At 71.0% G+C, this 57,671-nt stretch carries 49 protein-coding genes (1 of these 49 running past the window's edge); 30 read left to right on the forward strand and 19 right to left on the reverse strand.

Annotated features, from left to right (window positions below):
- From ACZ4M5_RS25010 to ACZ4M5_RS25025, 4 genes are all read left to right on the forward strand, one after another.
- A protein-coding gene (locus tag ACZ4M5_RS25010) for a TerD family protein (protein ID WP_467740056.1) crosses the window boundary here: on the forward strand, positions 1-108 show its end. The gene continues 1,908 nt to the left of window position 1, outside the view; only the last 108 of its 2,016 coding nucleotides appear in the window; the start codon falls outside the window, past its left edge; the stop codon is at positions 106-108.
- A 222-nt stretch (positions 109-330) separates the two neighbouring features.
- Positions 331-1,332 carry a TerC/Alx family metal homeostasis membrane protein gene (locus tag ACZ4M5_RS25015; protein ID WP_467740057.1) on the forward strand — a complete coding sequence of 334 codons (1,002 nt, stop codon included), beginning with the start codon at positions 331-333 and terminating at the stop codon, positions 1,330-1,332.
- A gap of 133 nt (positions 1,333-1,465) precedes the next feature.
- A complete protein-coding gene (locus ACZ4M5_RS25020; RefSeq protein ID WP_467740058.1) occupies positions 1,466-1,765 on the forward strand; it encodes a hypothetical protein in 300 nt (99 codons plus the stop codon).
- Positions 1,766-1,837: 72 nt separating this feature from the next.
- Entirely contained in the window at positions 1,838-2,938 is a 1,101-nt protein-coding gene (locus ACZ4M5_RS25025; RefSeq protein ID WP_467740059.1) for a calcium:cation antiporter, read from the forward strand.
- Positions 2,939-2,986: 48 nt separating this feature from the next.
- Here ACZ4M5_RS25025 and ACZ4M5_RS25030 read toward each other — a convergent pair whose 3' ends face one another.
- Entirely contained in the window at positions 2,987-4,051 is a 1,065-nt protein-coding gene (locus ACZ4M5_RS25030) for a S66 family peptidase (RefSeq protein ID WP_467740060.1), read from the reverse strand.
- Positions 4,052-4,153: 102 nt separating this feature from the next.
- Between ACZ4M5_RS25030 and aroQ the strand changes: the two genes are divergently transcribed.
- Entirely contained in the window at positions 4,154-4,627 is a 474-nt protein-coding gene (gene aroQ, locus ACZ4M5_RS25035) for a type II 3-dehydroquinate dehydratase (RefSeq protein ID WP_467740061.1), read from the forward strand.
- Positions 4,628-4,740: 113 nt separating this feature from the next.
- On the opposite strand, the gene ACZ4M5_RS25040 is transcribed toward aroQ, so the two are convergent.
- Together ACZ4M5_RS25040 and ACZ4M5_RS25045 are read right to left on the reverse strand one after the other, a co-directional pair.
- A complete protein-coding gene (locus ACZ4M5_RS25040; RefSeq protein ID WP_467740062.1) occupies positions 4,741-5,397 on the reverse strand; it encodes an MBL fold metallo-hydrolase in 657 nt (218 codons plus the stop codon).
- Between the two features lie 35 nt (positions 5,398-5,432).
- Positions 5,433-6,140 (reverse strand): maleylpyruvate isomerase family mycothiol-dependent enzyme, encoded by a 708-nt coding sequence (locus ACZ4M5_RS25045; protein ID WP_467740063.1) that lies wholly within the window; start codon positions 6,138-6,140, stop codon positions 5,433-5,435.
- Positions 6,141-6,361: 221 nt separating this feature from the next.
- Between ACZ4M5_RS25045 and uvrA the strand changes: the two genes are divergently transcribed.
- Positions 6,362-9,397: an excinuclease ABC subunit UvrA gene (gene uvrA / locus ACZ4M5_RS25050; protein WP_467740064.1), complete on the forward strand. Its 3,036-nt coding sequence runs from the start codon at positions 6,362-6,364 to the stop codon at positions 9,395-9,397.
- Between the two features lie 195 nt (positions 9,398-9,592).
- Here the strand turns inward: uvrA and ACZ4M5_RS25055 are convergent, their stop codons facing one another.
- From ACZ4M5_RS25055 to ACZ4M5_RS25070, 4 genes are all read right to left on the reverse strand, one after another.
- Positions 9,593-10,501: a carbohydrate kinase family protein gene (locus ACZ4M5_RS25055; protein WP_467740065.1), complete on the reverse strand. Its 909-nt coding sequence runs from the start codon at positions 10,499-10,501 to the stop codon at positions 9,593-9,595.
- A 144-nt stretch (positions 10,502-10,645) separates the two neighbouring features.
- Complete coding sequence (locus tag ACZ4M5_RS25060; protein ID WP_467740066.1) at positions 10,646-11,749, reverse strand: LacI family DNA-binding transcriptional regulator; 1,104 nt, start codon at positions 11,747-11,749, stop codon at positions 10,646-10,648.
- A gap of 469 nt (positions 11,750-12,218) precedes the next feature.
- A complete protein-coding gene (locus ACZ4M5_RS25065) occupies positions 12,219-13,166 on the reverse strand; it encodes a hypothetical protein (protein ID WP_467740067.1) in 948 nt (315 codons plus the stop codon).
- Positions 13,167-13,548: 382 nt separating this feature from the next.
- Positions 13,549-13,710, reverse strand: coding sequence for a hypothetical protein (locus ACZ4M5_RS25070; protein WP_467740068.1), 162 nt, complete (start codon positions 13,708-13,710; stop codon positions 13,549-13,551).
- Positions 13,711-13,961: 251 nt separating this feature from the next.
- Here ACZ4M5_RS25070 and uvrC point away from each other — a divergent pair, with 251 nt between their 5' ends.
- The 12 genes from uvrC to pgi all read left to right on the forward strand — a co-directional run bounded on the left by uvrC (position 13,962) and on the right by pgi (position 29,807).
- Positions 13,962-16,331 (forward strand): excinuclease ABC subunit UvrC, encoded by a 2,370-nt coding sequence (gene uvrC / locus ACZ4M5_RS25075; protein ID WP_467740069.1) that lies wholly within the window; start codon positions 13,962-13,964, stop codon positions 16,329-16,331.
- The gene (rapZ, locus tag ACZ4M5_RS25080; protein ID WP_467740070.1) at positions 16,328-17,287 is read left to right on the forward strand and encodes an RNase adapter RapZ; all 960 of its coding nucleotides are present in this window, start codon (positions 16,328-16,330) and stop codon (positions 17,285-17,287) included. The genes uvrC and rapZ overlap by 4 nt, the downstream gene beginning before the upstream one ends.
- Positions 17,284-18,363 carry a gluconeogenesis factor YvcK family protein gene (locus tag ACZ4M5_RS25085; RefSeq protein WP_467740071.1) on the forward strand — a complete coding sequence of 360 codons (1,080 nt, stop codon included), beginning with the start codon at positions 17,284-17,286 and terminating at the stop codon, positions 18,361-18,363. Before rapZ ends, ACZ4M5_RS25085 begins: the two co-directional genes overlap by 4 nt.
- Positions 18,354-19,343 (forward strand): DNA-binding protein WhiA, encoded by a 990-nt coding sequence (gene whiA, locus ACZ4M5_RS25090; protein WP_467740072.1) that lies wholly within the window; start codon positions 18,354-18,356, stop codon positions 19,341-19,343. The genes ACZ4M5_RS25085 and whiA overlap by 10 nt, the downstream gene beginning before the upstream one ends.
- Before the next feature lie 151 nt (positions 19,344-19,494).
- The gene (locus ACZ4M5_RS25095) at positions 19,495-22,446 is read left to right on the forward strand and encodes a M14 family metallopeptidase (protein ID WP_467740073.1); all 2,952 of its coding nucleotides are present in this window, start codon (positions 19,495-19,497) and stop codon (positions 22,444-22,446) included.
- A gap of 225 nt (positions 22,447-22,671) precedes the next feature.
- On the forward strand, positions 22,672-23,679 hold the full coding sequence (gene gap / locus ACZ4M5_RS25100) for a type I glyceraldehyde-3-phosphate dehydrogenase (protein ID WP_467740074.1): 1,008 nt from the start codon (positions 22,672-22,674) through the stop codon (positions 23,677-23,679).
- 145 nt (positions 23,680-23,824) lie between these two features.
- Positions 23,825-25,036 carry a phosphoglycerate kinase gene (locus ACZ4M5_RS25105; RefSeq protein WP_467740075.1) on the forward strand — a complete coding sequence of 404 codons (1,212 nt, stop codon included), beginning with the start codon at positions 23,825-23,827 and terminating at the stop codon, positions 25,034-25,036.
- Between the two features lie 6 nt (positions 25,037-25,042).
- Positions 25,043-25,819, forward strand: a complete 777-nt coding sequence (gene tpiA / locus ACZ4M5_RS25110; RefSeq protein ID WP_467740076.1) for a triose-phosphate isomerase — start codon at positions 25,043-25,045, stop codon at positions 25,817-25,819.
- A 96-nt stretch (positions 25,820-25,915) separates the two neighbouring features.
- Entirely contained in the window at positions 25,916-26,152 is a 237-nt protein-coding gene (gene secG, locus ACZ4M5_RS25115) for a preprotein translocase subunit SecG (protein ID WP_369196361.1), read from the forward strand.
- A 207-nt stretch (positions 26,153-26,359) separates the two neighbouring features.
- On the forward strand, positions 26,360-26,695 hold the full coding sequence (locus ACZ4M5_RS25120; protein WP_078066843.1) for an RNA polymerase-binding protein RbpA: 336 nt from the start codon (positions 26,360-26,362) through the stop codon (positions 26,693-26,695).
- A gap of 121 nt (positions 26,696-26,816) precedes the next feature.
- Positions 26,817-28,085 (forward strand): MFS transporter, encoded by a 1,269-nt coding sequence (locus tag ACZ4M5_RS25125; RefSeq protein ID WP_467740077.1) that lies wholly within the window; start codon positions 26,817-26,819, stop codon positions 28,083-28,085.
- Between the two features lie 69 nt (positions 28,086-28,154).
- Positions 28,155-29,807, forward strand: coding sequence for a glucose-6-phosphate isomerase (pgi, locus tag ACZ4M5_RS25130; RefSeq protein ID WP_467740078.1), 1,653 nt, complete (start codon positions 28,155-28,157; stop codon positions 29,805-29,807).
- A gap of 107 nt (positions 29,808-29,914) precedes the next feature.
- On the opposite strand, the gene ACZ4M5_RS25135 is transcribed toward pgi, so the two are convergent.
- Genes ACZ4M5_RS25135 through ACZ4M5_RS25145 form a run of 3 tightly spaced genes read right to left on the reverse strand, consistent with a single transcriptional unit; the run spans position 29,915 to position 33,507 of the window.
- The gene (locus ACZ4M5_RS25135) at positions 29,915-32,197 is read right to left on the reverse strand and encodes an ABC transporter permease (RefSeq protein ID WP_467740079.1); all 2,283 of its coding nucleotides are present in this window, start codon (positions 32,195-32,197) and stop codon (positions 29,915-29,917) included.
- A gap of 39 nt (positions 32,198-32,236) precedes the next feature.
- Positions 32,237-32,995, reverse strand: coding sequence for an ABC transporter ATP-binding protein (locus ACZ4M5_RS25140; RefSeq protein ID WP_467740080.1), 759 nt, complete (start codon positions 32,993-32,995; stop codon positions 32,237-32,239).
- A complete protein-coding gene (locus ACZ4M5_RS25145) occupies positions 32,992-33,507 on the reverse strand; it encodes a PadR family transcriptional regulator (protein ID WP_376331881.1) in 516 nt (171 codons plus the stop codon). The genes ACZ4M5_RS25140 and ACZ4M5_RS25145 overlap by 4 nt, the downstream gene beginning before the upstream one ends.
- Before the next feature lie 122 nt (positions 33,508-33,629).
- Between ACZ4M5_RS25145 and ACZ4M5_RS25150 the strand changes: the two genes are divergently transcribed.
- The 5 genes from ACZ4M5_RS25150 to ACZ4M5_RS25170 all read left to right on the forward strand — a co-directional run bounded on the left by ACZ4M5_RS25150 (position 33,630) and on the right by ACZ4M5_RS25170 (position 40,357).
- A complete protein-coding gene (locus ACZ4M5_RS25150) occupies positions 33,630-34,901 on the forward strand; it encodes an ABC transporter substrate-binding protein (RefSeq protein WP_467740081.1) in 1,272 nt (423 codons plus the stop codon).
- A gap of 202 nt (positions 34,902-35,103) precedes the next feature.
- The gene (locus ACZ4M5_RS25155; protein ID WP_467740082.1) at positions 35,104-36,720 is read left to right on the forward strand and encodes a glycoside hydrolase family 13 protein; all 1,617 of its coding nucleotides are present in this window, start codon (positions 35,104-35,106) and stop codon (positions 36,718-36,720) included.
- 110 nt (positions 36,721-36,830) lie between these two features.
- Positions 36,831-38,153 (forward strand): ABC transporter substrate-binding protein, encoded by a 1,323-nt coding sequence (locus tag ACZ4M5_RS25160; protein ID WP_467740083.1) that lies wholly within the window; start codon positions 36,831-36,833, stop codon positions 38,151-38,153.
- Positions 38,154-38,159: 6 nt separating this feature from the next.
- A complete protein-coding gene (locus tag ACZ4M5_RS25165; RefSeq protein WP_467740084.1) occupies positions 38,160-39,521 on the forward strand; it encodes an ABC transporter permease subunit in 1,362 nt (453 codons plus the stop codon).
- Positions 39,518-40,357 (forward strand): carbohydrate ABC transporter permease, encoded by an 840-nt coding sequence (locus tag ACZ4M5_RS25170; RefSeq protein WP_467740085.1) that lies wholly within the window; start codon positions 39,518-39,520, stop codon positions 40,355-40,357. Before ACZ4M5_RS25165 ends, ACZ4M5_RS25170 begins: the two co-directional genes overlap by 4 nt.
- Positions 40,358-40,422: 65 nt before the next feature.
- Here ACZ4M5_RS25170 and pgl read toward each other — a convergent pair whose 3' ends face one another.
- The 5 genes from pgl to tkt are packed head-to-tail and all read right to left on the reverse strand — an operon-like array spanning position 40,423 to position 47,109.
- On the reverse strand, positions 40,423-41,208 hold the full coding sequence (pgl, locus tag ACZ4M5_RS25175) for a 6-phosphogluconolactonase (RefSeq protein ID WP_467740086.1): 786 nt from the start codon (positions 41,206-41,208) through the stop codon (positions 40,423-40,425).
- Positions 41,205-42,344, reverse strand: a complete 1,140-nt coding sequence (opcA, locus tag ACZ4M5_RS25180) for a glucose-6-phosphate dehydrogenase assembly protein OpcA (protein WP_467740087.1) — start codon at positions 42,342-42,344, stop codon at positions 41,205-41,207. The genes pgl and opcA overlap by 4 nt, the downstream gene beginning before the upstream one ends.
- Entirely contained in the window at positions 42,341-43,864 is a 1,524-nt protein-coding gene (zwf, locus tag ACZ4M5_RS25185) for a glucose-6-phosphate dehydrogenase (protein ID WP_467740088.1), read from the reverse strand. The genes opcA and zwf overlap by 4 nt, the downstream gene beginning before the upstream one ends.
- Positions 43,865-43,868: 4 nt before the next feature.
- On the reverse strand, positions 43,869-44,987 hold the full coding sequence (tal, locus tag ACZ4M5_RS25190) for a transaldolase (RefSeq protein ID WP_467740089.1): 1,119 nt from the start codon (positions 44,985-44,987) through the stop codon (positions 43,869-43,871).
- Between the two features lie 34 nt (positions 44,988-45,021).
- Complete coding sequence (tkt, locus tag ACZ4M5_RS25195) at positions 45,022-47,109, reverse strand: transketolase (RefSeq protein WP_467740090.1); 2,088 nt, start codon at positions 47,107-47,109, stop codon at positions 45,022-45,024.
- Positions 47,110-47,492: 383 nt separating this feature from the next.
- Between tkt and ACZ4M5_RS25200 the strand changes: the two genes are divergently transcribed.
- The 3 genes from ACZ4M5_RS25200 to ACZ4M5_RS25210 all read left to right on the forward strand — a co-directional run bounded on the left by ACZ4M5_RS25200 (position 47,493) and on the right by ACZ4M5_RS25210 (position 50,105).
- Positions 47,493-48,410, forward strand: a complete 918-nt coding sequence (locus tag ACZ4M5_RS25200) for a heme o synthase (protein ID WP_467740091.1) — start codon at positions 47,493-47,495, stop codon at positions 48,408-48,410.
- Between the two features lie 58 nt (positions 48,411-48,468).
- The gene (locus ACZ4M5_RS25205; protein ID WP_467740092.1) at positions 48,469-48,801 is read left to right on the forward strand and encodes a hypothetical protein; all 333 of its coding nucleotides are present in this window, start codon (positions 48,469-48,471) and stop codon (positions 48,799-48,801) included.
- Positions 48,802-48,956: 155 nt separating this feature from the next.
- Positions 48,957-50,105, forward strand: a complete 1,149-nt coding sequence (locus ACZ4M5_RS25210; protein ID WP_467740093.1) for an amidohydrolase family protein — start codon at positions 48,957-48,959, stop codon at positions 50,103-50,105.
- Positions 50,106-50,116: 11 nt separating this feature from the next.
- Here the strand turns inward: ACZ4M5_RS25210 and ACZ4M5_RS25215 are convergent, their stop codons facing one another.
- The 4 genes from ACZ4M5_RS25215 to ACZ4M5_RS25230 all read right to left on the reverse strand — a co-directional run bounded on the left by ACZ4M5_RS25215 (position 50,117) and on the right by ACZ4M5_RS25230 (position 53,792).
- Complete coding sequence (locus tag ACZ4M5_RS25215) at positions 50,117-51,124, reverse strand: COX15/CtaA family protein (RefSeq protein WP_467740094.1); 1,008 nt, start codon at positions 51,122-51,124, stop codon at positions 50,117-50,119.
- A gap of 97 nt (positions 51,125-51,221) precedes the next feature.
- A complete protein-coding gene (locus ACZ4M5_RS25220) occupies positions 51,222-51,992 on the reverse strand; it encodes an ABC transporter permease (RefSeq protein WP_467740095.1) in 771 nt (256 codons plus the stop codon).
- Positions 51,989-52,912 (reverse strand): ABC transporter ATP-binding protein, encoded by a 924-nt coding sequence (locus tag ACZ4M5_RS25225; protein ID WP_467740096.1) that lies wholly within the window; start codon positions 52,910-52,912, stop codon positions 51,989-51,991. Before ACZ4M5_RS25225 ends, ACZ4M5_RS25220 begins: the two co-directional genes overlap by 4 nt.
- A 31-nt stretch (positions 52,913-52,943) precedes the next feature.
- Positions 52,944-53,792, reverse strand: coding sequence for an AAC(3) family N-acetyltransferase (locus tag ACZ4M5_RS25230; protein ID WP_467740097.1), 849 nt, complete (start codon positions 53,790-53,792; stop codon positions 52,944-52,946).
- Between the two features lie 161 nt (positions 53,793-53,953).
- On the opposite strand from ACZ4M5_RS25230, the gene ACZ4M5_RS25235 reads away from it, so the two are divergent.
- Genes ACZ4M5_RS25235 through ACZ4M5_RS25250 form a run of 4 tightly spaced genes read left to right on the forward strand, consistent with a single transcriptional unit; the run spans position 53,954 to position 57,669 of the window.
- Positions 53,954-54,697: a helix-turn-helix transcriptional regulator gene (locus ACZ4M5_RS25235; RefSeq protein ID WP_467740098.1), complete on the forward strand. Its 744-nt coding sequence runs from the start codon at positions 53,954-53,956 to the stop codon at positions 54,695-54,697.
- Entirely contained in the window at positions 54,694-56,115 is a 1,422-nt protein-coding gene (sufB, locus tag ACZ4M5_RS25240) for a Fe-S cluster assembly protein SufB (protein ID WP_467740099.1), read from the forward strand. The genes ACZ4M5_RS25235 and sufB overlap by 4 nt, the downstream gene beginning before the upstream one ends.
- 55 nt (positions 56,116-56,170) lie before the next feature.
- Entirely contained in the window at positions 56,171-57,355 is a 1,185-nt protein-coding gene (gene sufD, locus ACZ4M5_RS25245; RefSeq protein ID WP_467740100.1) for a Fe-S cluster assembly protein SufD, read from the forward strand.
- Positions 57,352-57,669: a non-heme iron oxygenase ferredoxin subunit gene (locus tag ACZ4M5_RS25250; RefSeq protein WP_142164656.1), complete on the forward strand. Its 318-nt coding sequence runs from the start codon at positions 57,352-57,354 to the stop codon at positions 57,667-57,669. Before sufD ends, ACZ4M5_RS25250 begins: the two co-directional genes overlap by 4 nt.
- The last annotated feature ends 2 nt before the right edge of the window (positions 57,670-57,671 follow it).

Consider the following 57,671-nt stretch of genomic DNA (forward strand, 5'->3'; position numbering starts at 1 on the left):
TGGGTCGGCCATGCCTGGACGTACGAGCCGTCGCTCGTGCCACCCGGCAGTCAGGTGCTCCAGCAGGTGCTCAGCCAGGTCGCGGCGGCCCGCGCCAAGCATTGGTAAAGACCTCTGACCTGCGGTCTTGGCCGTTCTTTTGCCAAGCGCTTTACTCGTTCTTGGTGATTGGGTAGTGTTGGCGGCACGGAGGGGAGTACTCCCTGTCTGCTGCGGCGTACCCGTCAATACGGATCAGGCCAGATCCCGGGGCGTCGGCCCAATTCTGGGTGGAAGAGACCTCCGGCAGCGACGACGCTGACATTTGCCGTTACGACTGCCGGAGGCGCAGTGGATGTTTCCGTGACCCTATGGGTCCTGACGATCGTGGGCCTCGCCGCCCTCATCGCGGTCGACTTCTTCATCGGCCGCAAGCCGCACGACGTGTCGATCAAGGAAGCCGGAATCTGGACGGCCGTCTGGATCGTCCTGGCCGCCCTGTTCGGACTGGGTCTGCTCCTGTTCGCGGGTGGACAGCCGGCCGGTGAGTTCTTCGCCGGCTTCATCACGGAGAAGTCGCTGAGTGTCGACAACCTCTTCGTGTTCGTCCTGATCATGGCGAAGTTCGCGGTGCCCACGCAGTACCAGCAGCGCGTGCTGCTGATCGGTGTGCTCATCGCCCTGGTCCTGCGTGCGATCTTCATCGCCGCCGGTGCGGCGATCCTCGCCAGCTTCTCGTGGGTGTTCTACATCTTCGGCGCCTTCCTCATCTGGACCGCCTGGAAGCTCATCCAGGAGGCCCGGGCCGACGAGGAGGACGAGGAGTTCGAGGAGAACAAGCTGCTCAAGGCGGCCGAGCGCCGCTTCGGTGTGGCGGACCGATACCACGGCACCAAGCTGTGGATCGAGGAGAACGGCAAGCGGGTCATGACCCCGATGCTGGTCGTGATGCTCGCGATCGGCACCACCGACGTCCTGTTCGCCCTCGACTCCATCCCCGCGATCTTCGGTCTGACGCAGGACCCGTACATCGTCTTCACGGCCAACGCGTTCGCCCTGATGGGTCTGCGCCAGCTGTACTTCCTCATCGGCGGCCTGCTGAAGAAGCTGGTCCACCTGAGCTACGGGCTGTCGATCATCCTGGGCTTCATCGGCGTGAAGCTGGTGCTGCACGCCCTGCACGAGTCCGGGGTGCACGTCCCCGAGATCAGCATTCCGGTCTCGCTCGGCGTGATCTGCTCCGTCCTGATCGTCACCACGATCACCAGCCTGCGCGCCTCCAAGAAGCAGGCGGCGGCCGAGGCGGCGCAGGACAAGGGCGGCGACGCCACGAAGGACAGCGTCGACGTCTGATCGCGCCCGGCGTGCAGCGCAACCACAGCCGCCGGGAGCGGAATGCGGCGAATTGCCGACCTCCGCTCCCGGTGCTTGCTTGGTCACAGACGCGTTCCCCGGCCCGGGGACGCGGTGGCCGGCTGGAGACACCATGAAGTTCGTACAGATCATCGACTTCGAGACCGAGCGCCTGGAGGAGATGCAGCGGGAGGTTCAGGAAGGGCAGCGCAACGCCGGCCGCTCCGGCGGCCCGACCCGCAGCGTGCTGCTCAAGGACCGGGACAAGCCCCACCGCTACCTGGCGCTGATCGAGTTCGATTCGTTCGAGGAGGCCATGCGCAACAGTGACGACCCGGAGACGAGCGCCATGGCGGAACGGCTCGACGCACTCAGCATCGGCGAACGGAGGTACACCAACTGCGATGTGGTGGACGAGCATGACCTCACCTAGCCCGGCCGCACGCATCCACGACCCCGGCATGACCGGAGTGCGGGGCCCCCTCGCCTCTGGGACGATCACCGCATGACCGCTCGGCGCAGGCCGCTCGCAGCGCAGTGGACGACCTTGGTGCCGCTGCTCGCTGCCGTGCTGCTGGTCCTCACCTGGGGGCGTGATCTGCCGGCGGCGGCCGTCGCCCTGGTGACCCTCGTCCTGGCGGGTGCCGTCCTGGCGGCGGTCCACCACGCCGAGGTGGTGGCCCACCGGGTGGGGGAACCGTTCGGCTCGCTCGTCCTCGCCGTGGCCGTCACGATCATCGAGGTCGCGCTCATCGTCACGCTGATGATCGACGGCGGCGACAAGAGCGCGACCCTGGCACGGGACACCGTCTTCGCGGCCGTGATGATCACCTGCAACGGCATCGTCGGACTGTGTCTGCTCGTCGCCTCCCTGCGGCACGGCACGGCCGTCTTCAACCCCGAGGGCACCGGCGCCGCGCTGGCGACCGTCGCGACGCTGGCCACACTCAGCCTGGTGCTGCCCACGTTCACCACCAGCAAGCCGGGACCGGAGTTCTCCACCGTCCAGCTGACCTTCGCGGCCCTGTCCTCACTGGTCCTCTACGGCCTGTTCGTCGCGACCCAGACCGTACGGCACCGGGACTACTTCCTGCCGATCACCCGGCACGGCGAGGTCATCACCGCGGAGGAGCACGCCGAGGCGCCCACCGCCCGCACCGCGATGATCAGCCTCGGGCTGCTGGGTCTCGCCCTCATCGGTGTGGTCGGCCTGGCCAAGGGGGTCTCGCCCACCATCGAGTCGGGAGTGGAGGCCGCCGGGCTGCACCACGCCGTCGTCGGTGTGATCATCGCACTGCTCGTGCTGCTCCCGGAGACCATCGCCGCCCTGCGCTCCGCCCGCCGCGACCGCGTGCAGACCAGCATGAATCTCGCCCTGGGCTCGGCCATGGCCAGCATCGGCCTCACCATCCCCGCGGTCGCCCTCGCCTCCCTGTGGCTCTCCGGCCCGCTGGTGCTCGGCCTCGGAGCCACGCACATGGTGCTGCTCGCCCTCACCGTGGTGGTGGCCTCGCTGACGGTCGTGCCGGGGCGGGCCACCCCGCTGCAGGGCGGAGTGCACCTGGTGCTGTTCGCGGCGTACCTGGAGCTCGCGATCAACCCGTAGGCGCGCACGCCCCCCCGTACGCGCACGCCCCCCTACCGGCCGGGCCGCTCAGTACGTGACCGTGATGCGCCGGGCCGGGCCGTCCACGCGTACGGTGCCGCCGTACGGGATCACCAGCTGCGGGTCGGTGTGCCCGAAGTCCACGTCGAGGACGACCGTGGCGTCGGGGGCGTAGGCGCGCATCGCGCGCAGCACCGCCTCGCGCTGGTCGGCGGCGTATTGGGCCGCCTCGTCCGGACCGGTGGGACGGTCGAGGGACCAGGTCTTCGGGCGGCCCATCAGCAGGGCGTCGAACCGGCCGAGCAGCCCCCGCTCGCCCATGCTCCGCATCGTCCGGTAGACCTCCGCGGCACTCGGCATGTCCTCCGAGGTCTCCAGGATCAGCACCCCGCCGTCGTACGCGGAGAGATCGTGGTCCACCTCACGGTCGGCCATGAGCAGCCAGGCGACGATCTCCAGACAGCCTCCCCAGGTGCGGCCCTCGACGATCCGGCCGGCGTTCACCCAGGCCCAGCCGCTTCCCGGCCGGGTCTCGGGTTCCGCCGCGAAGGTCGCCGGGTCGGCCCAGTCCCGGTCGATGTCCCGCCACCGCTCGGCGGGCCGGAGTTCGTACGGTCCCCGGGTGAACAGGGCTGCACGCAGGGACTCGGCGGTCTGCGGATGCATGGCCCCGGGGCGGCCCAGCTCCACCATCACGCTCGCGCCGTGATAGCCGACGATGCCGCAGGTGTGCAGGAAGGCGAGCAGATTGGTGTTGTCGCTCATCCCGAAGAACGGCTTCGGGTTCGCCCGGATCACCTCCCGGTCCAGGTACGGCAGCACGGTGATCTGGTCGTCACCCCCGATCGACGCCATGACCGCCTTGACGGACGGGTCGGCGAAGGCGGCGTGGATGTCGTCGGCCCGCTGCCGGGGCGTGGCATTCATCGTCCTGGTCGCCGGATACTCGACCGGTTCCAGGCCGTACCCCTCACGCAGCCGCTCCAGCCCGAGCTCGTAGGGGAGCGGGAAGAGGGCCGGCAGGCCGGAGGAGGGGGAGATCACGGCGATCCGGTCACCCGGGGACGGCTTGGGCGGGTACGTCGGGGTGATCGGGCTCGTCATGCTCGTCATGCCCGGAGGCTACGGCCGGACGGGCCGTCGGCGCACCGTGATAAACCGGCGGTGAGCAGCGGTCCGCAATGGGCCGCCCACCCCGTCCGGACCGGAGGAACCGTGCCCCGCACCCTGGCCAACGCCCCGATCATGATCCTCAACGGCCCCAACCTCAACCTGCTCGGCCAGCGGCAGCCGGAGATCTACGGCTCCGACACCCTCGCCGACGTCGAGGCCCGGTGCGTCAAGGCAGCGGCCGCGCACGGCGGCACGGTCGACTTCCGGCAGTCCAACCACGAGGGGGTGCTGGTCGACTGGATCCACGAGGCGCGGCTGCACCACTGCGGCATCGTGATCAACCCCGGCGCCTACTCGCACACCTCGGTCGCCCTCCTGGACGCCCTGAACACCTGCGACGGCATGCCGGTGCTGGAGGTCCACATCTCCAACATCCACCAGCGCGAGTCGTTCCGGCACCACTCCTACGTGTCGCTGCGCGCCGACGGGGTCATCGCCGGCTGCGGGGTGCAGGGGTACGTGTTCGGAGTCGAGCGGGTGGCCGCGCTGGCCGGCATGGGTAAGGCCGACGCGTAGGTGCGACGCCGGTGCGTGCGAGCGATGCGCACGGGACGCGTGCCCGGCTCACTGCCCAACGCCTGCGCCCCGCGCGCTCCTTCACGCCCTACGCGCGCACCCCGGCCCCTGCCTCACCACCCGCGTGCGCGCCACTCGGGAAGCTGCGGACGCTCGGCGCCCAGGCTGGTGTCGTGGCCGTGTCCCGGGTAGATCCAGGTCTCGTCCGGCAGGACGTCGAAGATCTTCGTCTCGACATCGTGGAGCAGGCTGGCGAACGCCTCCGGATCCTGGTGGGTGTTGCCCACACCACCGGGGAAGAGGCAGTCCCCCGTGAACACATGGGGATGCCCGTGCGGATCGTCGTAGACGAGGGCGATCGAGCCGGGCGTGTGCCCGACCAGGTGGCGCGCGGTGAGTTCCACGCGCCCCACCCGGACGGTGTCGCCGTCGTCGACGAGCACATCGGTGCGTACGGGAATGCCCTCGGCGTCGTCCCGGCCCGCGTACGTGCGGGCCCCGGTCGCCCCCACGACCTCGGCGAGCGCCTGCCAGTGGTCGCCGTGCCGGTGGGTCGTCACGACCGAGGCGATGCCGTCGCTCCCGATCATGCCGAGCAGGGCGGACGCGTCGTTCGCGGCGTCGATCAGCAACTGCTCGTCCGTGGCCCGACAGCGCAGCAGATAGGCGTTGTTGTTCATCGGGCCGACCGCGATCTTGGTGATCATCAGGTCCTTGAGCTCGTGCACGTCGGCAGGCCCGCCGACCGTCACCTGTCCGCTGTACGTCATGCCCGTCAGCCTATAGCGGGGGAGCGGCCCGGGTCCTAGAGCGGCGGGAGTGCCGGAAGCGGACCGCCGTCCACGGTCAGTGCCGCTCCGGTGCGGCGGCCGGCGAGCCACCCCACGAGATCGGCCGGGGAACCCGTGACGGTCACCGCGGCACGGCCGTCCTCCGCGGCACCGCCGTCGGCGGCGCGACCGGTGTTCCACGCGCGCGTGCCGTCCGTGACGCGGGTCGGCGGCACGTCGGGGTGGCCGCTGAACCGTGCGGTGAGGAACTCGATCTCCCGTTCGGTGAACTCGGCAGGCAGGTCCTCCAGCTCGTACCCGATGCCCAGGTCGACGTGGTGCAGCTCCACCTCCACCCAGCGCCGGAACGGCACCCGCGACGCGGAGTCCGTGACGCCGTTGCGCAGCTCCACCGTGCGCGACCAGTCCGCGGGGGCGTCCCCGGCGTCCTGGAAGCGGGCCGCGCTCTCGCGCAGGTCGGCGAGCTGGGTGTCGAGGGCGCGTGGGGCGTCCCGCTCGATGTCGTGGTTGCGGGCCTCGGCGGAGACGTACATGGGGCGCCCCTGGAGGACGTTCACGAGGGCGTCCGCGTTGCGGGCCAGGTGGGCCAGGACGTGGCCGCGGCTCCAGCCGGGCAGCCGTGACGGCTGCGTCACAGCCGCGTTGTCCAGTTTGCCGACTGCGGTCAGCAGCCGTTCCGTCGCGTCACGTACAGACGCCAGGTCATGAGCGTGATCAATCATGGTGCTGACCCTAGCTCCGCCACTCGTTCGGGTGAAGGTGGTGAAGGAGTGCCGTTATTCGAAAGCACGTGCTATATGGTCGGACGTGGCGTCGGGCATGCTGGAGAGCCGGGGATTGTTGACACCCGTGAATCCTTCCGGCGTTGTCAGTGGCTCCCCCTAGTCTGGGAAAGACGGGGGCCCCGCCCCTGTCACTTCTCTCAAGAAAGGTGCGGACCGGCGTGGCCGACCGTCTCATCGTCCGTGGAGCGCGCGAGCACAACCTGAAGAACGTCTCGCTCGACCTCCCGCGCGACTCGCTCATCGTCTTCACGGGCCTGTCGGGGTCGGGCAAGTCCTCGCTGGCCTTCGACACGATCTTCGCCGAGGGGCAGCGGCGTTACGTCGAGTCGCTCTCCTCCTACGCCCGGCAGTTCCTCGGCCAGATGGACAAGCCGGACGTCGACTTCATCGAGGGCCTCTCCCCGGCCGTCTCCATCGACCAGAAGTCGACCTCGCGCAACCCGCGCTCCACGGTCGGCACCATCACCGAGGTCTACGACTACCTGCGGCTGCTCTTCGCCCGCATCGGCAAGCCGCACTGTCCCGAGTGCGGCCGCCCCATCTCCCGCCAGTCGCCGCAGGCCATCGTCGACCGTGTCCTGGAACTGCCCGAGGGCAGCCGCTTCCAGGTGCTGTCGCCGCTGGTGCGCGAGCGCAAGGGCGAGTTCGTCGACCTCTTCGCTGACCTGCAGACCAAGGGCTACTCCCGCGCGCGCGTGGACGGCGAGACGGTGCAGCTGTCGAACCCGCCCACGCTGAAGAAGCAGGAGAAGCACACCATCGAGGTGGTCGTCGACCGCCTCACGGTCAAGGACGGCGCCAAGCGCCGCCTCACCGACTCCGTCGAGACGGCCCTGGGCCTGTCCGGCGGCATGGTCGTGTTGGACTTCGTCGACCTCCCCGAGGACGACCCCGAGCGCGAGCGCATGTTCTCGGAGCACCTGTACTGCCCGTACGACGACCTGTCCTTCGAGGAACTGGAGCCCCGCTCCTTCTCCTTCAACTCGCCCTTCGGCGCCTGCCCGGAGTGCACCGGCATCGGCACGCGCATGGAGGTCGACCCGGAGCTGATCGTCCCGGACCCGGACAAAAGCCTCGACGAGGGCGCCATCCACCCCTGGTCCCACGGTCACACCAAGGACTACTTCGCCCGTCTGATCGGCGCCCTCGCCGACGCGCTGGGCTTCCGCACGGACATCCCCTTCGGCGGTCTGCCGCAGCGTGCCAAGAAGGCCCTGCTGTACGGCCACAAGACCCAGGTCGAGGTGCGCTACCGCAACCGCTACGGGCGCGAGCGCCGCTACACCACGGCCTTCGAAGGTGCCGTCCCCTTCGTCAAGCGCCGGCACAGCGAGGCCGAGAGCGACTCCAGCCGCGAGCGCTTCGAGGGCTACATGCGCGAGGTGCCCTGCCCCACCTGCGCGGGCACGCGACTGAAGCCGATCGTCCTCGCGGTCACGATCATGGGCAAGTCCATCGCCGAGGTCTCCGCCATGTCGATCAGCGACTGCGCGGACTTCCTGGGCGAGCTGAAGCTCACCGCCCGCGACAAGAAGATCGCCGAGCGCGTCCTGAAGGAGGTCAACGAGCGGCTGCGCTTCCTGGTCGACGTCGGCCTGGACTACCTCTCCCTCAACCGCGCGGCCGGCACCCTCTCCGGCGGCGAGGCCCAGCGCATCCGCCTGGCCACCCAGATCGGCTCCGGCCTCGTCGGCGTGCTGTACGTCCTCGACGAGCCGTCCATCGGTCTGCACCAGCGCGACAACCACCGGCTCATCGAGACCCTGGTCCGGCTGCGCGACATGGGCAACACGCTCATCGTCGTCGAGCACGACGAGGACACCATCAAGGTCGCCGACTGGGTCGTCGACATCGGCCCCGGCGCCGGTGAGCACGGCGGCAAGGTCGTGCACAGCGGATCCCTGAAGGAGCTGCTGGCCAACGACGAATCGCAGACCGGCCAGTACCTGTCCGGCAAGAAGGCCATCCCGCTGCCCGAGATCCGCCGTCCGCTGGACCCCTCCCGGCAGCTCACGGTGCACGGCGCCAGGGAGAACAACCTCCAGGACATCGACGTGTCCTTCCCGCTGGGCGTGTTCACCGCCGTCACCGGCGTGTCCGGTTCGGGCAAGTCGACCCTGGTCAACGACATCCTGTACACGCACCTGGCCCGCGAGCTGAACGGCGCGAGGAACGTGCCCGGGCGGCACACGCGCGTGGAGGGCGACGACCTCGTCGACAAGGTCGTCCACGTCGACCAGTCGCCCATCGGCCGCACCCCGCGGTCCAACCCGGCGACGTACACCGGCGTCTTCGACCACATCCGCAAGCTGTTCGCCGAGACCACCGAGGCGAAGGTCCGCGGCTACATGCCCGGCCGCTTCTCCTTCAACGTCAAGGGCGGCCGCTGCGAGAACTGCGCGGGCGACGGCACCATCAAGATCGAGATGAACTTCCTCCCGGACGTCTACGTCCCGTGCGAGGTCTGCCACGGCGCCCGGTACAACCGGGAGACCCTGGAGGTCCACTACAAGGGCAAGTCCATCGCCGAGGTGCTGAACATGCCCATCGAGGAGGCGACCGACTTCTTCGAGGCCGTCCCCGCGATCGCCCGGCACCTCAACACGCTGAAGGACGTCGGCCTCGGCTACGTCCGCCTCGGCCAGGCCGCGACCACCCTGTCCGGCGGCGAGGCGCAGCGCGTGAAGCTCGCCAGCGAACTGCAGAAGCGCTCCACCGGCCGCACGGTCTACGTCCTGGACGAGCCGACCACCGGTCTGCACTTCGAGGACATCAGCAAGCTGCTGAAGGTCCTGTCCGGCTTGGTCGACAAGGGCAACACGGTCATCGTCATCGAGCACAACCTCGACGTGATCAAGACGGCCGACTGGATCGTCGACATGGGCCCCGAGGGCGGCGCGGGCGGCGGACTGGTCGTCGCCGAGGGCACGCCCGAGCAGGTCGCCGCCGTTCCGGCCAGCCACACCGGCAAGTTCCTGCGGGAGGTCCTCGGGGCCGACCGCGTCAGCGACGCGTCCTCGTCCTCGGTGAAGGCGCCGCGCCGCACGGCCAAGAAGACGGTCCCGGCGCAGTCCAGGGCCACTCGTACCGCCACCACCTCGGTCGGCGCCGCCAAGAAGTCCGCCGCCAAGAAGTCCGCGGCCAAGACCACGAAGGCAACCGCGAAGAAGACGACGCGGACGACCAAGGGCTGACCTCGGCGTCTGCGGACGCCGATCGCCTGCCCATGACGCGCCGTGCTCCACAGGGACCTCCCCGGGGCACGGCGCGTCATCGTTCGTCGGGCCGCCCACCAGGGGGCCGCGCACCAAGGGGCCTCCCACTAACCGGCCGGCCGACCGGACGCCCGACGGGCCCACCAAGGGTCCGGCCCTGTGGGACGACGCCCGTCAGTCCTCCAGCTCGCCGGCGTACGGCGGCTCCGCGCCGGCGCGTGAGCACGTGACCGCCGCGGCACGGGCCGCGAACCGCAGCAGCTCCGTCCAGCCGTCCACGCCCAGGCCGGCCACGCCCCGGTCGGTGAGGGCATCGCGGACGGCAAGTCCGTGCAGCAGCGCCGCGTTCACGGTGTCGCCCGCGCCGATCGTGTCGACGACCTCGACCCGCTCGCCCGGCACCGCGTACTCGCCGCCGTCGCGCGTGTACACGGTCAGACCGGCACCGCCCCGGGTGACCACAACGGCCGCCGGTCCGGAGGCCAGCCACTCCCGGGGGGTGCCGCCGAGCCACTCGGCGTCCTCCGCGGACAGCTTCAGCAGTGACACCGACGGCAGCCAGCTCTTGAACCGCGCCCGGTAGGCGTCCGGATCCGCGATCAGCCCCGGCCGGATGTTCGGATCGAGGGCCGTGAACACACCCTGCCCGGCCGCCGCACGCATCAGCTTCTCGTACGCGCTCGCCCCCGGCTCCAGCACGAGCGAGCACGTCCCGAACGAGACGGCACGGGTCCCGGGCGGCAGCGCGGTCGGTGCCGTGAACAGGCGGTCCGCCGTCCCCTCGACGTAGAACGAGTACGACGCGGAACCGTCCTCGCCGAGCGTCGCCACGGCCAGCGTCGTGGGCTCGCCACCGCGCTGCACCGACGTCACGTCCACCCCGGTCGCGCGCAGCCGGTCCAGCAGGGCCTCGCCGAAGGCGTCGTCCGACACCCGCGAGCAGAACGCGGTGGGGGAGCCCAGACGGCCGAGCGCCACGGCCGTGTTGAACGGGCCGCCGCCGAGCGCCGGCTGCAGCGCCGCAAGGGCGCCCGCGCCCCGCGGTACCAGGTCGATCAATGCCTCACCGGCGACGACGATCACGACGGGGTCCCTTCTCCGGACGGATGCGAGGACGAGTCCTCGGGCGGGTTCACGGGCAGGTTCTCGAACGGGTTCACGGGCGAGCTTTCGGGCGGGCTCACGGCGAGCTTTCGGGCGGGTTCACAGGCGAGCTTTCGCATGGGTTCACGAGCGGGTCTCGATCTCGGACGGATCGCCGGTCGGCTTCTCGGGTCGGTTGTGCGGCCCGCTCGTGGACGCGGTCTCCGAGGGGTCGGGGCAACCGCAGGACGTGCGGTGGACGAAGGTGCAGGGGAGCCGCACGGTCCGGGCGGGCCGGTCCGGCTCGCCCAGGCGCTCCAGCAGCACGCGGACGGCCCGGGCACCGATCTCCTTGCTGGGCTGGGCCACGGCAGTGAGGCGCGGCGAGAACAGGTCAGCCCAGACGAAGTCGTCGAAGCAGCACAGGGCCATGCCGTCCGGTACCGACACGCCGCTGGCGCGCAGGGCGCGCAGAGTGCCGATGGTCATGGCGTTGTTGCCGGTCACCAGTGCGGTGGGGGGCGCGCCGAGGGAGAGCAGGTCGGCGGTCGCCCGCTCGGCGCCGGCCGATGCGGAGTCGCCGTGCACCAGGAGCCGCTCGTCGTAGGAGAGCCCTGCGAAGGCGAGACCGCTGCGGTAGCCCATGATCCGCTCGCTCGTGGTGCTGAGCCCCGGCAACCCCGCCACCAGCCCGATCCGCCGATGCCCCAGCCCGGCGAGATGGGCGACCAGCCGGGACATCGGTTCGGCGTTGTCGGCGCAGACCTGGTCGAAGCGGGGGGCGCCCTCCACGTTCGGCGGGTCCACCAGCCGGTCGAGCAGCACGGCCGGCACGCCGTGCCGCGACAGGTAGGCCAGCAGCCTGCGCGGCTTTGCCGAGGGCGCGACGATCATGCCGTCCACCCGGCGTTCGTGGAGCAACCGGACGACCTTGCGCTCGTGCTCCGGGTCGTCGTGCGGATCGGCGATGAGCAGGCTGTAGCCGGCCTCCAGAGCCGCCGCCTCGACGCCCTGCAGGATCTCCGTGAAGTACGGGTTGCTGATCGCCGACACGGCCAGGCCGATGGACCGGGTTCGAGCCGTCACCAGGGAACGAGCCAGCGTGTTCGTCGTGTAGCCCAGCTCCTCCACGGCGTCCAGCACCGCCTGGCGGGTGTGCGGGAGCACCGGCCGCGTGTCGTTCAGGACGTGTGAGACGGTCGCCACGGAGACTCCGGCGCTCCGCGCGACGTCGGCCATGGTGGCCATGCCGCTCCCTTCTCTCTGATCGGGCTCAGGCGGGGAAGGTATCGCATTGCGGGGTGCGCGTAAACGCTTACGTAAGCGTTTACGCGCACCAATTTGTGGGTCTGCCGATGCACGTTTGCGGGCGTGGGCATGTGCGTGCGTGCGTGCGGGTTCGGGTGAGCGAGCGGGTGAGGTGCGGGTGCGGGTGCGCTGGTGGGAGCGTTCGCGTAAGCGCCTACGCGAGCGTTTACGGCGTTTACGCAGAGGCGTTCGCCGGCGCCCCGCCCGCGTCAACGATTGCGCAAACGCCCCGCGTCAACGATTGGGCAAACGCCCCGCGTCAACGGTTGTGTAAGCGCCCCGCGTTGACGGTTGCGCAAGCGCTTACGCGAGCGTGTGGGCTTGCGCATGAGTGAGACCGTTCGTGCGTTCGCGTAAGCGCCTGCGCAAGCGTTTACGCCTCACGCCCCGGACGCAGCAGCCCTACCCCCTACTCCCAATCCCACCCGATCCCCAGGAACCCGACTCTCACCCGGGGCTCGACCAGGTGGACAGAGCGGTGGTGTCCGCTGATCCGCAGTTCCTGGCACCCGCTGCGCGGTGCCGCCGCCGAGTGCTGGGTGAAGCGGTGGCAGCGCTCCGGGAGGGCGGCGGCGTCGAAGGAGACCTGAAGCGCGTACTGGCCGCCGGGTGAATCGAAGCCGCGGACGTACTCGCGTGACGCGCCGGCCGTCCCGTCCTCCACGCCGTAGCGGAAGAGGAACGTGTCCCCGGAGCGCAGCCGGGTGTCGAACAGCAGCTCGGCCGCCAGGACGCCCGTGTCGCTGTGCCGGCGCACGCGCCCGAGGCGGCAGTTCTCCAGGGCGTGCACCCGTATGCGCTCCGGATCGGCGCCCCGGTCGCCGTGGTGGACGGCGACGAAGCGGTCGACGCCGTCGCGGTGGGCGCGCACGATGTGGTGCGATTCGCGTTCGGCCAGCTCGCGCCGGGCGCCGATGCGCAGACGCTCGTGGTGGGCGAGGGTGTGCAGCCCCGTGTCCGCCGGGCTGCCCAGCTCGGCGAGCAGTTGGTCGAGGACCCCCGAGGCCTCGACGAGGGAGCGGTAGGAGCGGGAGGCGGACCGCTGCCCGGCCGGCCCGTCGCCGGGTTCGGCCAGCAGCCGGATCAGCGACTCCTCGGGCAGGTCCAGGATCTCCTCCAGGGCCCGCACGGCCCGCAGGGACTCCGGGCGCTGCGGGCGGCGCGCGCCCTGCTGCCAGTAACTGAGGCTGGTGACGCCCACTTTCACGCCGTGGCGGGACAGATGGTGCTGCACGCGTTGCAGCGGCAGCCCCCGGGCGGCGATCGCTGCACGCAGGGCGACGTGGAAGGGCCCGCCCCGCAGGACCGCGTCCAGTTCTGTGGGAGCGACGTCGGCGAGCTGTGTGGCGTGCGGCATGCAGGGGCCTCTCTGTGAGTCGGCAACGGCTGGTCAGACCGTTCGCACGGTGCTCCCGGGGTGCCCCGTCGGGATGGACAGAGGTTCTTCACATCCGTACGCCGACGTTCAGGCCCCGAGTTCCCCCGCATTGAAGCGTGTTGACCTGGTCCCGACAACACCTGATGCCGGACAGTGACGCACTCCCGGCCGTAGCGTTCCGGACAGTGACGCACTCCCGGCCGCAGTGTTCCGGACAGTGACGTACTCAGGCCGGTACGGGGCGGGACGGGTCGGGATGGGCGAGGCGGGCCAGGACGGTCCGGGACATACGAACGCCCGGGGCGTGCGCCCCGGGCGTTCAAGGTGAAGCAAGGTGAAGGAGTGCTTCCAGGTCGTGCCTCTAGGTGCGTCCGTTCCTGGTGCGCTCCTCGAGGGCCAGCCTCTTCGCCCGCACTATGTCGGGGTCACGGGGGTCCAGCACGTCGCTCAGGGCGAACGGCTCGTCCGCGTACCGGCGGGCACGGGTCGTGCGCCGGTTCTTCTCGATCCGCATCCGCTTCATCCGCGCAGCCCTCCGACCCGTGGCCCGTACCTCCCCGCGTGGGAGCGGCCGGTCCGCCTGACAACCTGTGTCTGCACCGACACGCCTCCGCCCGCCCGGACGTCGCCGTGCCCCGTGGGAAGCCTGCATTCCCGCTCCCGGGCCCCGGTAATCCCGGGGCGGGACATGCCGTTGGAAACTGCCAGCTCACCGGAGCCCGGGCAGGACCCGCCGCCCGCCGCGCTGTCGGTCCTCGCCAGTAGGGTGTGAGCATGGCCGACCCCTCCAGCTACCGCCCCAAACCGGGCGAGATCCCCGACTCGCCGGGGGTCTACAGGTTCCGCGACGAGCACCGCCGGGTGATCTACGTCGGAAAGGCGAAAAGCCTGCGCCAGCGCCTGGCGAACTACTTCCAGGACCTGGCGGGACTGCACCCGCGCACCCGCTCCATGGTCACCACGGCGGCGTCCGTGGAGTGGACGGTGGTGTCCACGGAGGTCGAGGCGCTCCAGCTGGAGTACTCGTGGATCAAGGAGTTCGATCCCCGGTTCAACGTCAAGTACCGCGACGACAAGAGCTACCCGTACCTCGCGGTGACGATGAACGAGGAGTACCCGCGCGTGCAGGTGATGCGCGGTCACAAGAAGAAGGGCGTGCGCTACTTCGGGCCGTACGCGCACGCGTGGGCGATCCGCGACACGGTCGACCTGCTGCTGCGCGTCTTCCCCGTGCGCACGTGCTCGGCGGGCGTCTTCAAGAACGCCGCCCGCACCGGCCGCCCCTGCCTCCTCGGTTACATCGGCAAGTGCTCCGCGCCCTGCGTGGACCGTGTCTCCCCCGAGGAGCACCGCGAACTGGCCGACGAGTTCTGCGACTTCATGACGGGCCGGACGACCACGTACATCCGCCGTCTGGAGCGGCAGATGGGCGAGGCGGCCGAGGAGATGGAGTACGAGCGGGCGGCCCGCCTGCGCGACGACATCGAGGCCCTGCGGAAGGCCATGGAGAAGAACGCGGTCGTGCTCGCCGACGCGACCGACGCCGATCTGATCGCGGTCGCCGAGGACGAGCTGGAGGCGGCCGTGCAGATCTTCCACGTGCGTGGCGGGCGCGTACGGGGCCAGCGTGGCTGGGTCACCGACAAGGTGGAGGAGATCACCACCGGCGCCCTGGTCGAGCACGCGCTGCAGCAGCTCTACGGCGAGGAGACCGGCGACGCCGTGCCGAAGGAGGTCCTGGTCCCCGCCCTGCCCGACCCGGTCGAGCCGGTCCAGGAGTGGCTGGCCGGGCGGCGTGGATCGAACGTGTCCCTGCGCATCCCGCAGCGCGGTGACAAGAAGGCCCTGATGGAGACCGTGCAGCGCAACGCCCAGCAGGCGCTGGTGCTGCACAAGACCAAGCGTGCCTCCGACCTGACCACGCGCTCGCGCGCCCTGGAGGAGATCGCCGACGCGCTCGACCTGGACGGCGCCCCGCTGCGGATCGAGTGCTACGACATCTCGCACCTCCAGGGCGACGACGTGGTGGCCTCCATGGTCGTCTTCGAGGACGGGCTCGCCCGCAAGAGCGAGTACCGGCGCTTCCAGATCAAGGGCTTCGCCGGGCAGGACGACGTCCGCTCCATGCACGAGGTGATCACCCGCCGCTTCCGCCGCTATCTGGCGGAGAAGGAGAAGACGGGCGAGTGGACGGACGGAGCCGACGCCGGAGCGGGTGACACGCCGCTCACCAGTACGGACGCCCTCGTGGGTACGGAGCCCCCGGCCGGCCAGGACGCCCTCACCAGCACGGAGCCCACTGCCGGTCATGACCCCGTCACCGGCACAGAGCCCCCGGCAGGTCGGGACGCCTCCACCGGCTCGGAGCCCTCGGCAAGCCACGCCCCCCTCACCAGCACCGAGCCCTCGGCGAACCAGACCCCCCTCACCGGCACAGGCACCCCGGCCCCGGGCGCCCTCGCTCAAGCCCCCGACAGCCCCGGCACCCCCGACGACACCGCGCCGGACGTGCTCACCGCCTCCGGCGCCCCGGTCGGCCCCGGGGGCCTCACCGAGGAGGACGGCCGCCCCAGGAAGTTCGCCTACCCGCCCCAGCTGGTCGTCGTCGACGGCGGCGCCCCGCAGGTCGCCGCCGCCCGGCGGGCCCTGGACGAGCTGGGCATCGACGACATCGCGGTGTGCGGGCTGGCCAAGCGCCTGGAGGAGGTCTGGGTCCCCGGTGACGACGACCCGGTCGTGCTGCCCCGGACCAGCGAGGGCCTCTACCTGCTCCAGCGGGTCCGGGACGAGGCCCACCGGTTCGCCATCACCTACCAGCGCGCCAAGCGCTCCAAGCGCTTCCGTTCCAGCCCCCTGGACGACGTCCCCGGCCTGGGCGACATGCGCAAGCAGGCACTCCTGAAGCACTTCGGCTCGTTGAAGAAGCTGCGGACCGCCACGATCGACCAGATCTGCGAGGTCCCCGGCATAGGCCGCAAGACGGCCGAGACGATCGCCGTCGCCCTGGCCCGCTCGGCCCCGGCCGCACCCGCCGTCAACACGGCGACTGGAGAGATCATGGAAGAGGAACCGGGCACGATGGGTTCCGGTGGGGAGCCCGTGGCAGCGGGCGCCCCGGACGAACGACGGGGGCAGGAGACATGAAGGTGAACGAGCACCACGGGCCGGACGAGCAAGCCGGAGACGGAGCACAGGTGAGTACGGGCAAGCCCAACGACAAGGCGCAGGTCCCCGAGGCGGCCATCCCCGAGCTGGTGATCATCTCCGGCATGTCCGGGGCGGGCCGTTCGACGGCCGCGAAGTGTCTGGAGGACCTCGGCTGGTTCGTCGTCGACAACCTGCCGCCCGCGCTGATCCCCACCATGGTGGAGCTCGGCGCCCGCTCCCAGGGCAACGTGGCCCGCATCGCCGTCGTCGTCGACGTGCGCGGCCGCCGCTTCTTCGACAACCTCCGCGAGTCCCTCGCCGACCTGGAGGCCAAGCACGTCACGCGCCGGATCGTCTTCCTGGAGTCCTCGGACGAGGCCCTGGTGCGGCGCTTCGAGTCGGTGCGCCGCCCGCACCCGCTGCAGGGCGACGGCCGCATCGTCGACGGCATCGCCGCCGAGCGCGAACTGCTGCGCGAGCTGCGCGGCGACGCCGACCTGGTGATCGACACCTCCAGCCTGAACGTGCACGAGCTGCGCGCCAAGATGGACGCCCAGTTCGCCGGCGAGGAGGAGCCGGAGCTGCGGGCCACGGTGATGTCGTTCGGCTACAAGTACGGCCTGCCCGTCGACGCCGACCTCGTCGTCGACTGCCGGTTCCTGCCGAACCCGCACTGGGTCCCCGAGCTGCGCCCCTACACGGGCCTCAACGAGGAGGTCTCGGGCTACGTCTTCAACCAGCCCGGGGCCAAGGAGTTCCTCGACCGCTACACGGAGCTGCTCCAGCTCGTCGCGACCGGTTACCGCCGCGAGGGCAAGCGCTACGTGACCATCGCCGTGGGCTGCACGGGCGGCAAGCACCGCTCGGTCGCCATGTCGGAGAAGCTGGCCGCCCGGCTCGCCGCCGAGGGCGTGGAGACGGTGGTCGTACACCGGGACATGGGACGCGAATGACACCACGTACACCGCGGCTGGGCCGGCTGCGCCGGGTGGTGCCCGAGGGCGGCACCGGGCAACGGGGCGGCCGGCCCGCCGAGGCCCGGGGCGGCCGGCCGCGCCGCCGCGGCGCCCAGCCCAAGGTCGTCGCGCTCGGCGGCGGCATGGGCCTGTCCGCCTCGCTCGCCGCACTGCGCCGGATCACCGGCGACCTCACCGCCGTCGTCACCGTCGCCGACGACGGCGGCTCCAGCGGGCGGCTGCGCGACGAGCTTGGCGTGCTGCCGCCCGGCGACCTGCGCAAGGCGCTGGCCGCGCTGTGCGGGGACGACGACTGGGGCCAGACCTGGGCCCGCGTCATCCAGCACCGCTTCCAGTCCAAGGGCGACCTGCACGAGCACGCCGTCGGCAACCTGCTGATCGTCGCGCTGTGGGAGCAGCTCGGCGACCACGTCCAGGCCCTCGACCTGGTGGGACGCCTGCTGGGCGCCCAGGGCCGGGTGCTGCCCATGTCGGCCGTGCCGCTGGAGCTCGAGGCCCTGGTCAGGGGCCACGACCCGGCGCGTCCCGACGAGGTCGACACGGTCCGCGGCCAGGCGACCGTGGCCCTCACCCCGGGCGAGGTGCAGTCCGTGCACCTGGTGCCCTGCGACCCGCCGGCCGTCCCCGAGGCGGTCGAGGCCGTCCTGGACGCCGACTGGGTGGTGCTCGGCCCCGGCTCCTGGTTCTCCTCGGTCATTCCACACCTCCTGGTGCCCGAGCTGCTGGACGCGCTCTCGCAGACCAAGGCCCGCCGGGTACTCTCGCTGAACCTCGCCCCGCAGCCCGGAGAAACCGAGGGCTTCTCCCCGCAGCGTCATTTGGAGGTTTTGGGACGACACGCCCCTAAACTCGCCCTGGACGTGGTGCTGGCCGACGAGGCCGCCGTGCCCGACCGTGACTCCCTGACCGACGCCGCCAAGCGCTTCGGGGCCGCGGTCGAGCTGGCGCCGGTGGCCAGGCCCGACGGGACCCCGAGGCACGACCCGGAGCTGTTGGCCGCCGCGTACGACCGTATTTTTCGGATGCATGGAAGGATCGGCCCATGGCGATGACGGCAGCGGTGAAGGACGAGATCAGCCGGCTCCCCGTCACCCGGACCTGCTGCAGAAAGGCGGAGGTCTCCGCCATCCTGCGGTTCGCCGGCGGCCTCCACCTGGTGAGCGGCCGCATCGTGATCGAGGCGGAACTGGACACCGCGATGGCGGCCCGCCGCCTCAAGCGGGACGTCCTGGAGATCTTCGGCCACAGCTCCGAACTGATCGTGATGGCACCGGGCGGTCTGCGCCGCGGCTCGCGGTACGTGGTGCGCGTGGTCGCCGGCGGTGATCAGCTCGCCCGCCAGACCGGTCTGGTCGACGGGCGGGGCCGCCCGATCCGCGGCTTGCCCCCGCAGGTGGTCTCGGGGGCCACCTGCGACGCCGAGGCCGCCTGGCGCGGCGCGTTCCTCGCGCACGGCTCGCTCACCGAGCCCGGCCGTTCCTCCTCCCTGGAGGTGACCTGCCCGGGCCCCGAGGCCGCGCTCGCCCTGGTGGGCGCCGCCCGGCGCCTCCAGATCCCCGCGAAAGCCCGCGAGGTGCGCGGCGTGGACCGGGTCGTCGTCCGTGACGGTGACGCGATCGGCGCCCTGCTGACCCGTCTGGGCGCCCACGAGTCGGTGCTGGCCTGGGAGGAGCGCCGGATGCGCCGCGAGGTGCGCGCCACGGCCAACCGGCTCGCCAACTTCGACGACGCCAACCTCCGCCGCTCGGCCCGTGCGGCCGTCGCCGCCGGCGCCCGCGTGCAGCGCGCCCTGGAGATCCTCGGTGAGGACGTGCCCGAGCACCTCGCCGCGGCCGGCCGGCTGCGCATGGAGCACAAGCAGGCCTCCCTGGAGGAGCTGGGTGCCCTCGCCGACCCGCCGCTGACCAAGGACGCGGTCGCCGGCCGGATCCGCCGCCTGCTGGCGATGGCCGACAAGCGCGCCTCCGACCTCGGCATCCCGGGTACCGAGGCGAACCTCAGCGACGAGCTGGCCGACAACCTCGTCGGCTGATCTCACGCACCGTCACCCCACCGGTGCCGACGCCCACTTGGGTGGTCGGCACCGGTGTTTTCGCGTGTCCGAGGCCCCCTTGACTCGATCATGGTCTGTCATGAGCCTGGCATCTGTTCGCTGCTGTGGCGGACCCACGCTAGGGGGGTTCATGAGACGAAGAGCGAGATCGATCCTCGCTGTCGGCGCGCTCCTGTTCGGCGGAGCGAGCATCGCACCCATCGCCCAGGCACAACCCGGGAGTCCGGCCCCGTCCGACCCGGACGAGGTCAAGGTCTTCCGCGCCGACGTCACACAGAAGCAGGTACCCCTGCTGCTGGCGGCCGGCCAGGACGGCCACGAACTCAGTGAGCGGGTGCCCGGGAAGGGCACTGCCACCGTCGAGGTCTACCTGACGGACCAGCAGGCGCGGAAGCTGGAGAAGCAGGGCGTCGACCTCACCGAGCACGACCTCACGGCCAAGGCCGAGAAGCGCGTCGACGCCGCCGCCGAGCGCGTGTTCCGGCCGTACAGCGGCGAAGGCGGGCTGCGCGAGGAGCTGCTGCGCACCGCCCAGGAGAACCCGGACCTCACCAAGGTCGTCTCCATCGGCAAGACCGTCAAGGGCCAGGACATCCTCGCGCTGAAGCTGACCAAGGGCGCCAAGAGGACGAAGGACGGCTCCAAGCCGGCCGTCCTCTACATGTCCAACCAGCACGCGCGTGAGTGGATCACGCCGGAGATGACCCGGCGCCTGATGCACCACTACCTCGACAACTACAAGAAGGACCGGCGGATCAAGAAGATCGTCGACTCCACCGAGGTGTGGTTCCTGCTGTCGGCCAACCCCGACGGCTACGACTTCACCTTCGCCGACCCCGCCAACCGCCAGTGGCGCAAGAACCTGCGGGACGTCAACGGGGACGGCACCATCACCACCGGCGACGGCGTCGACCTCAACCGCAACTTCGCCTACAAGTGGGGCTACGACGACGAGGGCTCGTCCCCGAACCCCACCAGCCAGACCTACCGGGGCGCCGGGCCGAACTCCGAGCCGGAGACCAAGGCCCTCGACGCCTTCGAGAAGCGGATCGGCTTCACGTACGGCATCAACTACCACTCCGCCGCCGAACTCCTCCTCTACGGGGTCGGCTGGCAGGTCGCCACGCACACCCCGGACGACGTGCTGTACAAGGCGCTCGCCGGCACGCCCGAGAACTCCGCCGTCCCCGGCTACCACCCGCAGCTCTCCTCCGAGCTGTACACCACCAACGGCGAGGCGGACGGCCACGCGGCGAACGTCAACGGCATGGCGATGTTCACGCCCGAGATGTCGACCTGCCAGAGCGCCTCGGACCTCGACCCGAACGACGAGTGGAAGGCGTCCGACTGCCAGTCGGTGTTCACCTTCCCGGACGACGAGAAGCTGATCCAGCAGGAGTTCGCCAAGAACGTCCCGTTCGCGCTCTCCGTCGCCGAGACCGCCGCGCACCCCGACCGGCCGTCCTCCTCCGTCGGGCTGAAGGCCGCCGACTTCACCCCGGCCGCGTTCGGCACGTCCTATTCCGGCGGCGCCGACCAGGAAGTGTCCGTCGTCGTCCGCAAGGCCGTGCGCGACAAGGAGCTCAAGTACCGCGTCAACGGTGGCCGCACCCACGACATGGCGCTGCGGCCCTGGAAGGGCGGCGAGACCTACGGCGGTGAGGACAACCTCTACTTCGACGAGTACCGCGCGAAGGTCAAGGACGGCGAACCGGGCGACGAGGTCGAGGTCTGGTTCACCGGTGAGGCGAAGAACGGCAAGAAGGTCTCCAGCGACCACTTCACCTACACCGTCGCCGAGCGGCCCCGTGCCGGCACCCTCGTCGTCGCCGAGGAGGGCGCGACCGCGACCCAGGCGCAGAAGTACCTCGACGCGCTCAAGGCCAACGGCCGCAAGGCGCTCGTCTGGGACGTGGCGCGGCAGGGCGCGCCGGACGCGCTCGGCGTGCTGAGCCACTTCGACACCGTCGTCCACTACACCGGCGCGAGCACCCCGGGCGTGGCCACCCAGCTGCAGTTGCGGGCCTTCCTCAACGAGGGCGGCCGGCTGATCGAGGCGGGCGAGCAGGCCGGCGGCAGCGTCGACCTCGGTGGCGCCCTGTCGAACGACTTCAGCCAGTACTACCTGGGGGCCTACACCCGCACCTCCACCCCCGGGGCCACCGGCTTCACCGGCTCCGGTGAACTGGGCGGCGTCACGACCCCGCTCGGCGCGGCTCCCGGGAACCCGCTCGACAAGGCGGGCACCTACAGCGTCACCTCCGACGAACTGCCCGTCGCGCAGTACCCGCAGTTCGCGAGCAGGGGTGCCGGCCAGTTCGCCGGGACCGTCAATCCGTACGGTCCCTACGCGGGCAGCGGGATGGCCGCCGCCGTCCACACCGACGACGCCTACAAGCGCCTCACCCGCACCGTCGACCTCAGCGGTACCACCGCCGCGGAGCAGCCGACCCTGCGCACCCAGCTGCTGTGGGACACCGAGGGCGGCTACGACCACGTCGTCGTGGAGGCGCACACCACCGGTGCCGACGACTGGACGACCCTGCCCGAGAAGGGCGGCGCGACCAGGAGCACGGTGCCGACCGAGTGCGAGGGCGGGTTCTACATCAACGAGCACCCCTGGCTGAAGCACTACCTGACCCAGGGCGCCGACGGCTGCACCGCCACCGGCACCACCGGTGCCTGGCACAGCCTGACCGGCTCGTCCGGCGGCTGGCAGCAGGTGGAGTTCGACCTGAGCGCCTACGCGGGCAGGACGGTCGAGCTGTCGATCGCCTACGTCACCGACCCGGGCACCGGCGGGCGCGGCGTGCTCGCCGACAACGCCTCGCTCGTCGTCGGCGGCGCGGCGAAGGACACCGAGGGCTTCGAGACCTCGCTCGGGGCCTGGAAGGTCGCCGGACCGCCCGAGGGCAGCCCGGCCGTCCTCAAGGACTGGGCGCGCACCGGCGCCCTGTTCCAGACGTACGGCGCCGTCACCACGGACGACACCGTGCTGCTGGGCTTCGGCCTGGAGCACGTCACCGCGGCTGCCGACCGGGCGGCGCTGATGAGGAAGGCGCTGGCCTCCCTGGACGTGTGACACCCCGGTCGACGGGGACCCGTACCGTGGGCGGGATCGGCTGATCCCCCTTCGGCGGTGGGCGGTCCGTACCCCTACTGGCGGGTACGGACCGCCCTGCCGTGTATGAGGCATCTGGATGTCACCAGCCGGGCTCCAGGGAGGTAGGGTCGTAGGCGGTCGGGGACATCCCAAACAGAGCTCGCCGGCACCTCATGGCCGGCGTACCAACGAGGAGATCGGTTCGTGACGATCCGCGTAGGCATCAACGGCTTCGGCCGCATCGGTCGTAACTACTTCCGCGCGCTGCTGGAGCAGGGTGCAGACATCGAGATCGTGGCTGTCAACGACCTGGGTGACACCGCGACCACCGCTCACCTGCTGAAGTACGACACGATCCTCGGCCGCCTCAAGCAGGAGGTCACGCACACCGAGGACACCATCACCGTCGGCGGCAAGACCATCAAGGTCCTCGCCGAGCGCAACCCCGCCGACATCCCCTGGGGCGAGCTGGGCGTCGACATCGTCATCGAGTCGACCGGCATCTTCACCAAGAAGGCGGACGCCGAGAAGCACCTCGCGGGCGGCGCCAAGAAGGTCCTCATCTCGGCTCCGGCCAAGGACGAGGACGTCACCATCGTGATGGGTGTCAACCAGGACACGTACGACCCGGCGAACCACCACGTCATCTCCAACGCCTCCTGCACCACCAACTGCGTGGCGCCGATGGCCAAGGTCCTCGACGAGAACTTCGGCATCGTCAAGGGCCTGATGACGACGGTGCACGCGTACACGAACGACCAGCGCATCCTGGACTTCCCGCACAAGGACCTGCGCCGCGCCCGTGCCGCCGCGGAGAACATCATCCCCACCACCACCGGTGCCGCCAAGGCCACCGCGCTGGTCCTGCCGCAGCTCAAGGGCAAGCTGGACGGCATGGCCATGCGCGTGCCGGTCCCGACCGGCTCGGTCACCGACCTGGTGATCGAGCTCGGGCGCGAGGTCACCAAGGAAGAGGTCAACGCCGCCTTCCAGAAGGCCGCCGAGGGCGAGCTGAAGGGCATCCTCGAGTACACCGAGGACCCGATCGTCTCGTCCGACATCGTCAACGCCCCGGCGTCCTGCACCTTCGACTCCTCCTTGACCATGGTCCAGGAGGGCAAGAACGTGAAGGTCATCGGCTGGTACGACAACGAGTGGGGCTACTCCAACCGTCTCGTCGACCTCACGGTCTTCGTCGGTAACCAGCTCTGATCGAATAGACCAGGCACCACGGTGTGAGAGCAGGGCTCGGGCAGCGCGCGGTCGCGCCGTCCGAGCCCTGACGCACGTACAGATCAGAGCTGTTCGATCACGAGCGCTTACGAGCGATCACGAGCTCTTTCAGGAGTCCCCTTTCATGAAGACGATCGACGAACTCCTCTCCGAGGGAGTGGCGGGCAAGCGGGTCTTCGTCCGCGCCGACCTGAACGTCCCCCTGGACGGCACGACCATCACCGACGACGGCCGCATCCGCGCGGTGCTGCCCACGGTCAAGGCCCTCGCCGAGGCGGGCGCCCGCGTGGTCGTCGCCTCGCACCTGGGCCGCCCCAAGGGCGCCCCGGACCCGGCCTTCTCCCTGGCTCCGGCAGCCGCGCGCCTCGGTGAACTGCTCGGCGCCGACGTGGCCTTCGCGACCGACACGGTCGGCGAGTCCGCCCAGGGCGTCGTCGCCGGCCTGGCCGACGGGCAGGTGGCCGTCGTGGAGAACCTGCGCTTCAACGCCGGCGAGACCAGCAAGGACGACGCCGAGCGCGGCGAGTTCGCCGACCGCCTGGCCACCCTCGCCGACGTCTACGTCGGTGACGGCTTCGGCGCGGTGCACCGCAAGCACGCCTCCGTCTACGACCTCCCGGGCCGCCTGCCGCACTACGCCGGCCACCTCATCGCCACCGAGGTCGGTGTCCTGCGGAAGCTCACCGACGACGTCAAGCGGCCCTACGCGGTCGTCCTGGGCGGCGCCAAGGTGTCCGACAAGCTGGCCGTCATCGACCAGCTGCTCGGCAAGGCCGACCGCCTGCTCATCGGCGGCGGCATGGTCTTCACCTTCCTCAAGGCCAAGGGCCACGAGATCGGCACCTCCCTGGTCCAGGAGGACCAGCTCCCGGCCGTCCGGGAGTACATCGAGCGCGCCGAGAAGAACGGCGTCGAGCTGGTCCTGCCGGTGGACGTCGTGGTGGCCCCGGAGTTCCCGGACCTCAAGACCAAGGCGCCGGCGCAGCCCAGCACCGTGGCCGCGGACGCCATGCCGGGTGGCCAGATGGGGCTGGACATCGGCCCCGAATCCCGCAAGCTGTACGCATCGAAGATCGCCGACGCCGCCACCGTCTTCTGGAACGGCCCCATGGGCGTCTTCGAGCACCCCGATTTCGCCGAGGGCACCAAGGCGGTCGCCCAGGCTCTCCTCGACTCCCAGGCCTTCACGGTGGTCGGCGGTGGCGACTCCGCCGCGGCCGTCCGCATCCTGGGCTTCGACGAGAACGCATTCGGCCACATCTCGACCGGTGGCGGCGCCTCCCTCGAATACCTCGAGGGCAAGACGCTCCCCGGCCTCGCCGCACTGGAGGACTGACCCTTTATGAGCACGCGCACGCCGCTGATGGCGGGCAACTGGAAGATGAACCTCAACCACCTCGAGGCCATCGCGCACGTCCAGAAGCTCGCCTTCGCCCTGGCCGACAAGGACTACGAGGCCGTCGAGGTCGCCGTCCTGCCGCCCTTCACCGACCTGCGCTCCGTGCAGACCCTGGTCGACGGCGACAAGCTCAAGATCAAGTACGGCGCCCAGGACATCTCGGCCCACGACGGCGGTGCCTTCACCGGTGAGATCTCCGGCCCCATGCTGGCCAAGCTGAAGTGCACGTACGTCGCCATCGGCCACAGTGAGCGCCGCCAGTACCACGCCGAGACCGACGAGCTGGTGAACGCCAAGGTCAAGGCCGCGTACAAGCACGGCATCACCCCGATCCTGTGCGTCGGCGAGGAGCTGGAGGTCCGCGAGGCGGGCAACCACGTGTCCCACACCCTCGCCCAGGTCGAGGGCGGTCTGAAGGACCTCCCCGCCGAGCAGGCCGAGACCGTCGTGATCGCCTACGAGCCGGTGTGGGCCATCGGCACCGGCAAGGTCTGCGGCGCGGAGGACGCCCAGGAGGTCTGCGCGGCGATCCGCGGCAAGATCGCCGAGCTGTACTCGCAGGAGCTGGCCGACAAGGTCCGCATCCAGTACGGCGGCTCCGTGAAGTCGGGCAACGTCGCCGAGATCATGGCCCAGGCCGACATCGACGGCGCCCTGGTGGGCGGTGCCTCGCTGGACGCCGACGAGTTCGTCAAGATCGTGCGCTTCCGCGACCAGTGAGTATGCGCTAACGGCGATTCGTCGTACCCTTGCGGGGTCCAGCGCTGTGCTGGGCCCCGCGTCGTCCGTCCGCATTCCGAGGAAGTTGGTCCAGCCGTGGTTTTGGGGTTCTCGATCGCCCTGATCGTCTTCAGCCTGCTGCTGATGCTGCTGGTGCTGATGCACAAGGGGAAGGGCGGCGGCCTCTCCGACATGTTCGGTGGCGGCATGCAGTCCTCCGTCGGTGGCTCCTCGGTCGCCGAACGCAACCTCGACCGGATCACCGTGGTGATCGGTCTGCTGTGGTTCGCGTGCATTGTCGTGCTCGGCATCCTGATGAAGATGAACAACTGACCGAGCGGCACTCCGCACGGACTCGTACGTAAGGCCCCATGTCGGGTACGCGCAGCTGAGCGCGGCCTATCATGGGGCTTGCGTCTAGGGGTGAGGGTTGTAACTCCAATCACTGGACGCGCGTTGGGCCTTACGTAGACTGAGGCGCTCGCAGCGAAGCGGAACGCCGAATCGCTTCGCGGCACCATCACGCAGGGAGTTACGACCGTGGCAAGTGGCAACGCGATCCGGGGAAGCCGGGTCGGAGCGGGGCCGATGGGCGAGGCCGAGCGCGGCGAGTCCGCGCCGCGGCTGCGCGTCTCCTTCTGGTGCTCCAACGGACACGAGACCCAGCCGAGCTTCGCCAGCGACGCGCAGGTGCCGGACACCTGGGACTGTCCCCGCTGCGGCTTTCCGGCCGGCCAGGACCGGGACAACCCCCCGGACCCGCCGCGCACCGAGCCCTACAAGACGCACCTGGCGTACGTCCGGGAGCGGCGCAGCGACGCGGACGGCGAGGCGATCCTCGCCGAGGCGCTCGCCAAACTGCGGGGCGAGATCTAGAAGTCGACACCGGCCGGGCACCCACAGGTGCCCGGCCGGAACTGCCTGAGGCCCTTGGCCCCGGCCGGTTGTCAGTGCCACCCCCTACGGTGTGCGCATCGGATGAACCGGAGGGGGAGCGGTGGTCACGGTGGAGGCGGGGCAGGCCCGTGCGCCCGCGTGGCGCGGGAGTTTCGGGCGGCTGTGGAGCGCGGCGGTGCTGTCCAGTTTCGGGGACGCGCTGCGCACGTCCGCGCTGCCGCTGCTCGCCGTCACCCTCACCGACGAGCCGCTGCTCGTCGCCTCCGTCACGGCCTGCGGCTACCTGCCCTGGATCGTCTTCGGCCTGCTCGGCGGCGCCGTCGCCGACCGGGTGGACCAGCGGCGCGCCATGTGGACGGTCGACGCGGTGCGCGCACTGCTGACCGGTGCCTTCGCCGTGGCCGTCGCACTCGGCCACGCCTCGATCGGCCTGCTCGTCGCCCTGGCCTTCGCGCTCACCACCCTGCAGACCCTCTTCGACAACGCCGCCACCGCCCTGCTGCCCGGCCTGATCGACCGGGACGCGCTGGGCAGCGCCAACGCCCGGCTGATGACCGGCCAGCGCATCGCCGGCGGCCTGCTCGGCGGGCCCGTGGTGCCGCTGCTGCTCGCGGCCGGGGCCGCGGTGCCGTTCGCGGCCGACGCCCTCACCTACCTGGTGGCCGCCGCCCTGATCGCCTCCCTGCCCGCCGCCCGGTCCGAGCGGGCACCCAGACCTACGGGCAGCACCCTGCGCCGCGAGATCACCGAAGGTCTGCGCCACCTCTGGCACGACGGCCCGCTGCGCGGACTGTGCGCCGCCACCGCCCTGTGCAACATCGGCATGGGCGGCCTGCTCGCGCTGCTCGTGGTCCTCGTCACCGACTGGCTGGGAGCGGGGCCCGCGGGCTACGCGGCGGCGGGCGCCGCCTTCACGGTGGGCAGCCTGACCGGGGGCGTGCTGAACGGCCGGATCGTGACGCGGCTCGGCCGCCTGCGCTCCGTGCTGCTCGCCGGGGCGGTGCAGACCGGCGCCCTGGTCCTCATGGGCACCGTACGCAGCCTGGCCGTCCTGGTGGCCGCCTTGGCCGTCTTCGGGTTCATGGGCATGGTGTGGAACGTCAACACCACGACCCTGATGCAGGAACGCGCCCCCGCCGGCATGCTCGGCCGGGTCAGCTCCGCCTTCCGGACCCTCGCCCTCGCCGGGGCGCCCCTGGGCGCGCTGCTGGGCGGGGCCGCCGCCACCGTCCGGGGACCCGGCACCCCGCCCCTGCTGACGGCCGCCTTCTTCGTCCTGTCCGTCCTCGCACTGATACCGGCGCTGCGCGCGGACGTATCCGATGTCGAGCCGGACCCCGGCGCCACGACGACCGGCGTCACGCGCTGATCAATTAGGTTGGGACCGGCAGCGGGGCAAGGTACGCAGGCAGGACAGGAAAGAAGGCTGAAGACCGGGATGAACGCAGACGGCCGTACCAGGCTCAACCAGACACCCGAGTGGACCGCACTGGCCAAGCACCGCGAGGAGCTCACCGGCGTGGGGCTGCGCGAGCTGTTCGCCGCCGACTCCGGCCGCGGCAGCGCCTACACCCTGCGGGTGGGCGACCTGTACATCGACTACTCCAAGCACCTGATCACCGACGACACCCTGCGGCTGCTGCGGGAACTGGCCGTGGCGACGGACGTGTTCGGGTTGCGGGACGCCATGTTCCGCGGTGAGCGGATCAACACCACGGAGAACCGGGCCGTGCTGCACACGGCGTTGCGCGCTGCGCGGGACGCGGTGATCGAGGTCGACGGCGAGAACGTGGTGCCGGGTGTGCACGCCGTGCTCGACAAGATGGCCGCCTTCGCCGAGCGGGTGCGCTCGGGGGAGTGGACCGGGCACACCGGCCGGCGGATCCGCAACGTCGTCAACATCGGCATCGGCGGCTCCGATCTCGGCCCCGCGATGGCGTATGAGGCGCTGCGCGCGTTCACCGACCGTGAGTTGACGGTGCGTTTCGTGTCGAACGTGGACGGCTGCGACCTGCACGAGGCCGTGCGCGACCTGGATCCGGCGGAGACGTTGTTCATCGTGGCGTCGAAGACGTTCACCACGATCGAGACGATCACCAACGCGACCTCGGCCCGTTCCTGGCTGCTGGCCGGGCTGGGCGACGACAAGGCGGTGGCCCGGCACTTCGTCGCCCTGTCCACCAACGGGGAGAAGGTCGCCGGTTTCGGTATCGACCCGGACAACATGTTCGAGTTCTGGGACTGGGTGGGCGGCCGCTACTCCTACGACTCCGCGATCGGCCTGTCGTTGATGATCGCGGTCGGCCCGGACCGGTTCCGGGAGATGCTCGACGGTTTCCGCATCGTCGACGAGCATTTCCGCAACGCCCCGGCCGAGGCCAACGCCCCGTTGATCATGGGCCTGCTGGGTGTCTGGTACGGCAACTTCCACGACGCCCAGTCGCACGCCGTGCTGCCCTACAGCCACTACCTGTCGAAGTTCACCGCCTACCTGCAGCAGCTCGACATGGAGTCCAACGGCAAGTCGGTGGACCGTGAGGGCAACCCGGTGCAGTGGCAGACGGGCCCGGTGGTGTGGGGCACACCCGGCACCAACGGCCAGCACGCCTACTACCAGTTGATCCACCAGGGCACCAAGCTCGTCCCGGCCGACTTCATCGGCTTCGCCCGGCCGGTCGCCGAGCTGAGCGGCGAGCTGAAGGCCCAGCACGACCTGCTGATGGCCAACTTCTTCGCCCAGACGCAGGCACTGGCCTTCGGCAAGACGCCCGAGGAGGTGCGCGCGGAGGGCGTGCCCGAGGAGCTGGTGGCGCACAAGACGTTCCGGGGCGGCCGTCCCACCACCACGATCCTGGCCACCGAGCTGACCCCGTCCGTGCTGGGGCAGCTGGTCGCGCTCTACGAGCACAAGGTGTTCGTGCAGGGTGCGGTGTGGAACATCGACTCCTTCGACCAGTGGGGCGTCGAGCTCGGCAAGGTCCTCGCCAAGCGCGTCGAGCCCGCCCTGACCGAGGGCGCGGACGTCCCCGGTCTCGACCCGTCCACGGCCGCACTGGTGGCCACGTACCGGGAGTTGCGCGGCCGTCGGTGACGGTGACGGGTCGCCCGCGGTAAGAGGCAGCGGGACGGACGGGGAGCGGGCGGCAGGCGCCGTCCGCTTCCCGCCGCAGCGCCCTCGCCCAGGTGTCAGGACGGGCGTCAGGCCACGGCACTCAGGGTGTCGGCGAGGCGGCGGCGGGCCGACCGGGCGGCGGGGACGGCGGCCAGGGCGGCCGCGCAGAGCACCGCCCCGGCCCCGAGCAGCACCACGAGGAGCGCCGAGGGGCCCTGCGCGATGCCCGCGCCGATGCCGCTCGACCTGCCCTGGGCGTCGATCAGCCACCGGGCGAGGGGCAGACCCAGGGCGGTGGCGGCGAGCACGGCCACCAGGGCGGTGAGGCCGGTGGCCGTGACGGTGACCGCCGTGATCTGCCGGGGGGACAGGCCGACGGCCTTCAGCGCCAGCAGGTCCCGTTCCCCCTCGCGGACGGTGCCGCCGATCGCGGTGAGCAGCTCGATCAGCCCGATCAGGGCGAGGACGGCGATCAGCCCGGCGACCACCGCGCGCAGCGGGGAGAGCCCGTCGGCCGGGTTGGTCACGGTGTGCACGTCGAGCCGCCCCTGCCCGGCCGAGGCGAGCCGCTCGGCGACCTGCGCGGGGTCGGCGCCGGGCTTCAGCCGCAGTTCGTAGAGGGTGGGGCGGAGCCCGGGGTCGTTGGCGCGGAGGGTGTCGAGCGACGTGGAGATCACCCGGCCGGCGTTCTCCGGTTCGATGCTGCGGCCCACGATGTGCAGGATCTGCGGCTGGTCCCCGACGGTCATGCGCACCCAGTCCCCGACGCGCACGTCCAGCAGGTCGAGCAGCCCCTGCCCGGCCACGGCCTCGTCGGCGCCGCGGGCGGGACGGCCCTCGGCGAGGCTGTACGGGTAGGGCTCGGCGCGGGTGCCGAGGCCGCGCAGGGCGATGGTCGCGGTCTGGCCCGGTACGAGGGCGGCCGTCTCGACGCCGGGGTAGGCGGCGGCGACCTGCGGGTCGTCCTCCAGGAGCGCGCGGACGCCCCGCTCGTCCCGTCCGGGGTCGGCGCGGACGCTCAGCGTGGTGGGCAGACCGACTTGCTCGGGGCGGCTGTGGAAGCGGTCGAGGGTGGTCCACGCGCTCACCGCCACCACGATCAGCAGCAGCGGCAGCGTCAGGCGGGCGACCGTGGCCAGCGAGCGGGGGCGGCGCGGGAACGCCTTGTGCCAGCCCAGGACGAGCGCGGGCGGCACCCGCACGCCGAGCGCCCGGCGGGCCACGCCGGACAACCGCCCGCCCGGGGTCGCGGCGGGCCGGGGCACCGGCACCGGCGGCACCCGCCCGGCCCGCCAGGCGGCGAGCCCGGTGGTCGCACCGATGAACAGCACCGCCCCGGCCGGGACCACGAGCAGCGCCACCGTGTGCCCGGGCAGTCCCTGCCACACCCCGACCGCGTCCCCGAGCCGCCCCGGGATCCGGCTGCCCAGGGCCTCGGCCAGGGCGGCGGCCGACACCGCGCCGAGCAGGGCGTAGGCGAGGTGCTGCAGGAGGAAGACGCGTACGACCTGGCCGGGCGTGAAGCCGATCGCCTTCAGCACCGACAGGTCCCGCAGATGACCCCGGATACGGGTGCTGATCGCGCCGTGCACGGCGAGGCCGGCGGCGACCAGCGCGCCCAGCCCGAACAGCCCGAGCACCTGCCCGAGGAGCCGGTTGTCCCCCTGGGCCTCGGCGCGGGCCTGCTGCCAGGTGGAGACCTCGCCGATCGCGCCCGCCCCCAGCACGGTCACGGCCCGCTGCACGACGTAGGACGTGTCGCCCGGGTCGGTCAGCCGCAACCCGACGACCTGGCCCCCGGGATCCGGCACCGCCGCCGGCAGCGCCCACACCAGCCCCGGCTGCTCACCGGGCCGGTAGCGCGGCTCGGCGCTGTCGGCGAGGCCCACGACGGTCAGCCGGCGGGCGGTGCCGGGCACCTCCAGGGTGTCGCCGGGCTGGACCAGCAGCGCCCGGGCCAGGCGGCTCTCCAGCACCACGCCGTCGGGCGTCGCGGGGTCGAGCCAGTGCCCGGAGACGAGCGGCGGGCGGCCGACGGCCGGGCCGTGCGCGGTGGAGCGCAGTTCGACCGAGGCACGGCTGCCGCGGGCGGAGACGGTGGTGGCCGCGGTGGGATACGGTCCGGCGACCTCGTCGACACCGTCCAGCGCGGCCAGTCTGCCCGCGTCGGCGGAGGAGTCGGTGTGCAGCCACACGTGCGCGCCGTGCGACTGCGTGAAGACGCGCTGCCAGGGGTTGGTCGCGTACCCGAACAGGGCGGTGGCCAGCAGCAGGGAGGCGACGATGCCCGCGGTGGCGAGGACGAGGAACAGCGCCTCGCCGCGGTGCGTGCGCAGATCGGAGTGGGCCCAGCGCAGGGTGGCTCGCATACGGGTCAGCCCTTCCGGGGTGTGTCGTACCCGCGCATGTCAGTCCCGGAGCTCCAGCACACCGGATATCCCGGAGCGGCGCGGCGGGGTGGCGCCGCCGTCGAGTTCCGCGTCGTCGGCGATCCGGCCGTCGAAGAAGCTGATCACCCGGTCCGCCGCGCTCGCCAGCCGTGCGTCGTGCGTGACCAGCAGGATCGTCTGGCCGCGCTGGTGGAAGCGGGACAGCAGGCGCATCACCTCGCGGGTGCCCTTGCTGTCCAGGCTGCCCGCGGGCTCGTCGGCCAGCAGCAGCGGGGGATGGTTGACCAGCGCCCGGGCCAGGGCCACGCGCTGCTGCTCACCGCCGGACAGTTCGCCCGGCATGCCGCGCTCCTTGCCGGTCAGGCCCAGCTCGGCCAGCAGCGCCTCCCGCTCGGCGCGCGCCTGCTTCGGCGACGTCCCGGCGAGCAGGGCGGGCAGCTCCACGTTGTCGGCGACGGACAGGTTGGACACCAGGTTGAAGAACTGGAAGACGATCCCGATGCGCTTGCGGCGCTCGACGGCCCAGCGGGCCTCGCTGTAGGTCTCGGTGGACTCGCCGTCGAGCCAGATGCGCCCCGCGTCCGGCCGCTGGAGCCCGCCGAGCAGATGCAGCAGCGTCGACTTGCCGGCGCCGGACGGGCCGGTGATCGCCACGAACTCACCCCGCCGCACGCTCAGGTCGACCCCGCGCACGGCACGGGCGGGCGCGCCCTCGCCGTGGTGCGTCTTCACCAGGCCCTCGGCGCGCAGCACAGGAGCGGGACGGTCGTCGCTCACTCCAGCTCCTCCAGCTCTTCCTGGCACCGCTCCAGCCAGTCGAGGTCGGCCTGCAGGTGCAGCATCGCGCCCTCGATCAGCAGATGGGCGATGCGGTTGTCGCGGTCTTCGGCGGCGGCCAGCCTCGACAGCTGCCGCATGGTGTTCAGGTACTGGCGCCGCTGCTGGTTGATCAGGGCCACCTGGTCGGCGAGACCGGTCTGCGGTGCGAGCGCCAGCTTCATGAAGAACTCGTCCCGCACCCGCGGCTCGTCCTCGGGCTCCTCGAACCAGGCGCGCAGCGCCTCCCGCCCGGCCTCGGTGAGGTGGTAGACCTTCTTGTTGGGCCGGCTGGACTGTGCCACGTCCTCGCCCTCGATCAGTCCCGACTTCTCGAGGCGGCCGAGGGTCACATAGACCTGGCCGACGTTCGGCTGAGGGTACGCGGAGCCCAGCAGTTGCTCAAGGTCCTGCTTGAGCTCGTAGCCGTGGGCGGGTCCGCGGGCGAGGAGAGCCAGGAGGGGCAGGCGCACGCGTGCAGTCCTCCTGTCCGGTCCAATGTGCTCCAGGCCCTAGTATCGCCCATACCTAACAGGTATACATGGCCTCGGATTCCGGGCAAGGGTGCCCGTCGCCGGTGTACAGGGAGGAACCTATGCGGTGGATCCACGCCGCCGGTAGGGGCCTCCTCGTTCTGGTCGTGGTCCTGACCGGTTACGTCGCCGCCGGAGCGCAGGCCGGTGAACCCTCCCGGGACGGCCGCGGGCCGCTCACCCTCGCCACCGCCGGGGACCTCACCGGCTACCTCGGCCCTCTGCTGGAGGGCTGGAACCGCGCCCATCCCGGCGAGAAGGTCACCCTCGTCGAACTGCCCGACTCGGCCGACGAGACCCAGGCGCAGATGATCACCGACCTGCGCGACGGCGATCGCAGCCGGTTCGACGTGCTCAACATCGACGTCAACTGGACCTCGGACTTTGCGGCAGCGGGCTGGATCAGACCCCTGCCGCGCGACCGGTTCCCGCTGAAGACGTTCCTCCCGCCGGTCGTGGACACGGCCACCTACGACGACCGGCTCTACGCCGTCCCCTACGTCACCAACGCGGGCCTGCTCCTCTACCGCAAGGACGTCCTTGCGAAGGAGGGCGTCGAGCCGCCGCGCACCTGGGCCGAGCTGGAGCGCTACGCGAAGACGATCGCCCCCGAGCACGGGCTGGACGGATACGCCGGGCAGTTCCTGCCCTACGAGGGCCTCACGGTCAACGCGGCGGAGGCGGTCTACTCCGCGGGCGGCTCGATCCTCGGCGACGAGGGCGAGCGCGTCACCGTCGACTCGGCGGCCGCTCGTGCGGGCATCGGGTTCCTGGCGCGGGGCGTGCGCGAGGGCTGGATCCCGCGCGAGGCCCTGTCGTACAAGGAGGAGGAGTCCAAGCAGGCCTTCCAGGACGGCCGGCTGCTCTTCCTGCGCAACTGGCCCTACGCCTACGTCGGGGCCTCCGCCCCGGGGTCGAAGGTGGCCGGGAAGGTCGGCGCCGTACCGCTGCCCGGCCGGGAAGGGCCGGGGACGAGCGTCCTGGGCGGCTCCAACCTGGCCGTCAGCGCCCACGCCCGGCACCCGGACTCGGCGGCCCGGCTGATCGCCTACCTCACCAGTGAACCGGTCCAGCGCCAGGTCCTCACCCGGGGCGCGCTGCCGCCCGTCCGTGCCGACCTCTACCGGGACCCGGCGCTGATCCGCCGCTTCCCGTACCTGCCGACCCTGCGCGAGAGCGTGATCGCGGCCGAGCCGCGCCCCAAGAGCCCGCGCTACGACCAGGTCAGCCTGGTCGTCCAGGCGGTCGTGCACGACGCGATGGCCGGGCACCAGACGCCCGAGGCGGCGGTGCGCCGGCTGGCGCGCGAACTCGCCCTCATCTCGCGCCGCTAGCCGGGTCCGGCGGTCAAGACCTCCCTCTCCTACTTACTTGTTAGGTAACGCGGACGTCTCATCTGCCTGCGAGATGCCCTCTTTGTAGGCTTCTGCCCCACATCAACTGCCCAGTAGCTTCTGCCTTTTCATTGACACCCTCTCGACACGCCTACTTAACATGCATGCATAACCGCTGCCCTCACAGAGACAGGTCGATGGGTTGAACAGGCACCACTGGTGGCGTGACGCAGTGATCTACCAGGTCTACGTCCGCAGCTTCCTGGACAGCACCGGCGACGGCGTCGGCGACCTCGCCGGCGTCCGCGCGGGACTGCCCTACCTGAAGAAGCTCGGCGTCGACGGGATCTGGCTGAGCCCCTTCTATCCCTCGCCGCAGCACGACCACGGCTACGACGTGGCCGACTACTGCGACGTCGACCCGGTCTTCGGGGACCTCGGCGAGTTCGACCTGCTGGTCGGCTCCGCGCACCGGCTGAACGTCAAGGTGCTGCTCGACATCGTCCCGAACCACTGCTCCAGCGAGCACCCCTGGTTCCGCGAGGCGCTCACGGCCCCGCCCGGCAGCCCCGCCCGGGCCCGCTTCCACTTCGCCGACGGCCGCGGCCCCGACGGGTCCCAGCCGCCCAACAACTGGCACTCCATGTTCGGCGGCCCCGCCTGGACCCGGGTGACCGAGCCCGACGGCCGGCCCGGACAGTGGTACCTGCACATGTTCGCGCCCGAGCAGCCCGACTGGAACTGGCGCAACCCGGAGATCGCCGCCGAGTTCGAGCGGATCCTGCGCTTCTGGCTCGACCGGGGCATCGACGGCTTCCGCATCGACGTCGCCGCCGGCCTGTTCAAGCACCCCGAACTGCCCGACTCCGACGACCCGGAGGCCGACGCCCGCACCCGCGACTCGGTCAACCCCCTCGCCTGGAACCAGCCCGAGGTGCACGACGTATGGCGCCGCTGGCGCTCCATATGCGAGGAGTACACCCGGCGCGACGGCACCGAACGCCTCCTCGTCGGCGAGGTCTCCGTCCCGACCGCACGCGAACACGCCCGCTACGTGCGGCCCGACGAACTCCACCAGGCCTTCTTCTTCGACCTGCTCAGCGCGCCCTGGGACCCGGACGCCTTCCGCAAGGTCATCTCCGAGGCCATGCACGACATCGCGGGCACCGGCTCGACGGTCACCTGGGTCCTCAACAACCACGACCAGGTCCGCACGGTCACCCGCTACGGCGAACCCGCCACCGAAGGCAGCGGCCTCGGCGCCGCCCGTGCCCGCGCCGCCGCCCTGCTGATGCTGGCCCTGCCCGGCGCCGCGTACATCTACCAGGGCGAGGAGCTCGGACTGCCGGAGGTCGTGGACCTGCCGGACGACGTGCTCACCGACCCGATCTTCCGCCGCACCGGCAGCAGGGCCCGCATCCGCGACGGCTGCCGCGTGCCGCTGCCCTGGTCGGGGCAGGCCTCGCCGTTCGGCTTCACCCCCGGCGCCGAGAGCGCCAAGCCGTGGCTGCCGCAGCCGGAGTACTTCGCCGAGTACGCCACCGACCGGGCCCTCGCCGACACCCGCTCCTTCTGGCACCTGTATCGCGACGGACTGCAACTGCGTTCCGCTCTGCCGCAGTTGGGCGAGGGCACCCTGCGCTGGCTGGACTCCCCGCCCGGCGTCCTCGCCTTCGAACGCGGCGATCTGGTCTGCGCCGTCAACTTCGGCACCGCCCCGACCCCCGCGCCGGTACCCGGCACCCCCCTGCTCGCCAGCGGCTCCTGCCCGCCCGGAGTCCTCTCCGGCTCGACGGCCGCCTGGTGGATCCGTACCTGACCACCCCGCGAACGACACCCCGCAACCGACACCCCGCAAGCGACACCCGCGTAAGCAACATCCGCGCGAGCGAACTCCCCGCAAGCGAACCCTCCGAAGGGACATCGACGATGATGCGACGTACCACCCTGCTCACCGGCTGCACCGCCCTCGTGCTGGCGCTCGGCGCCACCGCCTGCGGCGGCGGGCCCGTCTCGGCCGGCGGCGGGGACAAGGCGCTCGACGGCCAGACCGTCACCGTGGCCGGCGTCTGGTCCGGCACCGAGCAGAAGAACTTCCAGAAGGTGCTGGACGCCTTCACCGAGAAGACCGGCGCCAAGACGCAGTTCACCTCCACCGGTGACAACGTCTCCACCGTCGTCGGCAGCAAGATCGAGGGCGGCAACGCCCCCGACGTCGTGATGGTCCCGCAGGTCGGCGTGCTCAAGCAGTTCGCGCAGAAGGGCTGGCTGAAGCCGCTGTCGAAGAAGACCGAGCAGTCCGTCGACGCGGGCTACGCCCCGGTGTGGAAGGACTACGGCAGCGTCGACGGCAAGCTGTACGGCCTGTACTTCAAGGCCGCCCACAAGTCGACCGTCTGGTACAGCCCCGACGCCCTCGACCAGGCCGGTGTGAAGCCCCCGAAGACCTACGACGAGATGCTGAAGGCGGGGCAGACCGTCTCCGACTCCGGCCTCGCCGCGTTCTCCGTCGCCGGGCAGGACGGCTGGACCCTCACCGACTGGTTCGAGAACATCTACCTCTCGCAGGCCGGACCCGAGAAGTACGACGCGCTCGCCGCGCACGAACTGAAGTGGACCGACTCCTCCGTCGTCGACGCCCTCACCACCCTCGGCAAGCTGTTCAAGGACAAGCAGCTCATCGCCGGCGGCCAGAAGGGCGCGCTGAACACCGACTTCCCCGGCTCGGTGGAGAAGGTGTTCGGGCCCGAGCCCGAGGCCGGCATGGTCTACGAGGGCGACTTCGTCGCCGGTGTCGCCAAGGACCAGTTCGGCAGGAAGGTCGGAGAGGACGCGAACTTCTTCCCCTTCCCGGCGGTCGGCGGCGGCAAGGCCCCGGTCGTCAGCGGCGGTGACGCGGCCGTCGTCCTGAAGGACGGCAAGAACCAGAAGGCCGCCCAGGCCCTCCTGGAGTACCTGGCCACCCCGGAGGCGTCCGCGGTGTGGGCCGAGGCCGGCGGCTTCCTCTCCCCGAACAAGAAGCTCGACCTCGCCTCCTACGGCGACGACGTCACCCGCGCCACCGCCGAGTCCCTCGTCGAGGCCGGCGACTCGGTCCGCTTCGACATGTCCGACCAGGCCCCCGCGGCCTTCGGCGGCACGAAGGGCACCGGTGAGTGGAAGCTGCTGCAGGACTTCCTGCGCGACCCGTCCGACTCCAAGGGCACCGCGGCGAAGCTGGAGGCCGCGGCGGCCAAGGCGTACCAGGACTGATACGCCGTGACCGCGACCCTCGTGAACGAGACGAGTTCCCCGCCGCCGACCCCGGTCGCCGACCGCACCCGGCGCCTGCGGCGGCGCGGCAAGACCGTCGCCCTGCTGTTCGTGCTGCCCGCACTGCTGCTGCTCGGGGCGCTCGTCGTCTACCCCGTGCTGTTCAGCATCGGCCGCAGCTTCTTCGACGCCTCCGGGACGAACTTCGTCGGCGGCGACAACTACACCGAGATGTTCCGCGACCCCGCGACCCTCAAGGCCGTGCGCAACACGGCCATCTGGGTCGTCGTGGCCCCGGCGCTGCTCACCGGGCTCGGGCTGATCCTCGCCGTCCTGGTCGAGAAGGTCCGCTGGGCCACGGCGTTCAAACTGCTGCTGTTCATGCCGATGGCGGTCTCCTTCCTCGCCGCCGGCATCATCTTCCGCCTCGCCTACGACGAGGACCCGGACAAGGGCGTGCTGAACGCGGCGGTCGTCTCCGTCCACGACGCCTTCCAGGACCAGTCCACCTACCCGACGGCCCGGGCCCGCGACGGGCAGGGCCTGACCAAGGAGAAGGACGGCTCGTACCGCACGAGCGCGTCCGTCTCGCCCGGGGACGCGGTGACGCTCGGCCTGGTCGGCGTCCGGCCCGCGGACCTGCCCGGCGACGCGCGGCCCGCGTCCGGGGCGGCGGGGCAGAAGGCCGCCGCGGACGAACTGCGGGGCGTCGTCTACCTGGACTTCACCCCCGGCGGGGGAGGGGAGCAGGGCAGGGTCGACGCGCGGGAGAGCGGACTGCCGCAGATGAAGGTCGAGGCGGTCCGCGGCGGCGGGACCGTCGCCACGGCCACCACCGCCTCCGACGGCTCCTTCCGCTTCGAAGGGCTCGAACCGGGCTCGTACACGGTGACGCTGCCGTCGTCGAACTTCGCCCCGCCCTACGAGGGCGTCTCCTGGCTGGGACCGGCGCTGGTCACCCCGGCGATCATCGGCGCCTACCTGTGGATCTGGACCGGCTTCGCGATGGTCCTGATCGGCGCGGGTCTGTCGACACTGCCCCGGGACGCGCTGGAGGCGGCGCGCATGGACGGCGCGAGCGAGTGGCAGATCTTCCGCCGCATCACGGTCCCGCTGCTCGCCCCGGTCCTCACGGTCGTCTTCATCACGCTCGTGATCAACGTGATGAAGGTGTTCGACCTCGTGTACATCATCGCGCCCGGACCCGTGCAGGAGGACGCGACCGTCCTGGCGACGCAGATGTGGCTGGTGTCGTTCGGCGGCGGCAACAACCAGGGCCTCGGCAGCGCGCTCGGCGTCCTGCTCCTGCTGCTGGTCGTCCCGGCCATGGTCTTCAACGTCCGCCGCTTCCGAAGGAGTCAGCGATGAACGCGGTACGGCGCTCCCTGGGCAACGGCGTCGTCCAGGCCTTCCTCGTGCTGGTCGGCCTGGTCTGGATGACTCCGCTGGCCGGGCTGTTCCTGTCCTCGCTGCGGTCCTCCGAGGACACGGCGAAGGGCGGCTGGTGGACGGTGTTCTCCACCCCCGGGCAGCTGTCCTTCGACAACTACTCCTCGCTGCTGCAGAACGCGGGCATCACCCAGGCCTTCTGGAACACGGTGCTGATCTCGGTGCCGACGACGGTGCTGGTCGTGGTCGTCGCGGCCCTGGCCGGATACGCCTTCGCCTGGCTGGACTTCCCCGGCCGGGAGCCGGTGTTCCTGGTCGTGGTGGCGCTGCTGGTGGTGCCCGTCCAGATCGGCCTGCTGCCGGTCGCCAAACTCTTCGGTCAGCTGGGCCTGTTCGGCACGATCCCCGGAGTCGTCCTCTTCCACGTGGCGTACGGACTGCCCTTCGCGGTGTTCCTGCTGCGCAACTACTTCGCCGAGATGCCGAAGGAGATGCTGGAGGCCGCGCGGATGGACGGCGGCAGCGAGTGGCGCATCTTCACGCGCCTGGTCCTGCCCGTCGGCCGCCCGGCGATCGCCTCGCTGGCCATCTTCCAGTTCCTGTGGGTGTGGAACGACATGCTCGTGGCGTTGCTCTTCGCCGACAGCGCGTCCCAGCCGCTGACCGTGGAACTGCAGTCCCAGATACGCCAGTTCGGCAGCAACATCGACGTCCTTGCCCCGGGCGCGTTCCTGTCCCTGATCGTCCCGGTCGTCGTCTTCTTCGCCTTCCAGAAGCACTTCGTCCAGGGCGTGATGGCGGGCTCGGTCAAGTAGCCGCCGCGCGACACGCTTTCGCCCACCCGCCACCGTCCTGACGTCGGTGACGGGTGGGCGAAGGGCTACGCCGAAGCCGGCGGGTACAGCGAGCGCGGCAGCTGGGAAGCCGCCGCGGCGTCCAGGAGCCACAGGGTGCGGCTGCGGCCGTACGCACCCGCCGCCGGGGCCTGGATCTCGCCCGCGCCGGACAGCGCGATCGCCGCCGCTGACGCCTTGTCCTCACCGGCCGCCAGGAGCCACACCTCGCGGGCCGCGCGGATCGCCGGCAGGGTCAGCGTCACCCGGGTCGGCGGGGGCTTGGGCGCGCCGTGGACGCCGACGACCGTGCGGTCCGTCTCACGCACCGCGGGCAGCTCGGGGAACAGCGACGCCACGTGCGTGTCCGGGCCGACGCCCAGCATCAGCACGTCGAACGCCGGCACGGGACCGTGGTCCTCGGGCCCCGCCGCCGCTGCCAGCTCCTGCGCGTACGCGGCCGCCGCCGCCTCCACGTCGTCGCCGTGCGGCCCGTCCGAGGCGGGCATCGCGTGCACGCGCTTCGGATCGAGCGGCACCGCGTCGAGCAGTGCCTGACGAGCCTGGGTGACGTTGCGCTCCGGGTCGCCCTCGGGCAGGAAGCGCTCGTCGCCCCACCACAGGTCCAGCCGGGACCAGTCGACCGCGTCCCGCGCCGGTGCGGCCGCCAGCGCGGCCAGCAGGCCGTTGCCGTTGCGGCCGCCCGTGAGGACCACGGACGCCGAGCCCCGGGAGGACTGCGCGTCCACGATCCGGGTGATCAGCCGCGCCGCCGCGGCCTGCGCCATCAGCTCCTTGTCGCGGTGGACGACCAGCTGGGGTGTCGTGCTCACGTCGGGTCCCCCTTCCGCACCGGTTCCGGCGTGGGCGGCTGCTGCTTCACCGGCGCCTGCGCCGTCGCCTGCGCGGCAGGAGCTTTCGCAGCCTCCTCGACCGGGGTGGGGACACCGAGCCGGTCCCCTCCGCCGCCGCTTGTGGGCTCACCGCCGGACCCCTGTTCTCCTTTGGCCACCGCCTGCTCCTGCGCGTCGGTCGCCGTCCCGGAACCCGTCAGCCGGTCCACCCCGTAGCGCAGCGCCGAGGCGTAGGTGTCGTCCGGGTCGAGCCGCCGCAGTTCCTCCGCGATCAGCTCGGCCGTCTCCCGGCGCTTGAGCGCCACCGCGCGGGGCGGCTGGCCCTCGATGGTGAGCGTGGCCAGGGAGCCGTCGGCCCGGTCCAGCTGGATCGGGCCGCAGTCGGTGTCCATGCGGACCGCCGTCAGACCGGGGCCGCCGGACCGGGAGCGCTTCACGGGGACGTCCAGCCGGTCCGCGAGCCACATCGCCAGCAGCTCGCAGCTCGGGTTGAACTCCTCGCCCTCCACCTCGACGGCCTTCACCTCGCAGGTGATCTGGTCGAGCGCCGCCGCCAGCATCGAGCGCCAGGGCGTGATGCGCGTCCAGGACAGGTCCGTGTCACCGGGGGTGTAGGCCCCCGCCCGGGTGGCCAGGTCGCGCACCGGCTGCTCGGAGGCGTAGGTGTCGGTGACGCGGCGCTGCCCGAGGGCCCCCAGGGGGTCCTTCGCCGGGTCGAGCGGAGCGTTCACCGGCCACCAGACCACCACCGGGGCGTCCGGCAGCAGCAGCGGCAGCACCACCGACTGGGCGTGGTCCACGACCTCGCCGTACAGCCGCAGGATCACGGTCTCGCCGGTGCCGGCCTCCGCGCCGACCCGGACCTCCGCGTCGAGACGGGACTGCGTGCGGTCGCGGGGGGAGCGCGAGACGCGCTTGATGACGACGAGCGTGCGCGAGGGGTGCTCGCGCGAGGCGTCGCTCGCGGCCTTCAGCGCGTCGTAGGCGTTCTCCTCGTCCGTCACGATGACCAGCGTGAGCACCATGCCGACCGCCGGGGTGCCGATCGCCCGGCGGCCCTGCACCAGCGCCTTGTTGATCTTGCTGGCCGTGGTGTCGGTCAGGTCTATCTTCATGGCCGGCGCCAGCTCCGTCCGTGTCGCTCGAGCATGTCGTCCGCCTCGGCCGGGCCCCAGGTACCGGCCGGGTACTGGGCGGGCTTGCCGTTCGTGTCCCAGTACTCCTCGATCGGGTCGAGGATCTTCCAGGACAGCTCGACCTCCTCGGTGCGCGGGAAGAGGTTCGAGTCACCCAGCAGGACGTCCAGGATGAGACGCTCGTACGCCTCCGGGCTGGACTCCGTGAAGGACTCGCCGTAGGCGAAGTCCATCGACACGTCCCGGATCTCCATGGAGGTGCCCGGCACCTTCGAGCCGAAGCGGACCGTGACGCCCTCGTCCGGCTGGACGCGGATGACGATGGCGTTGGAGCCGAGCTCCTCGGTGGCCGTCGAGTCGAACGGGGAGTGCGGTGCCCGCTGGAAGACGACCGCGATCTCCGTCACCCGGCGGCCGAGCCGCTTGCCCGTACGCAGGTAGAAGGGGACGCCCGCCCAGCGGCGGTTGTCGATCTCCAGCTTGATCGCGGCATAGGTGTCGGTCTTCGAGGAGGCGTTGATGCCGTCCTCCTCCAGGTAGCCGCGCACCTTGGTGCCGCCCTGCCAGCCGGCCGCGTACTGGGCGCGCACGGTGTCGCGGCCCAGGTCCTGCGGCAGCCGCACGGCCCCGAGCACCTTGGTCTTCTCCGCGGCCAGCGCGTCCGCGTCGAAGGAGGCGGGCTCCTCCATCGCGGTGAGCGCCATCAGCTGGAGCAGGTGGTTCTGGATCACGTCGCGGGCGGCGCCGATGCCGTCGTAGTAGCCGGCCCGGCCGCCGATGCCGATGTCCTCGGCCATGGTGATCTGCACGTGGTCCACGAAGGACCGGTTCCAGATCGGCTCGAACATCGTGTTGGCGAAGCGCAGCGCCAGGATGTTCTGGACGGTCTCCTTGCCCAGGTAGTGGTCGATGCGGAAGACCTGGTCCGGGGCGAAGACCTCGTGGACGACCTTGTTGAGCTCCTCGGCCGACTCCAGGTTGTGGCCGAACGGCTTCTCGATGACCGCGCGCCGCCAGGAACCGCCCCTCTGGTCGGCCAGCTGGTGCTTCTTCAGCTGCTGGATCACCACGGGGAAGGACTTCGGCGGCACCGAGAGGTAGAACGCGAAGTTCCCGCCCGTGCCCTGCGCCTTGTCCAGCTCCTCGATCGTGGAGCGCAGCCGCTCGAAGGCGTCGTCGTCGTCGAACGTGCCCTGCACGAACCGCATGCCCTGGATGAGCTGCTGCCAGACCTCCTCGCGGAAGGGCGTGCGCGCGTGTTCCTTGACCGCGTCGTGCACCTCCTGCGCGAAGTCCTCGTGCGCCCACTCGCGGCGGGCGAAGCCGACCAGCGAGAAGCCCGGCGGGAGCAGACCCCGGTTGGCGAGGTCGTACACGGCCGGCATCAGCTTCTTGCGGGAGAGGTCGCCCGTGACGCCGAAAATGACCAGGCCCGACGGCCCCGCGATACGCGGGAGCCGTCGGTCCGCGGGGTCACGCAGCGGATTGCTGCTCGACACCTGTTCAGCCCTCCGAGGGGGCGAGGCGCTTCAGCTCGGCCTCGGTCGACTTCAGCAGGTCGTTCCAGGAGTCCTCGAACTTCTCGACCCCCTCCTTCTCCAGCAGCTGCACGACCTCGTCGTACTTGATCCCCAGCCGCTCGACGGCGTCGAGGTCGGCACGGGCCTGCTCGTACGTGCCGGTGACGGTGTCGCCCGTGATCTGGCCGTGGTCCTCGGTGGCGAACAAGGTCGCCTCCGGCATGGTGTTCACCGTGTTCGGCGCGACCAGGTCGGTGACGTACATGGTGTCGCTGTACGCCTTGTCCTTGACGCCGGTCGAGGCCCACAGCGGACGCTGCTTGTTGGCGCCGGCCTTCTCCAGGGCGTTCCAGCGGTCCGAGGAGAAGATCTCCTCGTAGGCCTGGTAGGCGAGGCGGGCGTTGGCCACGGCGGCCTTGCCGCGCAGCGCCTTGGCCTCGTCGGTGCCCAGCGCGTCGATCCGCTTGTCGATCTCCGTGTCCACGCGGGAGACGAAGAAGGACGCCACGGAGTGGATCTGCGACAGGTCCAGGCCGCGCTCCTTGGCCTTCTCCAGGCCGGTCAGGAACGCGTCCATTACCTTGCGGTAGCGCTCCAGGGAGAAGATCAGCGTGACGTTGACGCTGATGCCCAGGCCGATGGTCTCGGCGATCGCCGGGATGCCGGCCTCGGTCGCCGGGATCTTGATGAGGGTGTTGGGCCGGTCCACCAGCCACGCGAGCTGCTTGGCCTCGGCGACCGTGGCCCGGGTGTTGTGCGCCAGGCGCGGGTCGACCTCGATCGACACGCGGCCGTCCTTGCCGCCGGTGGCGTCGAAGACGGGGCGCAGCACGTCGGCGGCGTCGCGGACGTCCGCCGTGGTGATCATGCGGATGGCCTCTTCGACGGTGACCTCACGGGCGGCCAGGTCGGTCAGCTGCGTGTCGTAGCCGTCGCCCTGAGAGATCGCCTTCTGGAAGATCGACGGGTTGGTGGTGACGCCCACGACGTGCTGCTGGTCGATCAGCTCGGCGAGGTTGCCGGACGTGATGCGCTTGCGCGACAGGTCGTCCAGCCAGATCGCCACGCCTTCCTCGGAGAGGCGCTTGAGTGCGTCTGTCATGGAAATTCCATCTCCTACGTGTCGTGTATAAGCGTCAGCGCTGAGCTGCGGCGATCGATTCCCGCGCGGCGGCGGCCACGTTCTCGGGCGTGAAGCCGAACTCGCGGAAGAGGACCTTGCCGTCGGCCGAAGCACCGAAGTGCTCCAGGGAAACGATGCGGCCGGCGTCCCCCACGTACTTGTGCCAGGTGAGGCCGATTCCGGCCTCCACCGCGACACGGGCCCGGACGGACGGCGGCAGGACGCTGTCCCGGTACCCCTGGTCCTGCTGCTCGAACCACTCCACCGACGGCATCGACACCACGCGCGTGGGCACGCCGGCGCCCTGGAGCTGCTCGCGCGCCTCGACGGCGACGTGCACCTCCGAGCCGGTGGCGATCAGGATCACCTCGGCGTCGCCGCCCTCGGCCTCGAACAGGACGTAACCGCCCTTGGCCGCGTCGTCGTTGGGCTCGTAGGTCGGCACGCCCTGACGGGTGAGCGCCAGACCGTGCGGCTGGCCCTTGCCGAACTCCTTCGTCCAGCGCTTGAGGATCTCGCGCCAGGCGATGGCGGTCTCGTTGGCGTCCGCCGGACGCACGAGGTTCAGGCCGGGGATCGCGCGCAGCGAGGCGAGGTGCTCGACCGGCTGGTGCGTCGGGCCGTCCTCGCCCAGGCCGATGGAGTCGTGCGTCCACACGTACGTCACGGGCAGGTGCATCAGCGCCGACAGCCGCACGGCGTTGCGCATGTAGTCGGAGAACACCAGGAAGGTGCCGCCGTAGATGCGGGTGTTGCCGTGCAGCGCGATGCCGTTCATCTCGGCGGCCATCGCGTGCTCGCGGATGCCGAAGTGGATCGTGCGGCCGTACGGGTCCGCCTCCGGCAGCGGGTTGTCCGCAGGGAGGAAGGAGCTGGTCTTGTCGATGGTGGTGTTGTTGGAGCCGGCCAGGTCGGCCGAGCCGCCCCACAGCTCGGGGATGACCGCGCCGAGCGCCTGCAGCACCTTGCCGGACGCGGCACGCGTCGCGACGCCCTTGCCGACCTCGAAGACCGGGATCTTCTCCTCCCAGCCCTTGGGCAGCTCGCCCTGGGCGATGCGGTCGTACTCGGCGGCGCGCTCGGGGTTGTTGTCCCGCCACTGCTGGTACGCCTTGTCCCACACCGCGCGGGCCGCCCTGCCCCGCTCCAGCGCCTTGCGGGTGTGCTCGATGACCTCGTCGGAGACCTCGAAGGACTGCTCCGGGTCGAAGCCGAGGACGCGCTTGGTGGCCGCGACCTCGTCGTCGCCGAGCGCCGAGCCGTGCGCGGCCTCGGTGTTCTGCGCGTTCGGCGCCGGCCAGGCGATGATCGAACGCATCGCGATGAAGGACGGCCGGTCCGTGACGGCCTGGGCCTGCTGGATCGCCTCGTGGATCGCGACCGGGTCCAGGTCGCCGTTCTCCTGCGGCTGCACCCGCTGCACGTGCCAGCCGTAGGCCTCGTACCGCTTGACGGTGTCCTCGGAGACGGCCGTCTCGGTGTCGCCCTCGATCGAGATGTGGTTGTCGTCCCACAGCAGGATCAGGTTGCCGAGCTTCTGGTGGCCCGCGAGGGAGGACGCCTCGGAGGAGATGCCCTCCTGGAGGCAGCCGTCACCGGCGATGCAGTAGACGAAGTGGTCGAAGGGCGACTCGCCCTCCGGGGCCTCCGGGTCGAACAGGCCGCGCTCGTAGCGGGCGGCCATCGCCATGCCCACCGCGTTGGCGACACCCTGCCCCAGCGGGCCGGTCGTCGTCTCCACACCGGTGGTGTGCCCGTACTCGGGGTGGCCGGGGGTCTTCGAACCCCAGGTGCGGAACGACTTCAGGTCGTCCAGCTCCAGGCCGAAGCCGGCCAGGTACAGCTGGGTGTAGAGGGTCAGGGACGAGTGGCCGGCGGACAGCACGAAGCGGTCACGCCCGACCCAGTCGGCGTCCGCCGGGTCGTGCCGCATCACCTTCTGGAAGAGGGTGTAGGCGGCGGGCGCGAGGCTCATCGCCGTACCCGGATGGCCGTTGCCGACCTTCTGTACGGCGTCGGCGGCCAGGACACGCGCGGTGTCCACGGCCCGCTGGTCCAACTCGGTCCACTCGAGGTCTGTGGTGGTCGGCTTGATGCTCACCCTGGGTCAGGGCTCCTCTCCACATGTTCGGATGCCGGTGTATCGGGGCGCCCACCGGCCGCAGTCGAGCCTACCCCCGTGGGACGTGCGATTTTCCGAGTCACTCCAGAGTGCCGGGCGTCATCCCGATCCGCCTCCTGACTGGGCCGTACCGCATTCGACAGGTGAATACGGAGCCGCTCATCCGGGTGCTCAATCGAGCTTCGAACCGCCCGTCCGAAGACCCCCGCCAACACGAGGCGACCCCCGCGAATGTCCGACTCTGGGCAACGTCTAAAGTGGCGTGGTACGCGCGAGCCTTTACCGTCACTTCACACGGTGGGGCTCGCTGGACTGTCTCTGTAGGGGTGTGCGTGACGGCCGTTGAATCCCGTCCAGCGGGGATGCTGGGGACGGACCAGAGCCCGGCCCACCGGCCGTTCGGGGCCCGTGTCAAGGGCTTCGTGGCTCTCACCAAGCCGCGGATCATCGAGCTGCTGCTGATCACCACGGTGCCGGTGATGTTCCTGGCGGAGCAGGGCGTGCCCGACCTGACGCTGGTGCTGCTCACCTGCGTCGGCGGCTACCTGTCCGCGGGCGGCGCCAACGCGCTCAACATGTACATCGACCGCGACATCGACGCGCTGATGGACCGCACCTCGCAGCGCCCGCTGGTCACCGGCATGGTCAGCCCGCGCGAGTGCCTCGCGTTCGGCATCACGCTGGCGATCGTCTCGACGCTGCTGTTCGGTCTCACCGTGAACTGGCTGAGCGCCTGGCTCTCCCTGGGCGCCCTGCTGTTCTACGTGGTCGTCTACACGATGATCCTCAAGCGCCGCACCTCGCAGAACATCGTCTGGGGCGGCATCGCCGGCTGTCTGCCGGTGCTGATCGGCTGGTCCTCGGTCACCAACTCGATGTCCTGGGCCCCGGTCATCCTGTTCCTCGTCATGTTCTTCTGGACGCCGCCGCACTACTGGCCGCTGTCCATGAAGGTCAAGGAGGACTACGCGCGCGTGGGCGTGCCGATGCTGCCGGTGGTGGCCTCCAACAAGGTCGTCGCCAAGCAGATCGTGATCTACAGCTGGGTCATGGTCGGCGTCTCCCTGCTGCTCACCCCGCTCGGCTACACCGGCTGGTTCTACACGGCGGTGGCCCTGCTGGCCGGCGGCTTCTGGCTCTGGGAGGCCCACGGTCTGCAGAACCGCGCGAAGGCGGAGGTGACGGGCGCCAAGCTCAAGGAGATGCGCCTGTTCCACTGGTCGATCACCTACGTCTCGCTGCTGTTCGTGGCCGTCGCCGTGGACCCGTTCCTGCGCTGACGTACGTCACACCGCCCTGCCCTCGCGAGTCGATCTACCCGTGAGTAGCATCCTGGTCATGGCAGAGACGCAGCAGGCAGACCCGAAGGCCGAGCGCAAGGTGGCCCGGCTGGCCCAGCAGATCACCTCCTTCTCCAAGGCCCACGGCGGCGCCGAGGGCCAGGTCGCCTACCTCGGCGAGCGCGGCGCCCGCATCGTCCTGGTCGGCGAGGACGGCAACTGGGGGGACCTGGTGGCCCCGACCTACGAGATCGCCGAGAAGGCCGTCGAGAAGGCGGGCATCACCCGCCACGAGTCCTTCGACGGCGATCTCGCCGCGAAGGTGAAGACGGGCCGCTACGAGTGGTCGCGGATGGCGGGCATCCAGGTCGGCGGCCCGAAGAACGGTTGAGCAGCCGGCCCAGGGGCGCGGGGAGCTGCGCGAGCGACCACATCCGGTCCGCAGCCGCCCGCTGACCCGCGCCACCCCTGCCGGGACCGCGACCTTCCCCCCGGTTCACCCGTTAGGACCCTTGAGAGCAACAGGGTCCACCCCGGGAGGCCCGGATGATCGAGACGCCGTCACTGGTGGACCAGTACTGCCACGGTGTGCTGCGCACGGAGCTGGGCCTCGGCACCTTCGAGGCCCACCTCGCGCGCACCGAGGGCCCGCCCGCCCCCGGCACCACCCTCTTCGACACCCAGACCGGGTTCGCCGTACGGCGCTGGTGCCCGCCCCTGCTCGGCCTGGAACCGCACTGCCCGCCCGCCCGGTACCTCGCGCGGCGCCGCGAACTGGGCGTCCTGGAGGCCGGCCGAAGACTCCTGCGCGGCAGCGGCATCACGACCTACCTGGTCGACACGGGGCTGCCCGGCGATCTGACCGGCCCGGCGGAACTGGCCTCCGCCGGGTCCGCCGGGGCCCACGAGATCGTGCGGCTGGAACTGCTCGCGGAGCAGGTCGCCGACACCTCCGGAACGGTCGAGTCGTTCCTCGCGAACCTCGCGGAGTCCGTGCACGCCGCCGCCGCGCACGCCGTCGCCTTCACCTCCGTGGCGGGCGTGCGCCACGGCCTCGCGCTCGCGCCGGAGCCGCCCGGGCCGGGGGAGGTGCGCGGGGCGGCCGGCCGCTGGCTCGCGGGGCGCGGGGTCGGCGGGGAGCTGAGCGATCCGGTGCTGCTGCGGCACCTGCTGTGGAGCGCCGTCGCCTCGGGCCTGCCGCTGCAACTGCACGCCGGACTCGGCGCCCCGGGGCTGCGCATCGACCGGACGGACCCGGTCCTGCTGACCGACTTCGTCCGCGCCACCGCCGGGCTGGGCACGGACCTGGTCCTGCTGCACGGCTACCCGTACCACCGGCACGCCGCTCATCTGGCCGGCGTCTTCCCGCACGTCCACGTCGACTGCGGTGCCGCCCTGGTGCGCACCGGCGCCCGGGCCGCCACCGTGCTCGCCGAGATCCTGGAGCTGGCGCCGTTCGGCAAGATCCTGTTCTCCACCGGCGCGCAGGGGCTGCCCGAACTGCACGTGGTGGGCGCCCGCCTGTTCCGCGAGGCCCTCGGCCGGGTGCTGGGCACCTGGGTCGCCGAGGGCGCCTGGTCCCTGGGGGACGCCCAGCGGGTCGCGGGCATGCTGGCCTCGGCGAACGCGCGCAGGGTGTACGGACTCGCCGAGGACTCCCACGCGCCGGGTCCCTTGCCCGGCCAGGGGCGGTAACGGGCCCTTCGCTAGGCCTTCGTCAGGTTCGGCTCGGCGGCGGGCCCGGGCACACCGGACAGCGGCTGCGGCCGCTCCCGCAGCGACAGCACGACCCGCAGCACCCAGATCCACATCACCGCGGAGCCGAGCATGTGCAGGCCGACCAGGATCTCCGGCAGGTCGGTGAAGTACTGCACGTAACCGATGGCGCCCTGCGCGAGCAGGATCAGGAACAGCTCGCGGGTGCGGTGCAGCGGGCCGGAGGGCGCGTCGACCGCCTTGAGGACGAACCACAGGGCGAAGGTCAGCGTCACCACGATCCACGCGAGCACGGCGTGCAGCTTGCTCACCGTCTCCCAGTCGACCGGCATCCGCTCCACCTCGCTGGAGTCGCCCGCGTGCGGTCCGGCGCCGGTGACCACCGTGCCGACCAGGATGAGCAGCACCGCCGCCGCGACCAGGAACCACAGCAGCTGCCGGACGGCGCTGCCGACCAGCGGGCGCGGCTCGCCGTCGCCCTCCCGAGTGCGGTGCCACATCACCGTCGCCACCGCGATGAGCGCGGACGTCGCCACGAAGTGCGCCGCGACCGTGTAGGGGTTCAGGCCGACCAGGACCACGATGCCGCCGAGGACCGCGTTGCTCATCACGATCCAGAACTGGGCCCAGCCCAGCCGGGTCAGCCCGCGCCGGTACGGCTTCTGCGAGCGTGCGGCGATGATCGCCCACCCGACGGCGGCGCACAGCACGTAGGTGAGCATGCGGTTGCCGAATTCGATGGCGCCGTGGAAGCCCATCTCGGCGGTCGAGGTGAGCGAGTCGTCGGTGCACTTGGGCCAGGTCGGGCACCCCAGGCCCGAGCCGGTCAGCCGCACGGCACCGCCGGTGACCACGATGAGCACCGACATCACGAGCGCGGACAGGGCGGCGCGCCGGACGGTCCGGGGGTCCGGGGTCCAGCGTGCGGCGATGAAGGCGAGCGGGTTGCGCAGGGCCGCCTGGGCGTCGGCACGGGTCACGTTTGGCACGCGTCCCATCGTAGGGCGCCGCTTGTGCACGCTTTCACGAGGGTCCGCCACGGCCCTTGTCCCGCCAAGGGCGGGTGCCGCCACCGGTGGCGAGTGTCACTCCCGGTCACTCCCAGCGGAAGAAGCGCCCGGCGGCGGCGAGCCCGGCCACCGCCCAGACCGCGAGGATCCCCAGGTCGCCCCAGGGCATCGAAGCCCCGTGCTGCAGCACGTCCCGCAGCCCGTCGGACAGGGCGGCGATGGGCAGCAGACCGAGGACGTCCTGGACGCCGGAGGGGAACTTGTCGAGCGGGACGACGACCCCGCCGCCGACGAGCAGCAGCAGGAACACCAGGTTGGCCGCGGCGAGCGTCGCCTCGGCCTTCAGCGTGCCGGCCATCAGCAGTCCGAGGCCGGAGAAGGCCGCCGTGCCGAGGACGAGGAGCAGCAGCACGGCGAACGGGTTGCCGTGCGGGGACCAGCCGAGCGCGAGCGCGATCACCGTGAGCAGCAGCACCTGCAACACCTCGGTGACCAGCACCGACAGCGTCTTGGCCGTCATCAGGCCCCAGCGCGGCAGAGGCGAGGAGGCCAGCCGCTTCAGCACCCCGTAGCGCCGCTCGAAGCCGGTCGCGATGGCCTGGCCGGTGAACGCGGTCGACATCACCGCCAGCGCGAGGACGCCGGGGGCGAGGAAGTCGACCGCCTCGCCGGAGCCCGTGTCGACGATGTCCACGGTGCTGAACAGGACCAGCAGCAGCGTCGGGATGACGACGGTGAGCAGCAGCTGCTCGCCGTTGCGCAGGAGCATCTTCGTCTCCAGCGCGGCCTGGGCGGCGATCATGCGCGGCAGGGGCGCCGCGCCGGGCCTGGGGGAGTAGGTGCCCGTCGCGGTCATGAGCGCAGCTCCTTGCCGGTCAGCTCGAGGAAGACGTCCTCCAGGGTGTGCCGCTCCACCGAGATCCTCTCCGGCATCACCCCGTGCTGGGCGCACCAGGAGGTGACCGTCGCGAGCAGCTGGGGGTCGACCTTGCCGACCACCCGGTACGAGCCCGGCGTCAGCTCGGCGGCGGAGCAGTCGGCGGGCAGGGCCTTGAGCAGGGAGCCCACGTCCAGGCCGGGCCGGCCGGTGAAGCGCAGGGTGTTCTCGGCACCCCCGCGGCACAGCTGCTCGGGGGAGCCCTGGGCGATGACCCGGCCGGCGTCGATGATCGCCACGTCGTCGGCGAGCTGCTCGGCCTCGTCCATGTAGTGCGTGGTGAGGATGACCGACACGCCGTCGGCGCGCAGGTCCCGGACCAGGTCCCAGGTGGCGCGGCGGGCCTGCGGGTCGAGTCCGGCGGTCGGCTCGTCCAGGAACACCAGCTCCGGGCGGCCGACCACGGCCATCGCCAGGGCGAGCCGCTGCTGCTGGCCCCCCGACAGTCGCCGGTAGGACGTACGCCCGCAGGAGCCGAGGCCCAGGCGCTCGATGAGGGCGTCCACGTCGAGGGGGTGGGCGTGCAGCCTCGCCACGTGGCGGAGCATCTCCTCGGCGCGCGAGCCCGAGTAGACGCCGCCGGACTGGAGCATCACGCCGATGCGGGGCCGCAGGTCCGCGGACTGCCGCACCGGGTCGAGGCCCAGCACGCGCACGGTGCCGGAGTCCGGCCTGCGGTACCCCTCGCAGGTCTCGACCGTGGTGGTCTTGCCCGCCCCGTTGGGACCGAGCACGGCGGTCACGCCCGCGCGGGCCTCCAGGTCGAGCCCGTCCACCGCGGTCTTCGTGCCGTACCGCTTCACCAGGGCCTGGACCTGGACCACGGGCTCACTTCGCATGGGTCCTGAGTCTAGGGAGGCGCGCGGGGGCTCAGAACCGGGGGTCCCCCGGCGCGGGCGGGCCCGGCAGCGGCGCGGCGGGCGGGATCTCCTCCTCGCGCGGCCGGTGCACGGCCAGCCACCGCTCGGCGTAGGCCACCGCATCCGCCACCGGGAACAGCCGCACCTCGGCCGCCCCGGCCTTCCCGCGCACGACGGGCCGGTCCCGCTCGAAGTCGTAGCCCAGCTCGTCGAACCGGTCGGAGCTGATGGACACCTCGGTCACGGTCTCCCAGCCGTCCGGACCGGGCCTGCCCACCTCCACGCGCGGGGACGGGATGCGGTACTCGGCGAGGTGGAAGCTCGTGCAGGAGGCGTAGCCCGCCCCGAGCAGCAGCACCCGGGCGCCCATCGCCTCCAGCGTCGCCAGCGGGCTGCGCTCGCCCAGCCGGCAGTCCGTGGCGTGCCCCTCGACCACCTCCGCCGCGCGCGCCCCGAGGGCGGCGAACGAGGTCTGCGGATGGGCGCTGCGCAGCGCCCCCGGCCAGGTGCGCACGGTCTCCGGGACGATGCCGACCCCGCGTGAGGGCGTGGTCGCCGGGTCGTAGGCGGGCATCGTGGCGCGGATGGCCGGCCACCACTGCGGGGGGACGGGCGGGTTGCTCCACAGCGCCGGGTCGGACAGATCGCCGGTCTGGGTGGGGACGACGAGCGTGCCCTCGGGGCCGAGCGCGCCGAGCAGTGCCTGGACCACCGCGACGGGGCCGCCGTTGACCCAGCCGAGCGCCCGGAGCGAGGAGTGCACCAGGAGGGTCTCGCCGGGGCGCACGCCCAGTTCGTGCAGCTCCGTGCGGAGTGTCTCGCGGGTGACAAGAGGGCCGGTCGCAGGGGGTGTCGGCATGGTTGTGGAGTGTCCCCGAAGCGGCCCGGCCATGCCACCGTTTTGATCGATCAGAGATCGTTTCCGCAGGTCGGCTTAGGTTTGCCTAAGTGACGCAGGGCACCGTGGGCCGTTCGGCGGGCGGCTTGCCCGCTCCCGGAGAATTACGCAACAATGGCGTTGTGAAAAACGTCGGCGAGGCTCGGGAGACCCCCACGGGGGCCCCGCAGGAGGAGCTCGCGACCGGGGAGCGGTCCACCCGCAACCGGGTCGCGCGGTCCGTCCTGGACCACGGCCCCTCGACCGTCGCGGAGCTGGCCGAGCGCCTGGGCCTGACCCAGGCGGCCGTGCGCCGCCACCTCGACGCCCTCGCGGGCGACGGTGTCGTCGAGGCGCGTGAGCGGCGGGTCTACGGCGCACGCACCCGTGGCCGCCCGGCCAAGGTGTTCGCGCTGACCGACTGCGGCCGGGACGCCTTCGACCAGTCCTACGACAAGCTCGCCACCGACGCCCTGCGCTGGATCGCCGACCGCGAGGGCGGCAGCGAGGCGATCGCCGCCTTCGCCCGCGCCAGGATCGCCGCGCAGGCCGGTGCCTACCGCGCCGCGGTCGAGTCCGCCTCCCCCGAGGAGCGCACGGAAGCCCTGGCCAAGGCGCTGAGCGCCGACGGGTACGCTGCTACGGCGCGCAGCGCGCCCCACCCGCAACAGGGTGAACAGCTCTGCCAGCACCACTGCCCGGTCGCCCACGTCGCCGAGCAGTTCCCGCAGCTGTGCGAGGCGGAGACGGAATTTTTCGCGGAGCTGCTCGGTACGCACGTCCAGCGGCTCGCCACCATCGCGCACGGCGACGGCGTCTGCACGACGTTCATCCCCAAGATTTCCCACAACGCATCTGCAAGCACGGCCGGGAGGAACCCCGCATGACTCTCCCCACGGAGACTGCCCACCCTGAGCTGGAGGGCCTGGGCAAGTACGAGTACGGCTGGGCCGACTCCGACACGGCCGGCGCCTCCGCCAAGCGCGGCATCAACGAGGACGTCGTCCGGGACATCTCCGCCAAGAAGAGCGAGCCGGAGTGGATGACCAAGCTCCGTCTCAAGGGCCTGCGCCTGTTCGAGAAGAAGCCCATGCCGAACTGGGGCTCGGACCTGTCGGGCATCGACTTCGACAACATCAAGTACTTCGTGCGTTCCACGGAGAAGCAGGCGGAGTCCTGGGAGGACCTGCCCGAGGACATCAAGAACACCTACGACAAGCTCGGCATCCCCGAGGCGGAGAAGCAGCGCCTCGTCGCCGGTGTCGCCGCGCAGTACGAGTCGGAGGTCGTCTACCACCAGATCCGCGAGGACCTGGAGGAGCAGGGCGTCATCTTCCTCGACACCGACACCGCGCTGAAGGAGCACCCGGAGCTCTTCAAGGAGTACTTCGGGACCGTCATCCCCGCCGGTGACAACAAGTTCGCGGCCCTGAACACCGCCGTGTGGTCGGGCGGCTCCTTCATCTACGTGCCGAAGGGCGTGCACGTCGAGATCCCGCTCCAGGCCTACTTCCGCATCAACACGGAGAACATGGGCCAGTTCGAGCGGACCCTGATCATCGTCGACGAAGGCGCCTACGTGCACTACGTCGAGGGCTGCACCGCCCCGATCTACAAGTCGGACTCGCTGCACTCCGCGGTCGTCGAGATCATCGTCAAGAAGAACGCCCGCTGCCGTTACACGACCATCCAGAACTGGTCGAACAACGTCTACAACCTGGTCACCAAGCGCGCCGTCGCCTACGAGGGCGCGACCATGGAGTGGATCGACGGCAACATCGGCTCCAAGGTGACGATGAAGTACCCGGCCGTCTACCTGATGGGCGAGCACGCCAAGGGCGAGACGCTGTCGATCGCCTTCGCGGGCGAGGGCCAGCACCAGGACGCGGGCTCCAAGATGGTCCACATGGCGCCGAACACGTCGTCGAACATCGTGTCGAAGTCCGTGGCGCGTGGCGGCGGCCGCACCTCCTACCGCGGTCTCGTCGAGATCGGCGAGGGTGCCCACGGCTCGAAGTCCAACGTGCTGTGCGACGCGCTGCTGGTGGACACCATCTCCCGCTCGGACACCTACCCCTACGTGGATGTCCGCGAGGACGACGTGTCCATGGGCCACGAGGCGACCGTCTCCAAGGTCTCCGAGGACCAGCTCTTCTACCTGATGAGCCGTGGTCTCAGCGAGTTCGAGGCGATGGCGATGATCGTGCGCGGCTTCGTCGAGCCCATCGCCAAGGAGCTCCCCATGGAGTACGCGCTGGAGCTCAACCGGCTGATCGAGCTGCAGATGGAGGGCGCGGTCGGCTGACCCGCCCCCTCGACGGCAAGACCTCCCACTCAGGAAAGAGAGCACTACGACAGCCATGGCTGAGGCCCAGAACACCCCCGTGGGGTCGACGACCGCGGGTTCGATCGCGGTCGCCGCGGAGTCGACCGTCGCCACGCGCATGAGCGCGCCGCCGTCCTTCGACGTCGCGGACTTCCCGGTCCCGCACGGCCGAGAGGAAGAGTGGCGGTTCACCCCGCTGGAGCGCCTGCGCGGCCTGCACGACGGCACCGCCGTCGCCACCGGCAACGGCGTGAAGGTCGAGGTCCAGGCCCCCGAAGGCGTCACCGTCGAGGCCGTCGGCCGCGACGACGCGCGGCTCGGCAGGGCCGGCGTCCCGGCGGACCGTGTCGCCGCCCAGGCCTACTCGGCGTTCGAGAAGGCCTCGGTCGTGACCGTCCCCAAGGAGACCGTCCTCACCGAGCCCATCCGCATCGCCGTGCACGGCGAGGGCGGCACCGCCTTCGGCCACCAGGTGATCGAGCTGGGCGCCTTCGCCGAGGCCGTCGTGGTCATCGACCACACCGGTGACGCGGTGCTCGCCGCCAACGTCGACTACCTGCTGGGCGACGGCGCCAAGCTCACCGTCGTCTCCGTGCAGGACTGGGACGACAAGGCCGTGCACGTCGCGCAGCACAACGCGCTCGTCGGCCGCGACGCCTCCTTCAAGTCGGTCGTCGTCACCTTCGGCGGCGACGTCGTCCGGCTCCACCCGCGCGTGCAGTACGCCGGGCCCGGCGGCGAGGCCGAGCTGTTCGGCCTGTACTTCACCGACCGGGGCCAGCACCAGGAGCACCGCCTCCTGGTCGACCACAACGTCCCGCACTGCAAGTCCAACGTCGTCTACAAGGGCGCGCTCCAGGGCGACGACGCCCACGCGGTGTGGATCGGCGACGTGCTCATCGAGGCCAAGGCCGAGGGCACCGACACGTACGAGATGAACCGCAACCTGGTCCTCACGGACGGGGCGCGCGTGGACTCCGTACCGAACCTGGAGATCGAGACCGGCGAGATCGTCGGCGCCGGCCACGCCTCGGCGACCGGCCGCTTCGACGACGAGCAGCTCTTCTACCTCATGGCGCGCGGCATCCCCGAGATCGACGCCCGCCGTCTGGTGGTCCGCGGCTTCTTCGCCGAACTGGTCCAGCAGATCGGCGTCCCCGACATCGAGGAGCGCCTGATCGCCAAGATCGAGGAGGAGCTGGAGGCGGCGGTCGCATGACCTTCGTACGCGCCTGCGGACTGGGCGAGCTGGAGGAGGACACCCCCAAGCGGGTGGAACTCGACGGCACGCCCGTGTCCATCGTGCAGACCGAGGGGGAGGTGTTCGCGATCCACGACATCTGCTCGCACGCGAACGTCTCCCTGGCGGAGGGCGAGGTCGACGACTGCCACATCGAGTGCTGGCTGCACGGCTCGCGCTTCGACCTCCGTTCCGGCAAGCCCGACGCCCTTCCGGCGACGCGCCCCGTCCCCGTATACCCCGTAAAGATCGATGGGGACGACGTGCTCGTCTCCCTCACCCAGGAGTCCTGAGG

Source organism: Streptomyces sp. NPDC026246 (assembly GCF_055567995.1).

Excerpts from the sequence above, each read along its gene's own strand:
- ACZ4M5_RS25060 (WP_467740066.1), bottom strand. The coding sequence starts at position 11,749 with ATGGCCACCATGGCCGACGTCGCGCGGAGCGCCGGAGTCTCCGTGGCG.
- ACZ4M5_RS25215 (WP_467740094.1), bottom strand. The coding sequence starts at position 51,124 with ATGGGACGCGTGCCAAACGTGACCCGTGCCGACGCCCAGGCGGCCCTG.
- tpiA (WP_467740076.1), top strand. The coding sequence starts at position 25,043 with ATGAGCACGCGCACGCCGCTGATGGCGGGCAACTGGAAGATGAACCTC.
- ACZ4M5_RS25105 (WP_467740075.1), top strand. The coding sequence starts at position 23,825 with ATGAAGACGATCGACGAACTCCTCTCCGAGGGAGTGGCGGGCAAGCGG.
- opcA (WP_467740087.1), bottom strand. The coding sequence starts at position 42,344 with ATGAAGATAGACCTGACCGACACCACGGCCAGCAAGATCAACAAGGCG.
- ACZ4M5_RS25230 (WP_467740097.1), bottom strand. The coding sequence starts at position 53,792 with ATGCCGACACCCCCTGCGACCGGCCCTCTTGTCACCCGCGAGACACTC.
- rapZ (WP_467740070.1), top strand. The coding sequence starts at position 16,328 with ATGAAGGTGAACGAGCACCACGGGCCGGACGAGCAAGCCGGAGACGGA.
- ACZ4M5_RS25150 (WP_467740081.1), top strand. The coding sequence starts at position 33,630 with ATGCGGTGGATCCACGCCGCCGGTAGGGGCCTCCTCGTTCTGGTCGTG.
- ACZ4M5_RS25040 (WP_467740062.1), bottom strand. The coding sequence starts at position 5,397 with ATGACGTACAGCGGACAGGTGACGGTCGGCGGGCCTGCCGACGTGCAC.
- ACZ4M5_RS25030 (WP_467740060.1), bottom strand. The coding sequence starts at position 4,051 with ATGACGAGCATGACGAGCCCGATCACCCCGACGTACCCGCCCAAGCCG.
- ACZ4M5_RS25020 (WP_467740058.1), top strand. The coding sequence starts at position 1,466 with ATGAAGTTCGTACAGATCATCGACTTCGAGACCGAGCGCCTGGAGGAG.
- sufD (WP_467740100.1), top strand. The coding sequence starts at position 56,171 with ATGGCTGAGGCCCAGAACACCCCCGTGGGGTCGACGACCGCGGGTTCG.
- ACZ4M5_RS25200 (WP_467740091.1), top strand. The coding sequence starts at position 47,493 with ATGCTGGGGACGGACCAGAGCCCGGCCCACCGGCCGTTCGGGGCCCGT.
- ACZ4M5_RS25070 (WP_467740068.1), bottom strand. The coding sequence starts at position 13,710 with ATGAAGCGGATGCGGATCGAGAAGAACCGGCGCACGACCCGTGCCCGC.
- ACZ4M5_RS25205 (WP_467740092.1), top strand. The coding sequence starts at position 48,469 with ATGGCAGAGACGCAGCAGGCAGACCCGAAGGCCGAGCGCAAGGTGGCC.
- whiA (WP_467740072.1), top strand. The coding sequence starts at position 18,354 with ATGGCGATGACGGCAGCGGTGAAGGACGAGATCAGCCGGCTCCCCGTC.
- ACZ4M5_RS25095 (WP_467740073.1), top strand. The coding sequence starts at position 19,495 with ATGAGACGAAGAGCGAGATCGATCCTCGCTGTCGGCGCGCTCCTGTTC.
- ACZ4M5_RS25045 (WP_467740063.1), bottom strand. The coding sequence starts at position 6,140 with ATGATTGATCACGCTCATGACCTGGCGTCTGTACGTGACGCGACGGAA.
- ACZ4M5_RS25085 (WP_467740071.1), top strand. The coding sequence starts at position 17,284 with ATGACACCACGTACACCGCGGCTGGGCCGGCTGCGCCGGGTGGTGCCC.
- ACZ4M5_RS25025 (WP_467740059.1), top strand. The coding sequence starts at position 1,838 with ATGACCGCTCGGCGCAGGCCGCTCGCAGCGCAGTGGACGACCTTGGTG.
- ACZ4M5_RS25250 (WP_142164656.1), top strand. The coding sequence starts at position 57,352 with ATGACCTTCGTACGCGCCTGCGGACTGGGCGAGCTGGAGGAGGACACC.
- tal (WP_467740089.1), bottom strand. The coding sequence starts at position 44,987 with ATGACAGACGCACTCAAGCGCCTCTCCGAGGAAGGCGTGGCGATCTGG.
- ACZ4M5_RS25210 (WP_467740093.1), top strand. The coding sequence starts at position 48,957 with ATGATCGAGACGCCGTCACTGGTGGACCAGTACTGCCACGGTGTGCTG.
- ACZ4M5_RS25220 (WP_467740095.1), bottom strand. The coding sequence starts at position 51,992 with ATGACCGCGACGGGCACCTACTCCCCCAGGCCCGGCGCGGCGCCCCTG.
- ACZ4M5_RS25170 (WP_467740085.1), top strand. The coding sequence starts at position 39,518 with ATGAACGCGGTACGGCGCTCCCTGGGCAACGGCGTCGTCCAGGCCTTC.
- ACZ4M5_RS25160 (WP_467740083.1), top strand. The coding sequence starts at position 36,831 with ATGATGCGACGTACCACCCTGCTCACCGGCTGCACCGCCCTCGTGCTG.
- ACZ4M5_RS25225 (WP_467740096.1), bottom strand. The coding sequence starts at position 52,912 with ATGCGAAGTGAGCCCGTGGTCCAGGTCCAGGCCCTGGTGAAGCGGTAC.
- ACZ4M5_RS25065 (WP_467740067.1), bottom strand. The coding sequence starts at position 13,166 with ATGCCGCACGCCACACAGCTCGCCGACGTCGCTCCCACAGAACTGGAC.
- sufB (WP_467740099.1), top strand. The coding sequence starts at position 54,694 with ATGACTCTCCCCACGGAGACTGCCCACCCTGAGCTGGAGGGCCTGGGC.
- uvrC (WP_467740069.1), top strand. The coding sequence starts at position 13,962 with ATGGCCGACCCCTCCAGCTACCGCCCCAAACCGGGCGAGATCCCCGAC.
- pgi (WP_467740078.1), top strand. The coding sequence starts at position 28,155 with ATGAACGCAGACGGCCGTACCAGGCTCAACCAGACACCCGAGTGGACC.
- ACZ4M5_RS25135 (WP_467740079.1), bottom strand. The coding sequence starts at position 32,197 with ATGCGAGCCACCCTGCGCTGGGCCCACTCCGATCTGCGCACGCACCGC.